General features: G+C 50.4%; 53 protein-coding genes, 1 tRNA gene and 1 pseudogene. 25 read left to right on the top strand and 30 right to left on the bottom strand.

Features of this window, described 5'->3' with window-relative positions; genetic code table 11:
* The first annotated feature begins 79 nt into the window (after nucleotides 1–79).
* Nucleotides 80–155 (top strand) — tRNA-Lys (locus tag K0335_RS13750).
* Nucleotides 156–207: 52 nt separating this feature from the next.
* On the opposite strand, the gene K0335_RS13755 is transcribed toward K0335_RS13750, so the two are convergent.
* The 4 genes from K0335_RS13755 to xapA all read right to left on the bottom strand — a co-directional run bounded on the left by K0335_RS13755 (nucleotide 208) and on the right by xapA (nucleotide 3,609).
* The gene (locus K0335_RS13755; protein WP_000440803.1) at nucleotides 208–1,092 is read right to left on the bottom strand and encodes a LysR family transcriptional regulator; all 885 of its coding nucleotides are present in this window, start codon (nucleotides 1,090–1,092) and stop codon (nucleotides 208–210) included.
* 52 nt (nucleotides 1,093–1,144) lie between these two features.
* The gene (locus tag K0335_RS13760) at nucleotides 1,145–1,303 is read right to left on the bottom strand and encodes a DUF1427 family protein (RefSeq protein ID WP_000651760.1); all 159 of its coding nucleotides are present in this window, start codon (nucleotides 1,301–1,303) and stop codon (nucleotides 1,145–1,147) included.
* Nucleotides 1,304–1,461: 158 nt separating this feature from the next.
* The gene (locus K0335_RS13765; protein WP_000020438.1) at nucleotides 1,462–2,718 is read right to left on the bottom strand and encodes a nucleoside permease; all 1,257 of its coding nucleotides are present in this window, start codon (nucleotides 2,716–2,718) and stop codon (nucleotides 1,462–1,464) included.
* Between the two features lie 57 nt (nucleotides 2,719–2,775).
* A complete protein-coding gene (gene xapA, locus K0335_RS13770; protein ID WP_000132345.1) occupies nucleotides 2,776–3,609 on the bottom strand; it encodes a xanthosine phosphorylase in 834 nt (277 codons plus the stop codon).
* A 267-nt stretch (nucleotides 3,610–3,876) separates the two neighbouring features.
* Here xapA and K0335_RS13775 point away from each other — a divergent pair, with 267 nt between their 5' ends.
* Nucleotides 3,877–4,644, top strand: coding sequence for an outer membrane protein OmpK (locus K0335_RS13775; RefSeq protein ID WP_000162399.1), 768 nt, complete (start codon nucleotides 3,877–3,879; stop codon nucleotides 4,642–4,644).
* A 276-nt stretch (nucleotides 4,645–4,920) separates the two neighbouring features.
* Entirely contained in the window at nucleotides 4,921–5,919 is a 999-nt protein-coding gene (locus K0335_RS13780; RefSeq protein ID WP_000765626.1) for a bile acid:sodium symporter family protein, read from the top strand.
* On the opposite strand, the gene K0335_RS13785 is transcribed toward K0335_RS13780, so the two are convergent.
* From K0335_RS13785 to zipA, 3 genes are all read right to left on the bottom strand, one after another.
* Nucleotides 5,916–6,134, bottom strand: a complete 219-nt coding sequence (locus tag K0335_RS13785; RefSeq protein ID WP_000410201.1) for a DUF3820 family protein — start codon at nucleotides 6,132–6,134, stop codon at nucleotides 5,916–5,918. The two genes, K0335_RS13780 and K0335_RS13785, sit on opposite strands and share 4 nt — an antisense overlap.
* A 1-nt stretch (nucleotide 6,135) precedes the next feature.
* Nucleotides 6,136–8,151, bottom strand: a complete 2,016-nt coding sequence (gene ligA, locus K0335_RS13790; RefSeq protein ID WP_104919545.1) for an NAD-dependent DNA ligase LigA — start codon at nucleotides 8,149–8,151, stop codon at nucleotides 6,136–6,138.
* Nucleotides 8,152–8,221: 70 nt separating this feature from the next.
* Nucleotides 8,222–9,226, bottom strand: coding sequence for a cell division protein ZipA (gene zipA, locus K0335_RS13795; RefSeq protein ID WP_000983149.1), 1,005 nt, complete (start codon nucleotides 9,224–9,226; stop codon nucleotides 8,222–8,224).
* A 230-nt stretch (nucleotides 9,227–9,456) separates the two neighbouring features.
* Here zipA and cysZ point away from each other — a divergent pair, with 230 nt between their 5' ends.
* The 5 genes from cysZ (at nucleotide 9,457) to crr (ending at nucleotide 14,316) form a co-directional block, all read left to right on the top strand.
* The gene (gene cysZ, locus K0335_RS13800; protein ID WP_000625919.1) at nucleotides 9,457–10,218 is read left to right on the top strand and encodes a sulfate transporter CysZ; all 762 of its coding nucleotides are present in this window, start codon (nucleotides 9,457–9,459) and stop codon (nucleotides 10,216–10,218) included.
* 163 nt (nucleotides 10,219–10,381) lie between these two features.
* Nucleotides 10,382–11,353, top strand: coding sequence for a cysteine synthase A (gene cysK / locus K0335_RS13805; protein ID WP_000036909.1), 972 nt, complete (start codon nucleotides 10,382–10,384; stop codon nucleotides 11,351–11,353).
* A gap of 381 nt (nucleotides 11,354–11,734) precedes the next feature.
* Entirely contained in the window at nucleotides 11,735–11,992 is a 258-nt protein-coding gene (gene ptsH, locus K0335_RS13810; RefSeq protein ID WP_000487600.1) for a phosphocarrier protein Hpr, read from the top strand.
* A gap of 46 nt (nucleotides 11,993–12,038) precedes the next feature.
* A complete protein-coding gene (ptsI, locus tag K0335_RS13815) occupies nucleotides 12,039–13,766 on the top strand; it encodes a phosphoenolpyruvate-protein phosphotransferase PtsI (RefSeq protein ID WP_000623109.1) in 1,728 nt (575 codons plus the stop codon).
* 40 nt (nucleotides 13,767–13,806) lie between these two features.
* Nucleotides 13,807–14,316, top strand: coding sequence for a PTS glucose transporter subunit IIA (gene crr, locus K0335_RS13820; protein ID WP_000522247.1), 510 nt, complete (start codon nucleotides 13,807–13,809; stop codon nucleotides 14,314–14,316).
* 42 nt (nucleotides 14,317–14,358) lie between these two features.
* Here the strand turns inward: crr and pdxK are convergent, their stop codons facing one another.
* Nucleotides 14,359–15,210: a pyridoxine/pyridoxal/pyridoxamine kinase gene (gene pdxK, locus K0335_RS13825; protein ID WP_000096663.1), complete on the bottom strand. Its 852-nt coding sequence runs from the start codon at nucleotides 15,208–15,210 to the stop codon at nucleotides 14,359–14,361.
* Nucleotides 15,211–15,313: 103 nt separating this feature from the next.
* Here pdxK and K0335_RS13830 point away from each other — a divergent pair, with 103 nt between their 5' ends.
* A complete protein-coding gene (locus K0335_RS13830) occupies nucleotides 15,314–15,682 on the top strand; it encodes a YfeK family protein (RefSeq protein WP_000719934.1) in 369 nt (122 codons plus the stop codon).
* Between the two features lie 2 nt (nucleotides 15,683–15,684).
* Here the strand turns inward: K0335_RS13830 and cysM are convergent, their stop codons facing one another.
* The 7 genes from cysM to murR form a co-directional block, all read right to left on the bottom strand.
* A complete protein-coding gene (gene cysM / locus K0335_RS13835) occupies nucleotides 15,685–16,596 on the bottom strand; it encodes a cysteine synthase B (protein ID WP_000105473.1) in 912 nt (303 codons plus the stop codon).
* 134 nt (nucleotides 16,597–16,730) lie between these two features.
* The gene (gene cysA / locus K0335_RS13840) at nucleotides 16,731–17,828 is read right to left on the bottom strand and encodes a sulfate/thiosulfate ABC transporter ATP-binding protein CysA (RefSeq protein ID WP_000021028.1); all 1,098 of its coding nucleotides are present in this window, start codon (nucleotides 17,826–17,828) and stop codon (nucleotides 16,731–16,733) included.
* Entirely contained in the window at nucleotides 17,818–18,693 is an 876-nt protein-coding gene (gene cysW, locus K0335_RS13845; RefSeq protein WP_000852686.1) for a sulfate/thiosulfate ABC transporter permease CysW, read from the bottom strand. The genes cysA and cysW overlap by 11 nt, the downstream gene beginning before the upstream one ends.
* Nucleotides 18,693–19,526, bottom strand: a complete 834-nt coding sequence (cysT, locus tag K0335_RS13850; protein WP_000458406.1) for a sulfate/thiosulfate ABC transporter permease CysT — start codon at nucleotides 19,524–19,526, stop codon at nucleotides 18,693–18,695. The genes cysW and cysT overlap by 1 nt, the downstream gene beginning before the upstream one ends.
* Nucleotides 19,526–20,542, bottom strand: a complete 1,017-nt coding sequence (cysP, locus tag K0335_RS13855; protein ID WP_104919546.1) for a thiosulfate/sulfate ABC transporter substrate-binding protein CysP — start codon at nucleotides 20,540–20,542, stop codon at nucleotides 19,526–19,528. The genes cysT and cysP overlap by 1 nt, the downstream gene beginning before the upstream one ends.
* A 157-nt stretch (nucleotides 20,543–20,699) precedes the next feature.
* Nucleotides 20,700–21,491, bottom strand: coding sequence for an SDR family oxidoreductase UcpA (gene ucpA, locus K0335_RS13860; RefSeq protein ID WP_000517442.1), 792 nt, complete (start codon nucleotides 21,489–21,491; stop codon nucleotides 20,700–20,702).
* 128 nt (nucleotides 21,492–21,619) lie between these two features.
* A complete protein-coding gene (gene murR, locus K0335_RS13865) occupies nucleotides 21,620–22,477 on the bottom strand; it encodes an HTH-type transcriptional regulator MurR (RefSeq protein WP_104919547.1) in 858 nt (285 codons plus the stop codon).
* A 163-nt stretch (nucleotides 22,478–22,640) separates the two neighbouring features.
* Here murR and murQ point away from each other — a divergent pair, with 163 nt between their 5' ends.
* The 3 genes and pseudogenes from murQ to pbp4b all read left to right on the top strand — a co-directional run bounded on the left by murQ (nucleotide 22,641) and on the right by pbp4b (nucleotide 26,269).
* Nucleotides 22,641–23,537 (top strand): N-acetylmuramic acid 6-phosphate etherase, encoded by an 897-nt coding sequence (gene murQ / locus K0335_RS13870; protein WP_046081661.1) that lies wholly within the window; start codon nucleotides 22,641–22,643, stop codon nucleotides 23,535–23,537.
* 3 nt (nucleotides 23,538–23,540) lie between these two features.
* Nucleotides 23,541–24,965, top strand: coding sequence for a PTS N-acetylmuramic acid transporter subunit IIBC (murP, locus tag K0335_RS13875; protein WP_160193923.1), 1,425 nt, complete (start codon nucleotides 23,541–23,543; stop codon nucleotides 24,963–24,965).
* 2 nt (nucleotides 24,966–24,967) lie between these two features.
* Nucleotides 24,968–26,269, top strand: a pseudogene (gene pbp4b / locus K0335_RS13880) (penicillin binding protein PBP4B).
* 57 nt (nucleotides 26,270–26,326) lie between these two features.
* Here pbp4b and yfeX read toward each other — a convergent pair.
* From yfeX to K0335_RS13900, 4 genes are all read right to left on the bottom strand, one after another.
* Complete coding sequence (gene yfeX / locus K0335_RS13885) at nucleotides 26,327–27,226, bottom strand: porphyrinogen peroxidase (protein WP_001561819.1); 900 nt, start codon at nucleotides 27,224–27,226, stop codon at nucleotides 26,327–26,329.
* Between the two features lie 95 nt (nucleotides 27,227–27,321).
* A complete protein-coding gene (locus K0335_RS13890) occupies nucleotides 27,322–27,897 on the bottom strand; it encodes an RpoE-regulated lipoprotein (protein ID WP_219393867.1) in 576 nt (191 codons plus the stop codon).
* 60 nt (nucleotides 27,898–27,957) lie between these two features.
* A complete protein-coding gene (locus K0335_RS13895; RefSeq protein ID WP_046081663.1) occupies nucleotides 27,958–28,407 on the bottom strand; it encodes a DUF2919 domain-containing protein in 450 nt (149 codons plus the stop codon).
* Nucleotides 28,394–28,819 carry a GNAT family acetyltransferase gene (locus K0335_RS13900; RefSeq protein WP_002432021.1) on the bottom strand — a complete coding sequence of 142 codons (426 nt, stop codon included), beginning with the start codon at nucleotides 28,817–28,819 and terminating at the stop codon, nucleotides 28,394–28,396. The genes K0335_RS13895 and K0335_RS13900 overlap by 14 nt, the downstream gene beginning before the upstream one ends.
* Before the next feature lie 212 nt (nucleotides 28,820–29,031).
* On the opposite strand from K0335_RS13900, the gene amiA reads away from it, so the two are divergent.
* From amiA to K0335_RS13920, 4 genes are all read left to right on the top strand, one after another.
* On the top strand, nucleotides 29,032–29,901 hold the full coding sequence (gene amiA / locus K0335_RS13905; protein ID WP_000102904.1) for an N-acetylmuramoyl-L-alanine amidase AmiA: 870 nt from the start codon (nucleotides 29,032–29,034) through the stop codon (nucleotides 29,899–29,901).
* 3 nt (nucleotides 29,902–29,904) lie between these two features.
* On the top strand, nucleotides 29,905–30,804 hold the full coding sequence (hemF, locus tag K0335_RS13910; protein WP_046077195.1) for an oxygen-dependent coproporphyrinogen oxidase: 900 nt from the start codon (nucleotides 29,905–29,907) through the stop codon (nucleotides 30,802–30,804).
* Between the two features lie 138 nt (nucleotides 30,805–30,942).
* On the top strand, nucleotides 30,943–32,205 hold the full coding sequence (locus K0335_RS13915) for a DUF1963 domain-containing protein (RefSeq protein ID WP_125282545.1): 1,263 nt from the start codon (nucleotides 30,943–30,945) through the stop codon (nucleotides 32,203–32,205).
* A 38-nt stretch (nucleotides 32,206–32,243) separates the two neighbouring features.
* Complete coding sequence (locus K0335_RS13920; RefSeq protein WP_001281070.1) at nucleotides 32,244–32,561, top strand: hypothetical protein; 318 nt, start codon at nucleotides 32,244–32,246, stop codon at nucleotides 32,559–32,561.
* A gap of 237 nt (nucleotides 32,562–32,798) precedes the next feature.
* Here the strand turns inward: K0335_RS13920 and maeB are convergent, their stop codons facing one another.
* Complete coding sequence (gene maeB, locus K0335_RS13925) at nucleotides 32,799–35,078, bottom strand: NADP-dependent oxaloacetate-decarboxylating malate dehydrogenase (protein ID WP_000342617.1); 2,280 nt, start codon at nucleotides 35,076–35,078, stop codon at nucleotides 32,799–32,801.
* 274 nt (nucleotides 35,079–35,352) lie between these two features.
* On the opposite strand from maeB, the gene tal reads away from it, so the two are divergent.
* Nucleotides 35,353–36,303 carry a transaldolase gene (gene tal, locus K0335_RS13930; RefSeq protein ID WP_046081679.1) on the top strand — a complete coding sequence of 317 codons (951 nt, stop codon included), beginning with the start codon at nucleotides 35,353–35,355 and terminating at the stop codon, nucleotides 36,301–36,303.
* 22 nt (nucleotides 36,304–36,325) lie between these two features.
* Complete coding sequence (gene tkt, locus K0335_RS13935) at nucleotides 36,326–38,329, top strand: transketolase (RefSeq protein WP_000087248.1); 2,004 nt, start codon at nucleotides 36,326–36,328, stop codon at nucleotides 38,327–38,329.
* 18 nt (nucleotides 38,330–38,347) lie between these two features.
* Here tkt and K0335_RS13940 read toward each other — a convergent pair whose 3' ends face one another.
* The 3 genes from K0335_RS13940 to aegA all read right to left on the bottom strand — a co-directional run bounded on the left by K0335_RS13940 (nucleotide 38,348) and on the right by aegA (nucleotide 42,136).
* The gene (locus K0335_RS13940; protein ID WP_219393868.1) at nucleotides 38,348–39,391 is read right to left on the bottom strand and encodes a DUF1176 domain-containing protein; all 1,044 of its coding nucleotides are present in this window, start codon (nucleotides 39,389–39,391) and stop codon (nucleotides 38,348–38,350) included.
* A gap of 122 nt (nucleotides 39,392–39,513) precedes the next feature.
* Nucleotides 39,514–40,089, bottom strand: coding sequence for a GDP-mannose pyrophosphatase NudK (gene nudK / locus K0335_RS13945; protein ID WP_000082697.1), 576 nt, complete (start codon nucleotides 40,087–40,089; stop codon nucleotides 39,514–39,516).
* Nucleotides 40,090–40,156: 67 nt separating this feature from the next.
* The gene (aegA, locus tag K0335_RS13950) at nucleotides 40,157–42,136 is read right to left on the bottom strand and encodes a formate-dependent uric acid utilization protein AegA (protein ID WP_219393870.1); all 1,980 of its coding nucleotides are present in this window, start codon (nucleotides 42,134–42,136) and stop codon (nucleotides 40,157–40,159) included.
* A 219-nt stretch (nucleotides 42,137–42,355) separates the two neighbouring features.
* On the opposite strand from aegA, the gene narQ reads away from it, so the two are divergent.
* Nucleotides 42,356–44,062: a nitrate/nitrite two-component system sensor histidine kinase NarQ gene (narQ, locus tag K0335_RS13955; RefSeq protein ID WP_000636126.1), complete on the top strand. Its 1,707-nt coding sequence runs from the start codon at nucleotides 42,356–42,358 to the stop codon at nucleotides 44,060–44,062.
* 118 nt (nucleotides 44,063–44,180) lie between these two features.
* Nucleotides 44,181–47,294: a multidrug efflux RND transporter permease AcrD gene (gene acrD, locus K0335_RS13960; RefSeq protein WP_219393871.1), complete on the top strand. Its 3,114-nt coding sequence runs from the start codon at nucleotides 44,181–44,183 to the stop codon at nucleotides 47,292–47,294.
* 98 nt (nucleotides 47,295–47,392) lie between these two features.
* On the opposite strand, the gene ypfM is transcribed toward acrD, so the two are convergent.
* A complete protein-coding gene (ypfM, locus tag K0335_RS13965) occupies nucleotides 47,393–47,452 on the bottom strand; it encodes a protein YpfM (RefSeq protein ID WP_001386977.1) in 60 nt (19 codons plus the stop codon).
* Between the two features lie 391 nt (nucleotides 47,453–47,843).
* Here ypfM and K0335_RS13970 point away from each other — a divergent pair, with 391 nt between their 5' ends.
* From K0335_RS13970 to K0335_RS13980, 3 genes are read left to right on the top strand one after another with little or no spacing between them, the layout of a single operon-like run.
* Nucleotides 47,844–48,200, top strand: a complete 357-nt coding sequence (locus tag K0335_RS13970; RefSeq protein ID WP_000258230.1) for an ArsC family reductase — start codon at nucleotides 47,844–47,846, stop codon at nucleotides 48,198–48,200.
* A gap of 3 nt (nucleotides 48,201–48,203) precedes the next feature.
* Entirely contained in the window at nucleotides 48,204–49,331 is a 1,128-nt protein-coding gene (dapE, locus tag K0335_RS13975) for a succinyl-diaminopimelate desuccinylase (RefSeq protein WP_001277818.1), read from the top strand.
* A gap of 27 nt (nucleotides 49,332–49,358) precedes the next feature.
* Nucleotides 49,359–49,559, top strand: a complete 201-nt coding sequence (locus K0335_RS13980) for a YpfN family protein (RefSeq protein ID WP_000383836.1) — start codon at nucleotides 49,359–49,361, stop codon at nucleotides 49,557–49,559.
* Between the two features lie 92 nt (nucleotides 49,560–49,651).
* On the opposite strand, the gene ypfH is transcribed toward K0335_RS13980, so the two are convergent.
* The 6 genes from ypfH to dapA form a co-directional block, all read right to left on the bottom strand.
* Nucleotides 49,652–50,350, bottom strand: a complete 699-nt coding sequence (gene ypfH / locus K0335_RS13985; protein WP_000679802.1) for an esterase — start codon at nucleotides 50,348–50,350, stop codon at nucleotides 49,652–49,654.
* Between the two features lie 73 nt (nucleotides 50,351–50,423).
* The gene (gene tmcA, locus K0335_RS13990; RefSeq protein ID WP_160193921.1) at nucleotides 50,424–52,439 is read right to left on the bottom strand and encodes a tRNA cytosine(34) acetyltransferase TmcA; all 2,016 of its coding nucleotides are present in this window, start codon (nucleotides 52,437–52,439) and stop codon (nucleotides 50,424–50,426) included.
* A 14-nt stretch (nucleotides 52,440–52,453) separates the two neighbouring features.
* Nucleotides 52,454–53,317, bottom strand: coding sequence for a neutral zinc metallopeptidase (locus tag K0335_RS13995; RefSeq protein ID WP_001267498.1), 864 nt, complete (start codon nucleotides 53,315–53,317; stop codon nucleotides 52,454–52,456).
* 167 nt (nucleotides 53,318–53,484) lie between these two features.
* The gene (gene purC, locus K0335_RS14000) at nucleotides 53,485–54,198 is read right to left on the bottom strand and encodes a phosphoribosylaminoimidazolesuccinocarboxamide synthase (RefSeq protein WP_001295467.1); all 714 of its coding nucleotides are present in this window, start codon (nucleotides 54,196–54,198) and stop codon (nucleotides 53,485–53,487) included.
* Nucleotides 54,199–54,409: 211 nt separating this feature from the next.
* On the bottom strand, nucleotides 54,410–55,444 hold the full coding sequence (bamC, locus tag K0335_RS14005) for an outer membrane protein assembly factor BamC (RefSeq protein WP_002431657.1): 1,035 nt from the start codon (nucleotides 55,442–55,444) through the stop codon (nucleotides 54,410–54,412).
* A 16-nt stretch (nucleotides 55,445–55,460) separates the two neighbouring features.
* Nucleotides 55,461–56,339 carry a 4-hydroxy-tetrahydrodipicolinate synthase gene (dapA, locus tag K0335_RS14010; protein WP_000494011.1) on the bottom strand — a complete coding sequence of 293 codons (879 nt, stop codon included), beginning with the start codon at nucleotides 56,337–56,339 and terminating at the stop codon, nucleotides 55,461–55,463.
* A gap of 146 nt (nucleotides 56,340–56,485) precedes the next feature.
* Here dapA and K0335_RS14015 point away from each other — a divergent pair, with 146 nt between their 5' ends.
* Together K0335_RS14015 and bcp are read left to right on the top strand one after the other, a co-directional pair.
* Nucleotides 56,486–57,058 carry a glycine cleavage system transcriptional repressor gene (locus K0335_RS14015; protein WP_000189057.1) on the top strand — a complete coding sequence of 191 codons (573 nt, stop codon included), beginning with the start codon at nucleotides 56,486–56,488 and terminating at the stop codon, nucleotides 57,056–57,058.
* Nucleotides 57,058–57,528 carry a thioredoxin-dependent thiol peroxidase gene (gene bcp / locus K0335_RS14020; RefSeq protein ID WP_001068688.1) on the top strand — a complete coding sequence of 157 codons (471 nt, stop codon included), beginning with the start codon at nucleotides 57,058–57,060 and terminating at the stop codon, nucleotides 57,526–57,528. The genes K0335_RS14015 and bcp overlap by 1 nt, the downstream gene beginning before the upstream one ends.
* Nucleotides 57,529–57,671 lie beyond the last annotated feature (143 nt).

Genomic DNA, 57,671 nt, shown 5'->3' on the forward strand with positions numbered 1-57,671 from the left:
GGTGATTAGCTCAGCTGGGAGAGCACCTCCCTTACAAGGAGGGGGTCGGCGGTTCGATCCCGTCATCACCCACCACTTCGGGTCGTTAGCTCAGTTGGTAGAGCAGTTGACTTTTAATCAATTGGTCGCAGGTTCGAATCCTGCACGACCCACCAATGTAAAAAAGCGCCCTAAAGGCGCTTTTTTGCTATTCCTCTCAACCACTATCTACCCCGTTAATGCCCTAACCAGCGTTTGCAATGCAGGTGTCGCCTGCTGCTGATCGTAAACAATATATAAATCTGCCGGAACAGGCTCATCAAGGGGACGAAATATCACCCCAGGCCAGTTCATTTGTGCATAGCTTTCTGCCATCAAGGTAATTCCAATTCCCATACTAATCATTGCCAATACCGTCTGTGGTTCGACAACTTCACGTACGATCAGTGGTGTAAATCCAGCCTGTTGGCAAACGCTTTGCAAAAAAGCCCAGTCAGAGTGAGCTGAAGGTAGCGTAACGAAGTATTCATTACAGAGAGACAGTAAGGGGATCGATTCACACCTCGCCATTGGATGGTCTTCAGGTAACGCCACAAGAAAAGAGGATTCATGCAAGCGTAAACTGGTAAATCCACTTGATGGCTGTAGTGCCATTCGCCAGATCCCGGCATCCAGTTCTCTTCTTTCCAGTAGCGCCATTTGCATACCGGGTGATTTTTCACGAAACAGGACTTCAACATTTGGATGTTCTTTCAAAAAATTGCGCATTGCCGGGCGCATCTTTCCCCACATTGCCGTGCCAACTACGCCGAGTTCAATCCGCCCTGCCTCACCACGGCCGATTTGCTCCACACGAGAAAGCGCATGGTTTGCGCTTGCCAGTAGCCGGCGAGACTCTTCCATCAAGATCTTTCCAGCATGTGTTAAAGCCACGCTTCGTGAATGACGAACAAAAAGCAGTGTGCCGAGCTGTTGTTCCAGTTCTTTAATATGAATACTTAAAGGCGGCTGTGACATATTCAACCGTACGGCAGCGCGTCCGAAATGCAGCTCTTCTGCCACCGCAAGAAAGTAGCGCAATAACTTAAGGTCTATACGAGGGTTTCGCTCCATGTTTATTGCGCTCCATGAGAAGATGATTAACGTTCTAAATTTATCACATCAATTAGTGAAAGATAAATTTTACCGCCAGATAACCAATATACATAAATACTATAGATAATACGCCTGGCAATACATTCGGGGCAGGAATAGGTAATCGACATAATGTAAACAATGCACCTATACCAAAACCAATTCCCGAAGATAAAAGAATGTCTTTCATTGTTATCCCTTAAGGTAAATTTATATTTTGAATAATTTTATATGACTTGATGAATGAAGCATTTAACTGGCGGGCTATTTGCTCGCCAGTTAATATACTTGTCATACTTCAAGTTACATGTGCGGTGACTGCAACTCGAATTAATTAGCGTATAGTTATTAATGCGCCAGTGATTTATGACTCATTTTCTCTGGTTCATGTTTATATTTAAAGAATACAGAAAATATAAACGCTAATATCAGTGAATAACCGGCAAATAGCAGCCAAATAGTTTGCCAGTCTTTTACACCATCGATGGTAAAATAGTCCACTGCCATACCGCTTAGAATAGAGCCTACCCAGGCACCAACACCATTGACCATGGTCATAAATAATCCCTGCGCGCTGGCACGAATGGTGGAATCAACCTCCTGCTCGACAAAGACAGAACCAGAGATATTAAAGAAATCGAAAGCGCATCCGTAAACAATCATCGACAATAGCAGTAGAATAAAACCAAGCGGCGATGGATCACCAAAAGCAAAGAAACCAAATCGCAATGTCCAGGCAACCATACTCATTAACATAACGGTTTTAATGCCAAAGCGCTTCAGAAAAAATGGAATGGTAAGAATAAAGCCGACTTCCGCCATTTGCGAAACAGAAAGTAAAATAGAAGGATATTTCACTACAAAACTGTCGACAAACTGTGGGTTACGCGCAAAATCATGCAGGAATGGATTGCCAAAAACATTAGTAATTTGTAAGACTGCCCCTAACATCATGGCAAATAAAAAGAATATTGCCATCCGTGGATTTTTAAATAATACAAAAGCATCCAGACCTAACTTGCTAACAAGTGATGTAGCAACTTTCTTTTCTGCTACCGGTATTTTTGGCAAAGTTAAAGCGTAACCTGACAAAACTAAAGAAGCACCAGAAGCGATATAAAGCTGCAGACTGCTAAGTTCAAGATGCAACAGGCTTACTAACCACATGGCCACAATAAATCCCACCGTGCCGAAAACACGAATAGGTGGAAAACTTGTAACCGGATCCAGCCCTGCTTGTGCCAGGCAAGAATATGAGACACTATTCGACAAAGCGATGGTTGGCATAAACGCCATTGCATTAATCAGCATCACCCAAAACATTGTATCGGGATCAGTAACCGATGCTGCGTAAAATAGCACGCCAGCACAAACCAGGTGGCATAACATATAGGTACGCTCTGCGCGTAACCATTTGTCGGCAATTATACCCATAATCCCAGGCATAATTATTGCTGCGATACCTTTAGAACTGTAGACCATGCCAACGTTGGCACCAGTAAAGTGTAAGGTGTTAATCATGTAGGAACCCAGGGTAACTAACCAACTCCCCCAGATAAAATATTGCAAAAATGACATCACCTTTAAACGTGTTGCGATACTCATTTTCGTTTCCTTATCGCATAATTATGGCCTCATCAGTGAGGCCGATTGTTATTTTTCTCAGGCGATTTTGCGTAAAAAACCACAAATCAAATTAATGAAGTTTTGCTGTGATAATTCTGCTGCAGCCAACGTCTGTGCATGAGAAAGCTTCACATCGCTTAACCCTTCAGCCAGGTTGGTAATTGCCGAAACAGCCACCACTTTTAGATCGCAATGACGGGCAGAAATAACCTCTGGTACAACAGACATACCTACTACATCACCACCAATAATTTGCATCATGCGAATTTCGGCAGCAGTTTCAAAATTTGGGCCAGGATATGAAACAAAGACACCTTCACTTAAAGGGAACCCCTCCTCTTGAGCGACGTTCTGCAAAATTGCACGATAGTCAGCATCATAGGCATTCGCCAGTGAGAAAAAGCGCTCACCAAAACGTTGGTCATTTAAGCCTACCATCGGCGTTCCAGGCATAGTATTGATATGGTCTTTTAGTGCCACCAAACTGCCAGGGCCAACATCAGCACGCAGTGATCCGGCTGCATTAGTACAAAACAGCAAGTCACAGCCCAGCAATTTGAAGGTACGAATGGCATCAGTCATGATGGTCATACCACGACCTTCATAAAAATGACCACGCCCTTTCATGCAGGCTACTGGTACGCCAGCCAAATTCCCAAGCACTAACTCTCCGGCATGACCATGAACAGTACTGACAGGAAAACCGGGTAATTTTTCGTAGGAAATGGCAACCGCGTCTTCAATTTGTTCTGCCAGCGCGCCAAGCCCTGAACCCAGAATAAAGGCCACACGAGGTGTAAAATCAGGTTTGTAGCGACGAATGATATCGACACACCAGACTGGATTTTGCGAAAAAAGTGAATCAGTCATGAATAGTCCTTATTAGTGACATGTGAAATTAAGCTTTACCCTGCATTTATAACGATTACCTGCCTTAAGTTACCAATATCATTTATCACCGCCATTGATTTTGATTCTATATCAATACTTCATTTAAATTCAGATCCTCTGTGAATGATTTATAAAAAATAAAGTATTGGTATAAACGGCCAACACCAAAATAAAATCACCAACAATCATAATTTACTCATCGTACTGCAATTCATTAAAATAATACCTGAACAGATGGAACTTACCATGACCAAAAAAATTTTGTTGGCCGGATATGCTGCGACGTTACTCGCTTTACCACAACTGGTGCATGCTGAATTTAAAGGTGGATTTGCAGATATAGGTCTGCATTATCTTGACTGGACATCAGACACTACCAGGAAAACCAGTAATAAATCTCACAAAGATGATTTTGGCTATCTGGAAATTGAAGGTGGTGCAAACTTCAGTTGGGGTGAACTGTACGGTTTTTTTGACTGGGAGAATTTCTATAACAGTCGCCATACGAAACCAGGCAGTGAGCAGCGATATACTTTTAAAAATACCAACCGTATTTATTTAGGTGATAGCGGATTAAATCTTTATTTACATGCTTACGGTACTTACGGTTCACCAAATCGTGTTAATTTCCACGATGATATGTTCCTTTATGGCTTAGGATATAATTTTACAGGAAACGGTTACTGGTTTAAGCCATTTTTTGCAAAACGTTATACCGATCAGACCTATTATACCGGGGATAATGGTTATGTGATGGGATGGGTTGCAGGCTATAGTTTTATGCTTGGTAGTGAGAAATTTACCCTGACAAACTGGAACGAATATGAGTTTGATCGCGATGAAAGCTACGCCGCAGGTAACGGCGGTAAAGACGGTATCAATGGAGCCGTCGCTTTTTGGTGGAATGCCACGCCTCATTTTACTGCTGGAATACAGTACCGCTACGCCGATAATAAACTTGGCGAAGCCTTTCTCCAGGACGGCATAATTTATTCAGTTAAATACATCTTTTGATTGTTTTATAGCCAATAGCCGTCACTTCCTGGTGACGGTTCCCCCTTCCCCGCCAGAAGTTTACTATTCTCTGGCAAATGTCGATCTCCACAGCTACATTGATACACTCGTTATGCTTCAGGTTGCATGTACTGCCACTGCAACTTGAATTATTCAGAGTATATATCCCCTGAGATCATCTGAATTTGTGGTCTGTTCACCTGTTGATGCCGTAAATCAGTTTTATTTATAAACCAGAAAAACGCACAATATTGGCATCGTTCTGCTGGAGCCGTTATGAAACTTTTTCGCATTCTTGACCCATTTACGCTGACACTTATCACGGTAGTGCTGTTGGCCTCTTTCTTTCCTGCCAGAGGCAATTTCGTCCCCTTCTTTGAAAATCTGACCACCGCAGCCATTGCCCTGCTGTTCTTTATGCACGGCGCGAAGTTGTCGCGTGAAGCCATCATTGCGGGTGGTAGCCACTGGCGACTACATTTGTGGGTAATGTGTAGCACCTTCGTGCTGTTTCCGATTCTGGGCGTGCTGTTTGCCTGGTGGAAACCCGTAAATGTCGACCCGATGCTCTACTCCGGTTTTCTCTACTTGTGCATTCTCCCCGCTACCGTGCAGTCTGCAATCGCCTTCACGTCAATGGCAGGCGGTAACGTCGCGGCGGCGGTTTGTTCTGCGTCGGCATCCAGCCTGCTGGGAATTTTCCTTTCACCGTTGCTGGTTGGTCTGGTGATGAATGTTCACGGTGCAGAGGGCAGCCTTGAGCAGGTCGGTAAAATTATGCTGCAACTGTTGCTGCCGTTTGTGCTGGGACATCTTTCTCGCCCTTGGATTGGCAACTGGGTGGCACGCAATAAGAAGTGGATTGCGAAAACTGACCAGACATCCATTCTGTTGGTGGTTTATACGGCATTCAGCGAAGCCGTCGTTAACGGCATCTGGCACAAAGTTGGCTGGGGATCGTTGCTGTTCATTGTGGTGGTCAGCTGCGTACTGTTGGCTATTGTGATTGTGGTTAACGTCTTTATGGCACGCCGACTGGGCTTTAATAAGGCAGATGAAATTACTATCGTCTTTTGTGGTTCGAAAAAGAGTCTGGCAAATGGCATCCCGATGGCAAACATTCTGTTCCCCACATCGGTGATCGGTATGATGGTGCTGCCTCTGATGATTTTCCATCAGATCCAATTGATGGTCTGTGCGGTGCTGGCGCGTCGATACAAACGCCAGACCGAACAGTTACAGGCGCAGCAGGAAAGCAGCGCCGATAAAGCTTAAAGCGGACGCTTCAGGGGCTGGACCAGTTGCGTCAGCCCCTCGGTTTTAATCAGCAGCGTGATTTGCATTAACTCACCGAGCTTCCCTGCCGGGAATTCATCCTTGCGGGCAAACCACAAAAGATACTCTTCCGGCAGGTCGATTAAGCGACGTCCTTTGTACTTGCCAAACGGCATTATCGTATTGGCTATTTCAATCAGCTGCTCTTTTTCCATCTCAGCTTCCCAGCAAACGCAGCATTTCCGCTTCATCGATCACTTCAATGCCCAGTTCTTGCGCTTTCGCCAGTTTAGAACCAGCCGCTTCTCCGGCAATCACCAGATCAGTTTTCTTCGACACACTGCCCGCGACTTTCGCCCCCAGTTCGACCAGTCGAGCTTTAGCGTCATCACGCGACATCTGACTTAAGCTGCCCGTAAGCACCACGGTTTTACCGGCAAACGGGCTGTCAATCTCTTCCGCGTTGATTACTACCGGTGCAGGCCAGTGAACACCTTCCGCCAACAGTTCGCTGATGACATTGCGGTTGCTTTCTTCGGCAAAGAAGTTGTGAACGTGGGAGGCAACAACAATTCCAACATCTGGCACTTTTTGCAGCTCTTCAATCGAAGCGGCTTCCAGCGCTTCCAGCGTGCCAAAATATGCCGCCAGACCTGCTGCAGTGGCCTCGCCGACGTCACGGATGCCAAGCGCATAAAGGAAACGGGCAAAGGTGGTTTCTTTCGCTTTTTCCAGCGCGTTAACCACGTTTTGTGCCGATTTCGGCCCCATGCGCTCCAGTCCGGTCAGTTTGCCCGCGGTGAGTTTGAACAGATCCGCCGGAGTGTGGACATATTCTTTTTCAACCAGCTGATCGATGATTTTGTCGCCCATACCGTCAACATCCATCGCGCGGCGGGAAACAAAGTGTTTCAGCGACTCTTTACGCTGAGCACCGCAAATCAGGCCACCGGTACAGCGGGCAACAGCTTCACCTTCCACACGCTCGACGTCAGAACCACATACCGGGCAATGCGTCGGGAATACAACCTCACGGGTATCTTCCGGGCGTTCAGAAAGCACGACGTTAACCACCTGCGGGATCACGTCGCCAGCGCGGCGAATCACCACTTTATCGCCAATGCGTAAACCAAGACGTTCGATTTCGTCAGCATTATGCAGTGTGGCGTTACTCACCAGCACACCAGCAACATGGACTGGTTCAAGACGCGCAACAGGAGTAATCGCGCCAGTACGCCCAACCTGAAACTCGACGTCACGCACAAAGGTCATCTGTTCCTGCGCCGGGAATTTAAACGCTACCGCCCAGCGCGGGGCTCGCGCGACAAAGCCAAGCTGCTCCTGCTGTGCCAGAGAGTTGACCTTAATTACCACGCCGTCGATATCAAAGCCCAGCGTCGGGCGGTCTTCTTCCACTTTGTGGTAGAACGCCAGCACTTCTTCCGCCGATTCGCAAAGCGTTACTCGATCGCTGACCGGCAAACCCCACTTTTTAAATTGCAGTAAACGGCCAAGATGAGTATCCGGCAGCTCGCCACCTTCCAGAACACCGACGCCATAGCAGAAAAAAGTGAGCGGTCGCTTCGCTGTAATACGCGGATCAAGCTGACGCAGTGAACCTGCAGCCGCATTACGCGGGTTAGCAAACACTTTCCCGCCCGAGCGTCGCGCATCTTCGTTAATCTTTTCGAAGCCCGCCTGCGGCAGGAACACTTCACCACGCACTTCCAGCCGTGCCGGGATATTCTCTCCGTGTAGCTTCAGCGGAATGGCGCGAATAGTACGCACATTAGACGTGATATCTTCCCCGGTGGTGCCATCGCCACGGGTCGCGGCACTGACTAAAACGCCATTTTCATACAGAATACTGACGGCAAGACCATCCAGCTTCAGCTCACAGCACCAGGTGACTTTCTCGTTGCTTTTCAGACGGTCCTGCACACGTTTGTTGAAAGCAAGAAAGCTTTCTTCATCAAAAACGTTATCCAGCGACAGCATTGGCACTTCATGGCGGATCTGGCTGAAAGCCGCCAGCGGCGCAGCACCTACACGTTGGGTAGGCGAATCAGGCGTAATCAGTTCTGGATGTTTGGTTTCCAGCTCGCGCAGTTCGCGCATCAGCCTGTCGTATTCAGCGTCGGGAATTTCCGGCGCATCCATCACATGATAAAGATATTCATGATGGCGAAGCGTCGTTCGCAGTTCTGTCAGTTGTTGTTCGATTGATTCCATATCGCACCATCAATGCTAAAAACCCCCGACAAGCGGGGGTTCGAAGAGGAGTTAATTGGCCTTAAGTGTATCAGGCGTTGGCGGCTTTTACTTCGCGGATGATGTCCTGATACTCACGCAGTTTCTGTGGAGTCATCATACGGCGTTGATCATCAAGCACTACACCGCCCACTTCATCGGCAATATGCTGCGCAGATTGCAGCATCAGCTTGAAGTTTTGCAGCTCGTCACCATAAGACGGTACCTGCATAAAGATAGTGACACCCGGTGTTGTGAACTCGGTATTCTCTGGATCGAAAGTTCCCGGTTTCACCATGTTTGCCAGACTAAATAACGCCGGACCACTACCATCCGGGCTAAGATGGCGATGGAAAATATTCATATCACCAAATTTAAAGCCCGCTTGCTGAATGCTGTTAAGAAGAAGTTCACCGTTCAGCTCATTACCATGATGCGCCGCGACGTTCATGATTATGACAGCTTCTTTGCGCTTCGGTTTTTCAGCAACGGGTGATTGCTCAACAACGGTCTCAGGCTGCGGCTCAACGATCGGTTCCGCTGGCTGGAATGCCTGGGCAGAAGGTTGCTGTGCAGGTGGCACAGGCTGCGGCGCTGGTTGTACCTGCGGCGCAACAGGTTGCTGAACCGGTTGCGGCTGATGAACAGGTTGTTGCGCTGGCGCCTGCTGGTAAACCGGTTGCTGTACCGGCTCTACGGGACGCTGAACATGCGGCGTCGGCGGCTCAGGCGGATGCTGCACGACCGGTTGACGCGGCTGCGCAGACGCATAAGGCGGTTGGTACTGGTGTTGCGGCGACGGACGAGTAGCATCATGTTCCGGGTTACTCGCCGGCGCATGATTCACGCGGTGAACACGAACTTCACCAACGCCTTCGTCTTCTTCGACATCCTCGTCATAAGAATCGTCGTCACGGGTTGATTTCATACGTTTCAGTGGGCGATCGCGGAACATAGAAGATCGTTCTTTACGGCTGGTCCAGAAACCATGTACCAGTAAAGCGATTATGGCGATCGCGCCAACAATGATTAATATCAGACGCAAATCCTGCATCATTATATTCTCTGTTGTTCTAACACCTTGCCACCACGGCAAACATTTACTCACTAAGAGTATTTGTCGATTACGTCTAGTGCAAGTGTACTCTTAACTTTCACCGCACAAAGATGAACGAAAATGTGCTTTTTGCTGTTTTTTCGAACATTTCCTAACTGGCACTGCGGTATTAACCCGGTAAGATACACAGATTAATCCCAGGGCTTAACAAGAAGGAGTCTGTCCTGATTATGATTTCATCATCCGCAAATGTACCACGCAGCGGTTTTTACTACTTTTCACAGGGCTGGAAACTGGTTTCGCAACCAGGTATCCGTCGTTTTGTGATTCTGCCTTTACTGGTCAACATTCTGCTCATGGGTGGCGCTTTCTGGTGGCTCTTCACTCAGTTGGACACCTGGATCCCGGCGTTGATGAGTTATGTGCCGGAGTGGTTACAATGGCTGAGTTACATCCTCTGGCCATTGGCAGTGATTTCTGTTTTGCTTATTTTTGGCTATTTCTTTTCTACCCTGGCGAACTGGATAGCAGCGCCATTTAATGGCTTGTTGGCAGAACAACTCGAAGCTCGTCTGACGGGTGCGACACCACCAGATACCGGTATTTTCGGTATTATGAAAGACCTGCCACGTATTATGAAGCGAGAATGGCAAAAACTCGCATGGTATCTCCCACGCGCTATCGTATTGCTGATTCTCTATTTTATTCCGGGTGTTGGGCAAACTGTTGCTCCGGTTCTGTGGTTCCTGTTCAGCGCCTGGATGCTGGCCATTCAATATTGCGATTACCCGTTCGATAACCATAAAGTGCCATTCAAAGAGATGCGTATGGCGCTGCGTACACGTAAAGTGACTAACATGCAGTTTGGCGCACTGACCAGTCTGTTCACCATGATCCCGGTACTCAATTTATTCATCATGCCTGTTGCCGTTTGCGGGGCGACAGCGATGTGGGTAGATTGCTATCGTGATAAGCATGCGTTATGGAAATAAGGTAATTGTGTAGCGAACAGAGGTGGCTTATGCCGCCTCTTATTCCATACTGATAACCATTATTTCATCTCAGCATATAGATATGCGAATTACTTACTTCCCCATCTCTGTACGGCAGGTATGCTGGAGAGGTATCCCAATTTCATACAGTTAAGGACAGGCCATGAGTAAGATTTATGAAGACAACTCGCTGACTATCGGTCATACACCGCTGGTTCGCCTGAATCGCATCGGTAACGGACGCATTCTGGCGAAGGTGGAATCACGTAATCCAAGTTTCAGCGTGAAATGCCGTATCGGTGCCAATATGATTTGGGATGCCGAAAAACGCGGTGTTTTGAAACCGGGTGTTGAACTGGTTGAGCCGACCAGTGGTAACACCGGGATTGCGCTGGCTTATGTAGCTGCTGCTCGTGGTTATAAACTGACTCTGACCATGCCAGAAACCATGAGTATCGAACGCCGTAAATTGCTGAAAGCGCTCGGTGCGAATCTGGTTCTTACTGAAGGCGCAAAAGGTATGAAAGGCGCGATTCAGAAAGCGGAAGAAATTGTTGCCAGCAATCCAGAAAAATATCTACTGCTGCAACAGTTCAGCAATCCGGCAAACCCGGAAATTCATGAGAAAACCACTGGCCCGGAAATCTGGGAAGATACCGATGGGCAAGTTGATGTTTTTATCGCGGGTGTAGGCACTGGCGGTACGTTAACGGGTGTAAGCCGTTACATTAAAGGCACCAAAGGCAAGACTGATCTCATCTCTGTCGCTGTTGAGCCAACCGACTCTCCGGTTATCGCTCAAGCGCTGGCAGGTGAAGAACTGAAGCCTGGCCCACATAAAATTCAGGGAATCGGTGCTGGTTTTATTCCGGCGAATCTGGATCTCAAACTGGTTGATAAAGTTATTGGTATCACCAATGAAGAAGCAATATCTACGGCACGCCGCCTGATGGAAGAAGAAGGTATCCTTGCGGGTATCTCTTCTGGCGCAGCAGTGGCTGCTGCATTGAAGTTGCAGGAAGATGAAAGCTTTACCAATAAAAATATTGTGGTTATCCTACCTTCTTCAGGTGAGCGTTATCTGAGCACTGCTTTGTTTGCTGATCTCTTCACTGAGAAAGAACTGCAACAGTGATGCCAAAGTGTTAAAAACGCGTAAAAAAGCACCTTTTCAGGTGCTTTTTTGTGGCCTGCTTCAAAGTTTGACCTCTCCTGGCATTGATCCAACCTGTCGGAACTGGTATTTAACCTGACAAATTATTTTGATGCTCGAAATTAATCGTTACAGGAAAGCCGCCTGCTGAATCGATTTAATGATTTGGTTCAATTCTTCCTTTAGCGGCATAATGTTTAATGATGAGCAGAACATCATCAGCCAGACGTTTTCAGCAAGGACCGCCGTTAACACCTGGTGTGCCGCGTCCTTAAAAGTTGGCGCGAACAATACAGGCTAAAGTTGAGCCGCCAGGCTAGACTTTAGTTCCACAACACTAAACCAATAAGTTGGGGAAATATAATGTTCCAGCAAGAAGTTACCATCACCGCTCCGAACGGTCTGCACACCCGCCCTGCTGCTCAGTTTGTTAAAGAAGCTAAAGGCTTCACTTCTGAGATCACTGTGACTTCCAATGGCAAAAGCGCCAGCGCGAAAAGCCTGTTCAAACTGCAGACCCTGGGTCTGACTCAAGGTACGGTTGTTACCATCTCTGCTGAAGGTGAAGACGAACAAAAAGCAGTTGAGCATCTGGTCAAACTGATGGCGGAACTCGAGTAATTTTTTCCGGGTCCAATTAAATATCAGTCACAAGTAAGGTAGGGTTATGATTTCAGGCATTTTAGCATCCCCGGGTATCGCTTTCGGTAAAGCTCTGCTTTTGAAAGAAGACGAAATCGTTATTGACCGGAAAAAAATTTCTGCCGATAAGGTTGACCATGAAGTTGAACGTTTTCTGAGCGGTCGTGCCAAGGCATCTGCGCAACTTGAAGCGATCAAAACGAAAGCTGGTGAAACTTTCGGCGAAGAAAAAGAAGCCATCTTTGAAGGGCATATCATGCTACTCGAAGATGAGGAGCTGGAGCAGGAAATCATAGCCCTGATTAAAGATAAACACATGACAGCTGATGCAGCTGCTCATGAAGTTATCGAAGGTCAGGCTTCTGCCCTGGAAGAACTGGATGATGAATACCTGAAAGAACGTGCGGCTGACGTGCGTGATATCGGTAAGCGCCTGCTGCGCAACATCCTGGGCCTGAAGATTATCGATCTGAGCTCCATTCAGGATGAAGTTATCCTGGTTGCAGCGGATCTGACCCCCTCTGAAACTGCTCAGTTGAACCTGAAAAAGGTGCTGGGTTTCATCACCGATGCGGGTGGACGTACTTCCCACACCTCAATCATGGCGCGTTCTCTGGAATTGCCTGCCATTGTAGGTACTGGTAGCGTCACCTCCCAGGTGAAAAATGATGATTATCTGATTCTGGATGCCGTAAATAATCAGGTTTACGTCAATCCAACCAACGAAGTTATTGATAAACTGCGCGCGGTTCAGGAGCAAGTGGCTTCTGAAAAAGCAGAGCTTGCTAAACTGAAAGATCTGCCAGCCATTACGCTGGATGGTCATCAGGTAGAAGTTTGCGCTAACATCGGCACCGTGCGTGACGTTGAAGGTGCAGAGCGTAACGGCGCAGAAGGTGTTGGTCTGTATCGTACTGAATTCCTGTTTATGGATCGTGACGCGCTGCCCACTGAAGAAGAACAGTTTGCGGCATACAAAGCAGTGGCTGAGGCGTGTGGCTCACAGGCTGTGATTGTACGTACCATGGACATCGGCGGCGACAAAGAGCTGCCATATATGAACTTCCCGAAAGAAGAGAACCCGTTCCTCGGCTGGCGTGCAGTACGTATTGCAATGGATCGTAAAGAAATCCTGCGTGATCAAGTTCGCGCCATCCTGCGTGCCTCTGCTTTCGGTAAATTGCGCATTATGTTCCCGATGATTATCTCTGTTGAAGAAGTGCGTGCACTGCGCAAAGAGATCGAAATCTACAAACAAGAACTGCGCGATGAAGGCAAAGCCTTTGACGAGTCAATTGAAATCGGCGTAATGGTGGAAACACCAGCAGCTGCGACAATTGCGCGTCATTTAGCCAAAGAAGTGGACTTCTTTAGTATCGGCACCAATGATTTAACGCAGTACACCCTGGCAGTTGACCGTGGTAATGATATGATTTCACATCTTTACCAGCCGATGTCACCGTCCGTGCTGAACTTGATCAAGCAGGTTATTGATGCTTCTCATGCAGAAGGCAAATGGACTGGCATGTGTGGTGAGCTTGCAGGCGACGAACGTGCTACACTTCTGTTGCTGGGGATGGGTCTGGACGAATTCTCTATGAGCGCCATTTCTATCCCGCGCATTAAGAAGATTATCCGTAACACGAACTTCGAAGATGCGAAGGTGTTAGCAGAGCAGGCTCTTGCTCAACCGACAACGGACGAGTTAATGACGCTGGTTAACAAGTTCATTGAAGAAAAAACAATCTGCTAATCCACGAGATGCGGCCCAATTTACTGCTTAGGAGAAGATCATGGGTTTGTTCGATAAACTGAAATCTCTGGTTTCCGACGACAAGAAGGATACCGGAACTATTGAGATCATTGCTCCGCTCTCTGGCGAGATCGTCAATATCGAAGACGTGCCGGATGTCGTTTTTGCGGAAAAAATCGTTGGTGATGGCATTGCTATCAAACCAACTGGAAACAAAATGGTCGCGCCTGTAGACGGCACCATTGGTAAAATCTTTGAAACCAACCATGCGTTCTCTATCGAATCTGATAGCGGCGTTGAACTGTTCGTCCACTTCGGTATCGACACCGTTGAACTGAAAGGCGAAGGCTTCAAGCGTATTGCTGAAGAAGGTCAGCGCGTGAAAGTTGGCGATACCGTGATTGAATTCGATCTGCCGCTGCTGGAAGAGAAAGCCAAGTCTACCCTGACTCCGGTTGTTATCTCCAACATGGACGAAATCAAAGAACTAATCAAACTGTCCGGTAGCGTAACCGTGGGTGAAACCCCGGTTATCCGCATCAAGAAGTAATTCTTGCCGCAGTGAAAAATGGCGCCCATCGGCGCCATTTTTTTATGCTTCCGCCAGCGGCGGCAAAATCAATTCATCGCTCTCATGCTGCTGGGTGTAGCGCATCACTTCCAGTACGCGCAACCCCGCGCGGTGCACCGCATCGGTTAACGCCTTCCCTTTCAGCAAACCACTGATAAGCTGAGCACAAAACAGGTCGCCAGTCCCTTTCAGGTCGGTTTTTACCCGTGAATGGGAAATGACATTCACGCTGTCGGCACTGACCACCACCACCTGCATCTCCTGATTTTCTTCATTACCGGAGGCGCTGGTAATCACCACCCATTTTAATGTGTCTGAAAGCAGACTTTTTGCGGCAGCAATGGCACTGTCGAGATCGCGGCAATTTTTACCGGTCAGGATTTCCAGCTCAAAGATATTGGGGGTAATTCCCTGCGCCAGCGGCAGTAAATATTGTCGATACGCCTCGGGAAGGTCAGGTTTGACATAAATTCCGCTATCAATATCGCCAATCACCGGATCGACCATGATCAATAGGTCAGGATGGTCTTTGCGTAGCGCAGTCAGCCACTCGGCAAGGATTTTGATTTGCGATGCCGTTCCCATATAGCCCGTGGTTACAGCACGAAGTTGGCGCAGCGCATCACGCTCCTGAAGTGCACGCAAATAGCCGCTAAACCATTCATCCGGAATCGCACCACCGTAGAAAGTGTCATAATGCGGCGTATTGCTCAGCAATACCGTCGGCACGGCAAAGACATTCAGGCCGTTCTGTTTAATAGCAGGCACGGCAATGCTGTTGCCCACGCTGCCGTAAACTACCTGCGACTGCACGGCGACGATATCCGCCTGCAACGCTCTGCTCTTATCGTTAAACAACAACAAACTACTCATTTAATTTTTCTCCTTGCCGATGATCCTCATCGTATTCCAACCGAAACTTTACCTGATTCTGGCAGTCAAATCGGCTATCACCACACAAGGATAAGGTAATTCAGTGAAGAAAATCATTTGTCTTTTAATAACGCTGCTCATGACACTCCCCGCTTACGCGAAGTTAACCGCCCACGAAGAAGCCCGCATCAACGCCATGCTGGAGGGATTAGCACAGAAAAAGGATTTGATATTTGTGCGCAACGGCGATGAACATACCTGCGATGAAGCGGTTTCCCATTTGCGTCTGAAGCTGGGCAATACCCGTAATCGCATTGATACTGCTGAGCAATTTATTGATAAGGTTGCTTCGTCATCATCGATTACCGGGAAGCCGTATATTGTGAAGATGCCCGGTAAGAGCGATGAAAACGCGCAACCTTTTTTACATGCGTTAATTGCGCAGACGGATAAAACGGTGCCTGTACAATAATCTTAAATCCCCGCCCCCTGACTAAAGTGCTCTTCCCCAAACACCCCGGTAGAAAGGTAGCGATCGCCACGATCGCAGATGATCGCCACCACTACAGCGCCGGGGTTGGCTTTTGCCACCCGCAGTGCTCCGGCAACCGCGCCGCCGGAACTTACACCGCAGAAAATCCCTTCCCGCACTGCCAGTTCGCGCATGGTGTTTTCCGCATCGCGCTGATGAATATCCAGCACCTCATCCACCAGCGAAGCATTGAAGATGCCTGGCAGATATTCCTCAGGCCAGCGACGAATGCCGGGAATGCTGCTGCCCTCTTCCGGCTGCAGACCAACAATGGTCACCGGTTTGGATTGCTCGCGCATAAAGCGCGACACGCCGGTAATCGTACCGGTCGTCCCCATGCTGGAGACAAAATGGGTAATGCGACCGCCGGTTTGCTGCCAGATTTCCGGCCCGGTGGTGGTGTAATGCGCATAAGGATTATCGGGATTATTAAACTGATCGAGCAGCTTGCCTTCGCCACGATTCGCCATCTCCAGCGCCAGATCGCGCGCACCTTCCATGCCCTGCTCTTTGGTGACCAGAATCAGCTCCGCACCGTAGGCACGCATCGCCGCGCGACGCTCCTGGCTCATGTTATCGGGCATCAGCAATTTCATGCGATAGCCTTTTAGCGCGGCAATCATTGCCAGCGCAATCCCGGTGTTACCACTGGTGGCTTCAATTAACACATCACCCGGTTTAATTTCCCCGCGCTTTTCCGCCTCGACGATCATCGAAAGCGCCGCACGATCTTTCACCGAACCGGCCGGATTATTGCCTTCCAGCTTTAACCACACTTCACTGCCGTTATCCGGCCCCATTCGTTGTAATTTCACCAGAGGCGTATTGCCTATTGTTTGTTCTAATGTACTCACGATCTCTGTCCATACGTGGTGTTGCCTGATGCGACGTTTACGCGTCTTATCAGGCCTACAGGTTACAAAACCTTGCCATTAAAAAGCCCGGATCGCGGGAAGCGCCTCCGGGCGTTTAACATTCACTCAACCTATCAGGCGCTTTGTGCGAGAGCAAGTTCCTCATCGCGGGTTTCAATACGCTCGTCGCCGTTATACAGTCGCGCATGTTGCAGCCCGACGAACAAACGATCGCCGCGCACCGGTGCATCATCACCACGCATTACCACGGTGAGCGGATCTTCATACCACCCCAGCGGCTGCACGACTAATTGGGTGTAGTGACCTTTCGGGCTGGCTTCCAGCACCTGCACCGGCAGCGGCGAATCGAGGCTGGTGCGGCGGCTGATATCCACTTCCCACGGGCGCAGGAAGAGATCCACCGGCCCCTGGTACGCAGGGGTATATCCCAACGGCCAGCGGTGCGCACCAACGTGGAACTGCCCGCCGCGAATCGTTCCCTGCAAGCGGTTTACTTCGCCCATAAACTCCAGCACAAAACGGGTCGCCGGTTCGCGCCAGACCTGATCGGGTTCATCAGCCTGTTCGATATTGCCCTGGCTCATGACCACCACGCGGTTGGCGACTTCCATCGCTTCTTCCTGGTCATGGGTCACGAACACGCTGGTGAATTTCAGCTCTTCATGGAGTTGACGCAGCCAGCGACGCAGCTCTTTACGCACCTGCGCATCCAGCGCACCAAACGGTTCATCAAGCAGCAGAATTTGCGGTTCCACAGCCAGCGCGCGCGCCAGCGCCACACGCTGTTTCTGCCCGCCGGAAAGCTGGGCCGGATAACGATCCGCCAGATGGGCAAGCTGCACCATTTCCAGTAATTTTGTCACTTTCGCTTTGATGGCTGCGGCATTCGGGCGCTCGCGACGCGGCAGCACCGTCAGGCCGAAGGCGATATTGTCGAATACCGTCATATGGCGGAACAGCGCATAGTGCTGGAACACAAAACCGACTTTGCGATCGCGTGCATGCAGGCGGCTGACGTCGGTGCCGTGGAAACGAATATGCCCGCTGGTTTGATGCTCCAGCCCGGCGATAATCCGCAGCAGCGTGGTTTTCCCGGAACCGGACGGCCCCAGCAACGCGACCATCTGACCAGAAGGAATATCCAGTGAGATATCGTTCAGCACCTGGGTGCGACCAAACGACTTCTTAATATTGGCAATCTCAATGCTCATGATGTTCCTCCTGTTGCGCGCGTTTTTCCTGATTCTCCAGGCGCCACTGCAACATACTCTTTAAAAACAGGGTGATAATCGCCATCAGCGTCAACAGTGCCGCGGCGGTAAAGGAGCCGACGGTGTTGTAGTCCTGCTCCAGCAATTCAATCTGTAACGGCAGCGAAAGTGTTTCGCCGCGAATCGAGCCGGATACCACCGACACCGCGCCAAACTCGCCTATCGCGCGGGCGTTGGTCAGCACCACGCCGTAAAGCAGCGCCCAGCGGATGTTCGGCAGCGTGACGCGGCGGAACATCTGCCAGCCGGACGCGCCAAGCAAAATCGCCGCTTCGTCTTCCTGGCTGCCCTGGCTTAACATCACTGGCACCAGCTCGCGCACCACAAACGGACAGGTCACGAAGATGGTGACCAGCACCATTCCCGGCCACGAGAACATAATTTGCAGATTATGTTCATCCAGCCAGCCGCCGAGCGGGCCATTAGAGCCGTAGAACAGCAGATAGACCAGACCGGCAACCACCGGCGACACGGCAAACGGAATGTCCAGCAGCGTCAGCAATAACTGGCGTCCGGGGAAGTTAAAGCGCGTCACCAGCCACGCCAGCAGAATCCCGAACACCAGGTTTACCGGGACGGCAATCAGCGCAATCATCACCGTTAGCCAGATGGCATGTAGCATGTCCGGATCGGCCAGATTCTGTAAAACTGGCATCAGCCCTTTGCTGAATGCCTGCACGAAGATGTAAATCATCGGCACCAGCAGGATGAACGCCGAAACCAGCATCCCGATGCCAATCAGGAACCATTTGCCCCAGTTAATCGGGCGCGCGTCATAACGCTTCAACTGTGTCACTTCCGCCATTAATGACCTACCACACGCCGACCAAAGCGACTTTGCAGAGTGTTAATTGAGAACAGCAGCAGCAGGGATGCCGCGAGAATCACCGAAGCAATTGCGCTCGCCGCCGGGTAATCAAACTCCTGTAAGCGAACAAAAATCATCAGCGACGTCACTTCCGTCTTCCAGGCGATGTTCCCGGCGATAAAAATCACCGCACCAAACTCACCGAGACTACGGGTAAACGACAGCGCCACGCCCGCCACCAGCGCCGGAGAAAGCTCCGGCAGCACCACTTTGCAGAAACTCTGCCAGCGCGTTGCGCCGAGCGTTTCTGCGGCTTCTTCATATTCCGGGCCTAACTCCTCCAGCACCGGCTGCACGGTACGCACCACAAACGGAATGCTGGTAAAGGCCATCGCCACCGCGATACCAAGCCAGGTGTAGGTGACTTTGATATCAAACTTCGCCAGCCACTCGCCGTAAAAACCGTTCACAGAAAAGAGCGAGGCCAGCGTTAAACCTGCTACCGCCGTTGGTAGCGCAAACGGTAAATCCATCAGCGCATCAAGCAGCGTGCGGCCCGGAAAGCGGTAGCGGGTTAAAATCCACGCCATAAGCAGGCCGAAAACGCCGTTAAAAATCGATGCCACAAACGCCGACAGCAGCGTCACTTTATAGGCCGCGACCACCTGCGGGTTGGTGATCACCTCCCAATACTGCGCCCAGCTCATCTGAGCCAGTTGCATCACCAGTGCGGAGAGCGGCAGCAGCAAAATCAGGCACACAAACAGCAGACTGGTGCCGAGGCTTAAGGTAAAGCCCGGCAGCACGCGTCTGGAAGAAACTGCAAACATTAGTTACGCCCCGCCGCTAACAGCTTGTCTAACTCGCCGCCGCTGTTGAAGTGGGTTTTCATCACTTCCGGCCAGGAGCCAAATTTATCTTCCACGCGAAACAGCTCGGTCTGCGGGAATTTGTCTTTCAGTTTGTCCATGACTTCCGGGTTATTCACGCGGTAGTAATAATCGGTAATGATCGTTTGCGCCTGTGGGCTGTAGAGCCAGTTCAGGTAGGCTTTTGCCGCTTTTTCCGTACCGTTGGCCTGCACGTTTTTATCGACCCACGCTACCGGGAATTCCGCCAGAATGTTGGTTTTAGGAATCACCACTTCAAAGCCCTGCGCTTCATACTGCTTGCGGATGTTATTCACTTCCGATTCGAAGCTAATCAGCACATCACCCAGCCCGCGCTCGGCAAAGGTGGTAGTTGCGCCACGACCGCCGGTATCGAACACTTCCACGTTTTTCAGGAACTGAGTCATAAACTGTTCGGTTTTGGCTTTGTCGCCACCGTCAGCTTTATCCGCTGCGCCCCATGCCGCCAGATAGGTATATCGCGCGTTACCGGAGGTTTTTGGGTTCGGGAAAATCAGCTTCACGTCGGAGCGCACCAGATCGTTCCAGTCGTGGATATTCTTCGGGTTGCCTTTACGCACCAGGAAGCCCATGGTCGAGTAAAACGGCGAGCAGTTATTCGGCAGGCGCGACTGCCAGTCAGCCGGGATCAGCTTGCCTTTATCATGCAGGATCTGCACGTCGGTCACCTGGTTATAAGTGACAACGTCCGCTTTTAAGCCCTGCAAAATCGCCAGCGCCTGTTTTGATGACCCGGCATGAGATTGTTTTATCGTCAGTTTATCGCCGCCGTTGTCTTTGGCCCATTGTTGCTCAAACGGCGGATTCAGGGCAGCAAACAGCTCGCGGGAGACGTCATAAGAACTGTTCAGCAGTTCCGTTGCCTGTACATGGCCCGCCAGCAGCAGAGAAGCGACCAGCGCGAGTGAGTTCTTTTTCAGTAAGTTAACGGCCATTGCGCACCCTTATAAATTTAATGACTTTCTAATAGCCATCATATTTATAACGGACGTGAAAGGAGTAACGGTTTTATATACCGTTTGGTGATTTGGAAGTTGAAAAGGGAATAAGACGAAATCCTCCCCACACATGCAGGGAGGAAACAGAGGTGAATCAGATGCCGACGCTAACCGTCTCCGGCAGTGTGCTGCCGCCATCAATCACATTCTGTGTACCGGTTAAATAGCTGGATTCATCGGATGCGAGGAAGGCCGCCAGTTCGCCAACTTCCAGCGGATCGGCGAGGCGACGCAGCGGGATTGCTTTCGCCATTTCAGTCAGCACCGATTCCGGATCCTCCGGGTTTGACTGACGCGCGATGCTTTCCGCCATTGGCGTGCGAACATATCCTGGGCAGATGGCGTTAACGCGAATACCAGACTGCGCGTACTCCACCGCCAGCGATTTAGTCAGGCCAACAATCGCCGCTTTCGTTAAGGCATACGCCGTTTCGCCCGGATCGGCCACCATATCGCCAGTGACCGAAGACATCATCACAATGCGACCATCTTTGCGGGCAATCATCTCCGGCAGCACCGCCTTCGTGACGTTCCATACGCCTTTTATATTGATATCAATATGGAAATCGCGATCTTCATCGCTCATATCGAGGAAACTGCCCAGACGACAAACGCCTGCGTTATTCACCAGGATATCAATGCGCCCTTCTTTTTCCTTTGCGCGCTTGATAGCTGCGGCTACCGACGCCGGGTCACGCACATCGGCGACAACCGCCGTACAGCGATGACCACGACCACACAGTTCGTCCGCCAGCTTTTCGATCTCAGGGGAGATATCCAGCAAGATTAGGTTTGCGCCATGACGCGCAAAAGTTCTGGCAATTCCTTCGCCAATTCCCTGTAATGCGCCCGTAATCAGTGCTGTCTTGCCCGTGAGTTTACCCATTTTAATGCTCTCCTTGTTAATACAGAGCGTTACACTCCATTCCCTCTGAAAATACAGGATAAACAAAATATTGCTGCGGATCAGCTCACTAATTCAGGAAAATCTCAATCCAGTCGCTGCTTTATGCATCATTTCAGGCGTTGTGTTAGCTCACTGCTGCGCTCAATCATTTTCAATGACTCGACATCATTAAGTTGTACCAGCCCAACAAACAGTAAATCGGTAACCGAATTTTGTGCCGTGCGGGTGGACATCGACGAGCTACGCCATTCGGTTTCACCAGAAACGGTATCGAGGGTGAAATGTGCCAACCGCCGCAGCGGAGAGTCAGTCAGTGAAGTAATGGCAATCACCGTTGCCCCCTGCTTTCGCGCTGCCTCGGCGCATAGCAAAATCTCTTTTTTACTGCCGCTGTAAGAGATAGCGATTTGTACATCACCTTTTTTCAACGCCTGGGAAACGGTAGCTTGTACGTGCGTGTCGGCCTCACAGGCCACGCGATAGCCAATTTTCATCAGTTTGAATGAAAGATCGCGCCCCACCAGCGCCGAACCGCCCAGGCCTGTTATCTGGATAAACGGCGCTTTATTGATGACCTCAATGATTTTTTGCAGCCGCGCGTAATCGAGTAACGCGCAGGTTTGTTCCAGTGCCAGCTCTTTTTCGCGATTCAGTTTGCGGGCAATCACTTCCAGCGAATCGTCACTGGTAATCGAACTGTGCAAGTGCAGCGCCGTAGCATTCGTTTTCTCCCGGCTGGCACTGTATTCGCCAATCAACGCCATACGCAATTCGGTAAACCCTTGCGCGCCGAGCTTCTGGGCGAACTTCACAATACTCGACTGGCTAATACCGAGCTGTTTCGCCATCTTGCGCGAAGAGACGGATTTCAGCTCACTCACTTTGGCCTGCAGAAAGTCAGCTATTTTTTGCTCGTTCCCGGTAAATTCACTTTCTGCATTGCGTATTTTCGTCAGGTACAACATCTTCCACTCTCCTGGGCTGGCAGCAAAAATTCCGCTTAAGTTCTTATGACGCTCTTCACACTCTGCGAGTGTAGACTCAATGATTCCTTTAAGTCTGTCAATTCGGGATATATGATTCCATCCATCTGCAATTATTTGATCGTAAATAGTAAGGTCACCACCGATGCAACTTGAAAAGATGATTACCGAAGGCTCGAACGCCGCCTCGGCTGAAATTGACCGCGTATCAACGCTGGAAATGTGCCGGATTATCAACAATGAAGATAAAACCGTACCACTTGCCGTTGAGCGTGTACTGCCGGATATCGCCGCAGCGATCGATGTTATCCACGCCCAGGTAAGCGGCGGCGGTCGACTGATTTACATCGGTGCGGGGACTTCCGGTCGTCTGGGTATTCTTGATGCCAGCGAATGTCCGCCGACCTACGGCGTCAAACCGGGCCTGGTGGTTGGTTTGATTGCTGGCGGTGAATATGCCATTCAGCACGCGGTGGAAGGCGCAGAAGATAGCCGGGAAGGTGGTGTTAACGATCTAAAAAATATCGGCTTAACCGCACAGGATGTGGTGGTTGGTATTGCTGCCAGCGGTCGCACACCGTATGTGATTGCCGGGCTGGAATACGCACGCCAACTCGGTTGCCGCACAGTGGGCATTTCCTGTAATCCGGGGAGCGCCGTTTCAACCACCGCTGAGTTTGCTATTACTCCGGTGGTTGGTGCCGAAGTGGTTACCGGTTCTTCGCGAATGAAAGCAGGCACAGCGCAGAAACTGGTGCTCAATATGCTCTCTACCGGGCTGATGATTAAATCCGGCAAAGTGTTCGGCAACCTGATGGTCGATGTGGTCGCCACCAACGAAAAATTGCATGTGCGCCAGGTCAATATCGTTAAAAACGCCACCGGATGTAACGCCGAACAAGCGGAAGCGGCGTTAATTGCTTGCGAGCGCAACTGTAAAACGGCCATTGTGATGGTGCTGAAAAATCTCGATGCCGCAGAAGCAAAAAAACGCCTGGATCAACACGGCGGCTTTATTCGTCAGGTTTTAGACAAGGAATAACCCATGGCCAAAGAGATCAGCGGTGAACTTCTGAACACCATCCTTACCCGTGTCGGCGGACCGGGGAATATCGCCAGTTGTGGTAACTGTATGACGCGCCTGCGTCTGGGTGTACATGACAGTTCACTGGTTGATCCCAATATCAAAACGCTGGAAGGCGTGAAGGGTGTCATTTTGACCAGCGATCAGGTACAGGTCGTTTTTGGACCAGGTAAAGCGCATCGTGCCGCAAAAGCGATGAGCGAACTGCTGGGCGAAGCCCCGGTACAGGATGCCGCAGAAATCGCCGCTCAGAATAAACGCCAGTTAAAAGCCAAACAGACCTCCGGCGTGCAACAGTTTCTTGCCAAATTCGCCACTATCTTCACGCCGCTGATCCCCGGTTTTATTGCTGCGGGTCTGTTGCTGGGGATAGCGACGTTAATTGCCACCGTGATGCACGTTCCGGCAGATGCTCAGGGAACGCTACCCGATGCGCTGAATTTTATGAAGGTGTTCAGCAAAGGTTTGTTCACTTTCCTGGTGATTCTGGTGGGCTATAACGCCGCCCAGGCATTTGGCGGCACGGGCGTCAATGGCGCAATTATCGCCGCGCTCTTTTTGCTCGGTTATAACCCTGCTGCCACCACCGGTTACTACGCCGGTTTTCACGATTTCTTCGGTCTGCCCATCGATCCGCGTGGCAATATTATCGGCGTGTTGATTGCCGCCTGGGCCTGCGCCCGCATCGAAGGCATGGTGCGCCGCTTTATGCCAGACGATCTCGACATGCTGTTGACCTCGTTAATCACTCTGCTGATCACCGCCACGCTAGCGTATTTGATCATTATGCCGCTGGGTGGCTGGTTATTCGAAGGCATGTCGTGGCTGTTTATGCACCTGAACAGTAATCCGCTCGGTTGTGCAGTTTTAGCAGGGCTATTCCTGATCGCCGTGGTGTTTGGCGTGCATCAGGGCTTTATTCCTGTTTACCTGGCCTTAATGGACAGCCAGGGATTCAACAGCCTGTTCCCCATCCTTTCAATGGCAGGCGCGGGCCAGGTGGGTGCGGCGCTGGCGCTCTACTGGCGGGCGCAACCGCACAGTGCATTACGCAGTCAGGTCCGCGGGGCAATTATTCCCGGTCTGCTGGGCGTTGGCGAACCGTTAATTTACGGCGTCACCCTACCCCGCATGAAACCGTTTGTTACCGCCTGTTTAGGTGGCGCGGCGGGCGGTTTGTTTATCGGCCTGATAGCCTGGTGGGGCCTGCCGATGGGCTTAAACAGTGCCTTTGGGCCGTCTGGTCTGGTGGCGCTGCCGCTGATGACTTCCGCTCAAGGTATCCTTCCGGCAATGGCGGTTTATGCAGGTGGGATTCTGGTGGCATGGGTTTGTGGGTTTATTTTCACCACACTCTTTGGCTGCCGTAACGTCAATCTGGACTGATTATGAAACGGACAATGCTTTATTTTTCTCTGCTGGCTGTCAGCTGTAGCGTCAGCGCCGCAAAATACCCTGTTCTGACAGAAAGTTCGCCAGAGAAAGCAGGGTTTAACGTCGAACGGCTTAATCAGATGGATCGCTGGATAAGCCAGCAAGTTGATGCCGGTTATCCCAGCGTTAACCTGCTGATCATTAAAGATAATCAGATTGTGTATCGCAAAGCCTGGGGCGCGGCGAAAAAGTACGATGGCAGCGTGTTAATGAAGTAGCCAGTAAAAGCAACCACCGAGACGCTGTATGACCTGGCCTCAAACACAAAAATGTACGCCACTAACTTCGCCCTACAAAAGCTAATGAGCGAAGGCAAACTACATCCTGACGATCTGATTGCGAAATATATTCCGGGATTTGCCGACAGTCCAAATGACACCATCAAAGGCAAAAACACGCTGCGGATTTCTGATCTGCTGCATCACAGCGGCGGTTTCCCGGCGGACCCGCAATACCCAAATAAAGCCGTCGCGGGCGCGTTATATTCCCAGGATAAAGGCCAGACGCTGGAAATGATCAAGCGCACGCCGCTGGAATATCAGCCCGGCAGCAAACATATCTACAGCGATGTCGATTATATGCTGCTTGGATTTATCGTCGAGTCAGTTACTGGTCAGCCGCTTGACCGCTATGTTGAAGAGTCGATTTATCGCCCGCTCGGCCTGACGCATACGGTGTTTAATCCGCTGCTGAAAGGCTTTAAACCACAGCAAATTGCCGCCACGGAACTGAACGGCAATACCCGCGATGGCGTGATTCACTTCCCGAATATCCGCACCTCCACTCTCTGGGGTCAGGTGCACGATGAAAAAGCATTCTATTCGATGGGCGGCGTTTCCGGGCACGCAGGTTTGTTTTCCAATACCGGCGATATTGCGGTGTTAATGCAAACGATGCTGAACGGCGGCGGCTATGGCGATGTGCAGCTGTTCAGTGCGGAAACGGTGAAGATGTTCACCACCAGCTCTAAGGAAGATGCTACTTTTGGCCTCGGCTGGCGCGTGAATGGTAATGCCACCATGACGCCGACGTTTGGCACGCTGGCAAGCCCGCAAACCTACGGTCACACTGGCTGGACCGGGACGGTGACCGTTATCGATCCGGTGAATCATATGGCGATTGTGATGTTAAGCAACAAGCCACATTCACCAGTTGCCGATCCACAAAAAAATCCCAATATGTTCGAAAGCGGTCAGCTACCGATTGCAACTTATGGTTGGGTGGTTGATCAGGTGTATGCGGCGTTAAAGCAGTAATAAAAAGGCCAGTCAGTTGTGATACTGGCTGGCCTTTAATCATCGAATCAGAAACGATTACAACGCCATCAACTTGTCCAGCGACGGCGCGAAGTAATAGCCGCCAGTGACCGGTTTGGTGAAACGCAACATCGCATCACGTTTGCCATCGGTATCGCCAAACATGCTCAGCAGTTGCTGCTCAATGTTATGCAGACGCGCGCAGTAGGCGCAGAAGTACAGACCATGAGTGCCACTGGCGGTGCCGTACGGCAGGCTCTGACGAACAATCTTCAGCCCTTTGCCATCTTCTTTCAGATCAACGCGGGTCAGGTGAGAGGTTTCCGGACGCTCATCGCCGTCAATCTCTTCATTAGCTTCTTTGGTACGGCCGATCATCATCTCCTGATCGTGAATGCTCATACGGTTGAGTTGCTTCAGGTTGTGCTCCCAACGCTGCACAAATACATAGCTGCCGCCCGCATCCACGCCGTCTTTGATAACCGCCACTTCGCGGCGCGTCTCTTCACCCGCCGGGTTTTCAGTACCGTCAACGAAGCCGCTCAGGTCACGCTCTTCAACCCAACGGAAGCCGTGGATCTCTTCTTTCACTTCAATGCAGTCACCAAAGGCTTCCATTGCCGCCTGAGCGACAGAGAAGTTTACGTCGTGACGCAGAGAAAGAATGTGGATCAACACATCGAACTGGGTCGTCGGCGCAAGGCCTTTACCGTAGCCCGGAAAATCTTTCAGCTCTTCGGCCCCAACGCCGCCGCTCAGAGCGCGCCAGGTGTTGTTACCAAAGGCAACCACCGCACCAAGATGCGCGTCCGGGAATTTCGCTTCAAAAGTTGCCAGTTTGTCGGCAAATGTTTTACTGGCCGCACGCAGGGCGTCAACTTCCCCTTTAACGTTGGCTTCGATCCAAATCGCCGCGCGGCAATGTTCTGGCAAAATGCCACTCTGAACCTGAGACATTGTTCCTCCTGAAAATAAGAATGCCACGCAATCCGTGGCATTGTTGGGCGCTATTTTACGTGTTTTTTCGCGGCGGCGGTTTGTTCAGACGCAAATTAACGCCGCCAGATAATTTTACTGACTTTCCAGTTTTTCAGGGTATCGTCCGAAGGCATTAACCCTTCAGGACCACTCCATTCCCCGCTGAACTGGTAGCTAATATGTTGACTGCCTTCGGCTTTACATTCGACAGCACGATTATCATCACCGTCGGCTTTTTGGCAATTGCCACATGCTTTGCTGTAAAGGTCGCTAAACGGTGTACCGATTTTAACACCGGTGTCAGCTGGAATATCGCTATCCAGCACATCAATGCGGCTGATCGTGCCCTGATCACCGTTAATCACCATCGCTACGCTGTCGCCTTTCATCACTTCAAAAAAGCGCACCACGTTGCCGTTCGCGGTTTTCATTCCGCTGCGCAGGCGATAATCGCCATCAAGCGCATCGGCAATGGCTTGTTCTTGCAGTGGTGTGGACGCCGTTAATTCACCCACGCCCTGCTCGCTCACTTTGGTGGACGACCCAAACCAGTTCCACGGGTTAGCGGCAGACCAGTTAACTGACGACATCGTGGAACAGCCGGTCAGCATCAACGGCATAGCGCATAACATTAAACGCAGCGATTTCATGTCACTTCCTTTGGTTATTCAATAACGTTGCTTGGAGTGCAAATTCACCAAAAAGTGCCGTTATTCTTTCTCAACAATAAAACAAGCGCGTAAACGTCGATTGGTCAAAAGCCAAATTAACGCCACTATATCCGCCACTACCAGCGCCAGACCAATACCGCTAACGGATTCACCGTTCAGCCACAGCCACGGTTGCCAGCAAAGCAAAACAAGCTGCGCCAACAGCAACAGAAAATAGAGTACATACCAGATGCGAGGAAACGTAACCCGCCGACCGCTCAACAAAAACGCCAGCACCGCAGGAATGCCAGGAATCAACCCCAGCCAGAAATTATCGTGATCGGGATAAAACAGATTCAGCAGCGCAGTACCTTGCTCACGCGACGCACCGGCAATGACAAACAGCACCCAGGTTCGCGCCTGAAGCAACAGCACGAACCAGAAGAGAAAAGGTAAACGCAGGCGTCCGTGCGCATCATAATGGGCAGGATGAAACTCAGTACTCTTCATCTTCAATCAAACGCTTACCCAGACTCAGCACTTCGGCATGTTCATAACCCAGACGCTCATACATGCCATAGACCATGTCATTATCTTCTGGCACGTTGATCTGAATTTTCGGGCAGCCACGAGCAATCAGCTTTTTCTCCAGCCGATTAAGCAACGCGTTAGCAATGCCACGCCCACGAAACTCTGGATGCACACCAAGGTAATAAGCAGACCCGCGATGCCCGTCATACCCGCCCATCACCGTTCCCACCACTTCACCGTTCACCTCGGCGACAAGGAACAAACTGACGTCATGATGCATCTTACGTTCGATGTCCATTTCCGGATCATTCCACGGACGCAACAAGTCGCAACGCTCCCAAAGGGTGATCACCTCTTCGAAATCTGACTGGCGAAATACGCGTATCTCCATGGTATTGGTTACCTTTTTGGGCTTAAAACCGTGATTATGGCGTGAACAGGCGATTTAGCCAATATCTGACGAAAATCGATTGTAAAAGTGGCATAATTGTCAGTTGTCATTTATTGAAATGAAAAGTAAAACAATTCTCAACATCAAGCGGTCGTAACGGAATACGCGATACGATATAACATCTGGAACTTTATTATTACAACTCAGGCCGTATGAGCACTTTTAAACCACTAAAAACACTCACTTCGCGCCGCCAGGTGCTGAAAGCAGGGCTTGCAGCTCTGACGCTGTCAGGGATGTCGCAAGCCATCGCCAAAGAAGAACCTTTAAAAACCAGTAACGGACACAGTAAGCCGAAAGCCAAAAAAGCCGGGAGCAAACGGGTAGTCGTTCTCGATCCAGGCCACGGCGGAATTGATACCGGAGCGATTGGTCGCAACGGCTCGAAAGAAAAACACGTGGTGCTGGCGATTGCCAAAAATGTTCGTTCCATTTTGCGCAATCACGGCATTGATGCGCGTTTAACGCGTTCTGGCGATACGTTTATCCCGCTGTACGATCGCGTTGAAATTGCCCATAAGCATCGCGCAGATCTGTTTATGTCAATTCACGCCGACGGTTTTACTAACCCGAAAGCTGCCGGTGCTTCGGTATTTGCCCTCTCTAACCGTGGGGCAAGTAGCGCAATGGCGAAGTACCTGTCTGAACGCGAAAACCGCGCTGATGAAGTTGCCGGAAAAAAAGCGACTGACAAGGATCACCTATTGCAGCAAGTGCTGTTTGATCTGGTGCAAACAGATACCATTAAAAACAGCCTGACGCTTGGCTCGCATATTCTGAAAAAGATTAAGCCGGTGCATAAGCTGCACAGTCGCAATACCGAACAAGCCGCGTTTGTGGTGTTGAAATCGCCGTCTGTCCCTTCTGTGCTGGTGGAAACCTCGTTTATCACCAACCCGGAAGAAGAGCGGCTGTTAGGCACGGCGGCATTTCGCCAGAAAATCGCCACAGCGATTGCTGAAGGCGTGATCAGTTATTTCCATTGGTTCGACAACCAGAAAGCACATTCGAAAAAGCGATAAGTTATGAAACCCGACGCACACCAGGTTAAACAGTTCCTGCTCAACCTTCAGGATACAATTTGTCAGCAGTTGACCGCTGTCGATGGCGCAGAGTTTGTCGAAGATAGCTGGCAGCGCGAAGCTGGCGGCGGTGGGCGTAGTCGGGTGTTGCGTAATGGTGGTGTTTTCGAACAGGCGGGCGTCAACTTTTCACATGTCCACGGTGAGGCGATGCCTGCTTCCGCCACTGCTCATCGCCCGGAACTTGCCGGACGCAGTTTCGAAGCGATGGGCGTTTCGCTGGTAGTGCATCCGCATAATCCGTACGTTCCCACCAGCCACGCGAATGTGCGCTTTTTTATTGCCGAAAAACCGGGTGCCGATCCCGTCTGGTGGTTTGGCGGTGGATTCGACTTAACCCCTTTCTATGGCTTTGAAGACGATGCTATTCACTGGCACCGCACCGCCCGTGACCTGTGCCTGCCATTTGGCGAAGACGTTTATCCGCGTTACAAAAAGTGGTGCGACGAATACTTCTATCTCAAACATCGTAACGAACAGCGCGGTATTGGCGGGCTTTTCTTTGATGACCTGAACACGCCAGACTTTGACCACTGTTTTGCCTTTATGCAGGCGGTAGGTAAAGGCTACACCGACGCTTATTTACCGATTGTTGAACGACGCAAAGCGATGGAATACGGCGAGCACGAGCGCAATTTCCAGCTCTACCGTCGCGGTCGCTATGTCGAGTTCAACCTGGTCTGGGATCGCGGCACGCTGTTTGGCCTGCAAACTGGCGGGCGCACCGAGTCTATCCTGATGTCAATGCCACCGCTGGTACGCTGGGAGTATGATTATCAACCGGAAGCAGGCAGCCCGGAAGCGGCGTTAAGTGAGTTTATTAAGGTCAGGGATTGGGTTTAATATCATGAAAATAAAAGAAAAATAACCCTCTGTTGGTGGCATAAAATTAATGCTGTTTTAATTTGTGTGCCATAGTGACACCCTAATATCTAATAATAATCTCTTTCGACTTAATATCCTCAGGCAAGGAGCGCCTCTATGACTCACCGTATTCCCTGTAAAAGCCCCGCTTGTACATCAACCATTCTTCCGGAAACCGCAGCGCGTACTAACGGATACTGCATGCCCTGCGAGCAGGCCCAACAGCAACGTGAGCACGACGAATATATCAAGAAAAACAAAAAGATCGTGAATGCGTTTGCAGGGTTAAGCGATCCGGTTGCTATGCTGAAATTAGTTCACCAGCCGCGAAAATTCGATGCGTTAATCGCCTGGACTCCCTGCCCCGTTCCCACAGATGCCCTGTATCAACAGTTGACCGCCGATCAAGCGCAGCAAATGGCTGATTACGCCACAGAACGCTTTGCATCTGGTGAATATAAGCTCGCTCAGGAGATTTGCCTTTGTCTGGCGGCATTTACCCAGGCAAATTTGAATGCCTATTTCAGAGAATGGATCTCTTATGATGATTTGGACGCTTATTCTCCCCTGCCTTTCCACCGCGCCCCAGCGGATGTTCGCGATACGCTGTTAGAACGGGTTGAGGTTGATGCAGAAAACAGAAATTTTATTCTGCAATGTCTGGCATGGATTGGGGATGACGTTGTTGTTGAACGTTTTGCCTACTGGCGCAATAACCCGCCGCTGTGGCGCAGTTCACTTTACATCGCGCCAGAAGAATATGCGCATGAGGCCGGTTGGGAGTTAACCGCTGAAGGGCAGAGACGTAATCTCTATTTTCCTCACTGTTTTCATCTGGAGATGAAAAACACCGGGTGTTGCGAAGCTTTGCGTGTTGTTGATGAACGCAGCGATACCTGTCCAAATTGCGCATTGCCCCTAACAAATCTTTTCGACGTTGACCTGAAGGCAACGGGTCTTAGCGATAAAGGCAGGTTTCGCGTCGTGACGTGTGAATGTTGCACCGCCTATAGCACCATTTTCGGTTACATAGACTCACGGGGTAACGCTCATTTGTCTGCAAAAAATATCCCGCCTGCCTGGCTGCCGGATGATGTATCGGAATGGCGTCGACTCCCTGTAAACAGCATGAGACAGGGAAACCTTAGGTCACCGTTATTTGCCGCAGACCCATTTTTACCTGTCTCTTTCTCGCAACTTGGCGGGCATCCAACCTGGATTCAGGACGCGGAATATCCTCTCTGTCCGCAATGTTCCCACACAATGATGTTTCTTGCGCAACTGGATTATGCCGATATTGAACAATATGGCGAAGGGATAATTTACGCGTTTATCTGCCCGGAGTGCCGGACAACAGCGACGTCTTATCAGCAATCGTAGGAATTATTTATCGCGAGCGACAAAGGGAGCGATTAAAATTGTCAGACAAATCACATAAAGAAAGTAAATGGCACCCTCATCTGGATATGAGTTTTCTGGGATGCGTGCTGGCATTTGCTATGGAAGTTTATTTTGAAGAACACATTTTTATTCCCCACGGTGGAGGAGCAAGTTTTGGATTGATAGCACTCATCGTTATTAATTTTATGACTATCCCGGTAGTGATCGTGGTAACAACACTATTTTGCTATTTATTTAAAATTTCGCGAAAGCGCGTAAATTGTATGTTGGTATTCCTGCTGGCGTGTATTTTGACAATTGTCGGTTTGTTTATCGCCTATCCCGTTGGGCAATAAAATACATAGCAATTCAACGTAATTTGTAACTTCACTATTGGCCGGCTCACCCATCCGGCCCTAAATCTCTCCCCAACTCCCGCATCCGCAGATGCAGCACCAACGATAGTGTCTCATCAAACCACGGCTCACGTGCAGTTAATTGCAGAGACCGAGCATCTTCAGCGAAATCAGAACGAGTCAATGGAAATAAAAAAGGCGCGGAGATATTTCCACGCCTGATATTAATTAAGCCTCTTACAGCGGCTGAGTCTGCGCTTCAACCACCGCCAGGGCCACCATGTTCACGATACGACGTACGGAAGCGATCGGCGTTAATACATGAACAGGTTTCGCTATTCCCATTAATACCGGGCCAACGGTGACACCTTCCGAACTGGAAACGCGTAGCAAGTTGTAACTAATACGCGCCGCTTCCATGTTCGGCATAACCAAAATATTGGCAGCACCTTTCAGTGGACTGTCCGGCATCCGGTCGCTACGAATAGCCTCTACCAGCGCCGCATCACCGTGCATTTCGCCATCAATCATCAGTTCAGGAGCTCGCGCTTTAATAAGTTCCAGCGCTTTACGCATTTTGCTGGATGACGGGCAATTAGAGGAACCAAAGTTGGAGTGTGACAGCAGCGCCACTCGTGGCTCAATACCAAAACGGCGTACCGTTTCAGCCGCCATCAGGGTGATTTCTGCCAATTCTTCGGAATTAGGTTCATCGTTGACATAAGTATCTGCAATAAAGGTGTTACCACTGGGCAGTAAAAGTGCATTCATCGCCCCGGCGGTATGCGCTCCTTCACGGTAACCAAAGACATTTTTCAGGATTGCATAATGCTCGTTATAGTCACCAATGGTGCCGCAAATCATTGCATCTGCTTCACCACGATGCACCATGATTGCGCCAATTACTGTTGGGTTACTGATCACCGCTCGCTGTGCCTGTTCCTGCGAAACGCCACGACGCTGCATGATCTTGTAGTACTCACTCCAGTACTCTTTAAAGCGCGGATCGGATTCGTTATTGACGATCTCAAAATCGACGCCCGCCTGAATATGAAGCCCCAGTTTCTTGATCCGCATTTCGATCACATTTGGGCGACCAATCAGGATCGGTTTTGCCAGACCCAATGTGATCAGTTCCTGAGTGGCGTGCAGGATACGAACTTCTTCCCCTTCCGGTAATACAACACGTTTCGGCGCTTTACGGGCCTGGGAGAAAATAGGCTTCATGAATAAGTTGGTTTTGTAGACAAACTCGGTCAGCTTATCGACATAAACGTCGAAATCCGCAATCGGCCGCGTCGCTACTCCAGAATCCATTGCAGCTTTTGCCACCGCAGGTGCGATCTTGACGATCAGACGTGGATCGAACGGTTTCGGAATAATATATTCCGGACCAAAGCTCAGATCCTGATCACCATAAGCAGAAGCAACGACTTCGCTCTGTTCAGCGTGAGCAAGTTCGGCAATCGCGCGTACCGCCGCCAGTTTCATCTCTTCATTAATCGCTGTTGCGCCTACATCCAGCGCTCCACGGAAGATGAACGGGAAGCAGAGCACATTGTTAACCTGGTTCGGATAGTCAGAACGACCAGTACAGATAATGGCATCCGGGCGAACTTCTTTTGCCAGTGGTGGCAGGATTTCTGGTTCCGGGTTTGCCAAAGCAAGGATCATTGGCGCACGGGCCATTTTTTTGACCATTTCTTGCGTCAGCACTTTCGGGCCAGAGCAACCGAGGAAAATATCAGCCCCTTCAATCACATCATCGAGAGTGCGTTTTCCATCATCAACCACCGCGTAAGCCGCTTTGGTTTCTGCCATGTTGGGTTCACGTCCCTGATAAATAACGCCTTTCGAGTCACAGACCACAATATTGTGTTTCTGCATCCCCAGTGCCACCATCAGGTTCATACAGGCGATAGCTGCTGCGCCCGCACCGGAAACTACCATTCGCACATCAGAGATGTTTTTCTCGACTACGCGCAATCCGTTGATAATTGCCGCTGTGCTGATAATGGCCGTACCATGCTGGTCATCGTGGAACACCGGAATATTCATGCGCTCACGCAGCTTCTGCTCAATATAGAAGCACTCAGGCGCCTTGATATCCTCAAGGTTGATACCACCGAAGGTTGGCTCCAGAGCTGCCACAACATCAATAAATTTGTCCGGGTTTAGCTCATCAACTTCAATATCAAAGACATCAATACCTGCGAATTTCTTAAACAGAACGCCCTTACCTTCCATCACTGGTTTGCCTGCCAGCGCACCAATATTGCCCAGTCCCAGTACCGCCGTACCGTTAGAAATTACTGCGACCAGATTGCCACGGGCGGTGTATTTGTAAGAGGCCAGTGGATCTTTTTCGATTTCCAGGCAAGGAGCGGCAACGCCAGGTGAGTAAGCCAGCGCCAGATCGCGCTGCGTTGCAAGAGGTTTGGTAGGAGAAACCTGGATTTTCCCTGGTACTGGAAATTCATGAAAATCAAGAGCGCTTTGTTTTAATTGGTCATCCATTGGGTATTCCTTTCACGTATCGTTCGATTAAGTTGTACAGCTACCGCTAACGCGCCGCACATTATTACCTTCCTACAGGTCACAGACTTTGAGCAAGTCCAAAATATCATCATTCAAATAAAGTATTGGCAATAATCCTATAACACTGCCGTTACGTGTATAAATCCGCAAGATCATGCCTGTCTGCTATGCTTTTTTGATGTGTTTACCTGATTTTCTCAGAAGTGTGAGCTAAAGCACTCATCTAAGACTTTACTTTTCAAGGAGTATTTCCATGAACGAGTTAGACGGCATCAAACAGTTCACCACCGTTGTGGCAGACAGTGGCGACATCGAATCTATTCGTCATTATCAACCCCAGGATGCCACCACAAATCCATCGCTATTACTGAAAGCTGCCGCATTAGAGCAATATGGTCACTTAATTGCTGATGCCATCGCATGGGGTAAGAAAAACGGTAAAACCCAGGAACAGCAGGTCGTTGCTGCCTGCGACAAACTGGCGGTTAATTTTGGTACAGAGATTCTGAAAATTGTCCCCGGACGTGTATCAACTGAAGTTGACGCCCGACTTTCTTTCGATAAAGAAAAAAGTATGCAAAAAGCCCGTCATCTGGTGGAACTCTATCAGCAGCAGGGCGTGGATAAATCGCGGATTCTGATCAAACTTGCCGCCACATGGGAAGGAATTCGGGCCGCAGAAGAACTGGAAAAAGAAGGTATTAACTGCAACCTGACACTGCTATTCTCCTTCGCGCAAGCCCGCGCCTGTGCCGAAGCTGGCGTATTTTTGATTTCACCTTTTGTCGGGCGAATCTATGACTGGTATCAGGCGCGCAATCCGATGGACCCGTATGTCGTGGAAGAAGATCCGGGTGTTAAATCGGTGCGCAATATCTACGACTACTACAAGCAGCATCGCTACGACACGATAGTAATGGGTGCCAGCTTCCGTCGTACTGAGCAAATCCTTGCTCTGACAGGATGTGATCGCCTGACCATCGCCCCGAATCTGCTAAAAGAGTTGCAGGAAAAGGTGTCGCCAGTGGTACGCAAGCTGATCCCGGCATCACAAGCTCTCCCCCGTCCAGTGCCAATGACAGAAGCGGAATTCCGCTGGGAACACAATCAGGATGCCATGGCAGTAGAAAAACTTTCTGAGGGTATCCGTCTGTTTGCCGTTGACCAACGAAAACTGGAAGACCTGCTTGCCGCTAAATTCTAAAAAACCAGCCACGGAGTGTTTTATGTCCCGAAAAGACCTTGCCAATGCGATTCGCGCACTCAGTATGGATGCGGTGCAAAAAGCCAATTCCGGTCATCCCGGCGCGCCGATGGGCATGGCAGATATTGCCGAAGTGCTGTGGAACGATTTTCTTAAACATAACCCCAGCGATCCAACCTGGTATGATCGCGACCGCTTTATTCTCTCCAACGGTCACGCGTCGATGCTGCTCTACAGTTTGCTTCATCTGACCGGTTACGACCTGCCGCTGGAAGAGCTGAAGAACTTCCGTCAGTTGCATTCGAAAACCCCAGGCCACCCGGAGATTGGCTATACACCAGGTGTTGAAACCACCACCGGTCCACTTGGACAAGGTTTGGCTAACGCCGTCGGGCTGGCGATAGCAGAGCGTACACTGGCGGCGCAGTTTAACCAGCCGGATCATGAGATCGTCGATCACTTCACCTATGTGTTTATGGGCGACGGCTGTCTGATGGAAGGTATCTCTCACGAAGTCTGTTCGCTGGCGGGCACACTGGGGCTGGGCAAACTGATTGGTTTTTACGATCACAACGGTATTTCGATTGATGGAGAAACCGAAGGCTGGTTTACCGACGATACGGCAAAACGTTTTGAAGCCTATCACTGGCATGTGATCCATGAAATCGACGGCCACGATCCGCAGGCGGTGAAGGAAGCGATTCTTGAAGCGCAAAGCGTGAAAGATAAACCGTCGCTGATTATCTGCCGTACGGTGATTGGCTTTGGTTCGCCGAATAAAGCAGGTAAGGAAGAGGCGCACGGCGCACCGCTTGGGGAAGAAGAAGTGGCGCTGGCACGGCAAAAACTGGGCTGGCACCATCCGCCATTTGAGATCCCTAAAGAGATTTATCACGCCTGGGATGCCCGCGAAAAAGGCGAAAAAGCGCAGCAGAGCTGGAATGAGAAGTTTGCCGCCTATAAAAAGGCTCATCCACAACTGGCAGAAGAGTTTACCCGTCGGATGAGCGGTGGTTTACCGAAAGACTGGGAAAAAACGACACAGAAATATATCAATGAGTTGCAGGCGAATCCGGCGAAAATCGCTACCCGTAAGGCTTCGCAAAATACGCTTAACGCTTACGGGCCAATGCTGCCTGAACTGCTTGGCGGTTCGGCGGATCTGGCCCCCAGCAATCTCACCATCTGGAAAGGTTCTGTGTCGCTGAAGGAAGATCCGGCGGGTAACTACATTCACTACGGGGTGCGTGAATTTGGCATGACCGCTATCGCCAATGGCATTGCGCACCACGGCGGCTTCGTGCCGTATACCGCGACGTTCCTGATGTTTGTTGAATACGCCCGTAACGCCGCGCGGATGGCAGCACTGATGAAAGCGCGGCAGATAATGGTTTATACCCACGACTCTATTGGCTTAGGGGAAGATGGTCCGACGCACCAGGCCGTTGAGCAACTGGCCAGTCTGCGCCTGACGCCGAATTTCAGCACCTGGCGACCGTGCGATCAGGTGGAAGCAGCGGTGGGCTGGAAGCTGGCGGTTGAGCGCCACAATGGACCAACAGCACTGATTCTCTCAAGGCAGAATCTGGCACAGGTAGAACGAACGCCGGATCAGGTAAAAGAGATTGCCCGTGGCGGTTATGTGCTGAAAGATAGCGGCGGTAAGCCAGATATTATTCTTATTGCTACCGGTTCAGAGATGGAAATTACCCTGCAAGCAGCGGAGAAATTAGCGGGAGAAGGTCGCAATGTTCGCGTTGTTTCCCTGCCCTCGACGGATATTTTCGACGCTCAGGATGAGGAATATCGCGAGTCGGTACTGCCTTCTAATGTTTCAGCCCGCGTGGCGGTGGAAGCGGGTATTGCCGATTACTGGTACAAATATGTTGGTCTGAAAGGGGCAATTGTCGGGATGACCAGCTACGGAGAATCTGCCCCGGCGGATAAACTGTTCCCATTCTTTGGCTTTACCCCCGAGAATATTGTGGCAAAAGCGCATAAGGTTCTGGGGGTTAAAAGCGCCTGATACGTGCACACAATATCTTTAACGGGTGATCCACAATGTGGGCCAGGCATCTGGCCCATGCCAGTTATCACAGGTAGGCTCTGCGGCGTAACGCACCAGACGAAAACGCTGGCCGTCAAAACGCCAGCGCGTCTGAATACCACAGTCGGTTAATCCTCGCCCTTTCGCTAATGTCACCAGCTCACGCGACTTTTCATCAAACGTCGCATTCATTAATTCCAGTTCATTGTTTTGCTGACCGTTATTGAAGGGTAAACGCAGGCGTACCGCGCGGGAGGCGAGCGGCTTTTTCCGTGAAACAATCCACGCCAGGTCAACGGTGTTATAAGCGCCAGCCTCACAACCAATCATAAGCAATGCTTTGTCATCGGTAAGCGCCGTCACACTCACCTCACGACGCAACGGGTCCAGTGAACAGCGTAAACCGTTCATCCGCCAGTTCCCGTAATCCAGCAGGTCGTTACGCTCCTCCTGACTTAATGGTGTCGGTGTCGGGTTAACAATCGCAACACCTTTCAGCGGCGGCGCGGGAGGAACGCTAAGAGGCGGATCATTGCCCTTTTCAATCCACGCCGTTTCACTACCAACGCGCTTTTGCTGCGCGTCAATAAACAGTAACGCGGCTTTTAATCCCAACAGTGAAATGGATTGGTTACCACCATCCAGCGTAATAGCTTGCGCATCCTGTACTTGCTGTAAAAAAGCGGTAATTGTCGCCGAATCGTCGGTCATTAAATGCCAGGGAGTGATTTTCCACGTTTCGCCTGTAAATAACAGCGGTTTACTATCAAGAAGTAAACGCGGAGCTATTGCCTCTTCGGCAATATCTGGAGTACTGAGGCTACCAAGATCAATACGTAAAACCGCGTCGGTATGCGCACCTGCACTACGGCTCAAGGTCATGACCAGCCCACCATGTTCGCCAGTGTTACGCGCTACGCAGAAATTTTGATTATTACAGGTGACTTGCCAGTCTAAGAACATGCGTTGGGCAGGTGCAGCCCACGTCAGCGACGTTGGTATCAGACCGAGCAGGAAAAGTAGAATAACGCGATAGCGCATGGACGATACAACCCCAGAAGCCAAACTTACAACTCAAGGGGTATCTTCGTTGCGCCTGATGTCTCACTCAATAAGATTTATCGGATTGCGCCAAAATTAACCAAATATATTATTCTTATTTTTCAATCCATTAAATGTGAAGATTGTAAATAGTTGAGCAATAACACAGTCTTACCGTCACGTATCTCACCGCTTTTAATCATTTCCAGTGCCTGAGTAAAGGGCAGCTCCAGCACCTCAATATCTTCATCTTCTACACCACCGCCCATATTAGTGCGTTGGCTTTCGCTATATTCTGCGATAAAAAAGTGGATAAGCTCAGTCACACCGCCCGGCGACATATATAGCTCAAACAATTTACGTACTTCACCCACTTCGTAACCTGTCTCTTCAATAGCTTCTTTACGAATACAGGCTTCCGGCTCATCGTTATCCAGCAGCCCGGCGCAGGTTTCAATTAACTGACCACTTTCATTGCCATTTACCCAGGTCGCAACACGGAACTGACGAATCAGCACTACTGTTTTCTTCTCCAGGTTATACAACAATATTGTCGCGCCGTTACCACGATCGTACACCTCGCGCTTATGGCGGATCACTTCGCCATTTTTGCGGGTCAGGTCGTAGGTAATGTTGTGCAGGGTGAAATAGTTTTCGGAGAGAATTTTATCTTTGATGAGGGTAATTTGTTGTGACATACCAGCTCCACGGCATAAGAAGACTCATCATCTTACGCCGCGAAGTTGGGTTTGTCTGCGTAGTGCGTTAGTGAGATTTGACTGATTTTACGCCCAGCCAGTCGACAATGCCCTGTGCAGCATGGCGTCCTTCCGCCATTGCTGTTACCACCAGATCAGCACCGCGTACAGCATCGCCACCAGCAAAGATTTTCGGGTTACTGGTCTGGTAACGGTATTTGCTGTTCACATTTGCAGCAATCCGCCCCCAGTCATCCACTTTCACTGAATGCGCTTCCAGCCACGGCATTGTATGAGGATTAAAGCCAAACGCCATAATAACCGCATCTGCAGGCATAACGAACTCACTACCTTCGACAGGCACCGGGCGACGACGACCATTTGCGTCAGGTTCACCAAGACGAGTGCGTAAAAAACGAATCCCACATACATGCCCTTGTGAATTAAGTTCAATCTCAATCGGCTGGACGTTAAATTCGAAATTAGCCCCTTCGTCGCGGGCGTTTTTCACCTCTTTCTTCGATCCCGGCATGTTAGCTTCATCACGACGATACGCACAGGTGACATTACTCGCACCATGACGTAGCGCCGTACGGACGCAGTCCATCGCTGTATCGCCACCACCAAGCACCACAACATTCAGCCCGGCAGTATTGATAAACGGCTCTTCTGGCAATTCTGGTAGCCCCATCACTTGTTTGGTATTGGCTATCAGGAACGGTAACGCATCGTATACCCCCGGCGCGTCTTCATTCGGTAAGTTCGCCTTCATCGAGCGGTAAGTGCCAACGCCAACAAATACTGCGTCGTACTCCTCCAGCAACGTTTCCAGCATCACATCTTTGCCAATTTCACAATTGAGCCTGAAGTCGATTCCCATTGCACTGAAGATTTCACGACGCCGCGCAAGCAGCGATTTATCCAGCTTAAAGGAGGGAATACCAAAGGTAAGTAAGCCACCAATTTCCGGGTGACGATCAAACACCGTGGTATCAATACCGTTGCGTGTCAGCACATCGGCACAGGCAAGCCCTGCCGGTCCTGCACCAATAATCGCCACACGTTTACCGACTTTGCTGACACCACTGAGATCGGGGCGCCATCCTTTTGCCAGTGCCTGGTCTGAAATGTAACGTTCAATGTTTCCGATAGTGACTGCACCATGTTCATCACGAATAGTACAAGCCCCTTCACATAGCCGGTCTTGCGGACAAACGCGCCCGGTAATTTCTGGCAGCGTATTAGTCTGGTGAGACAGCTCGACGGCGGCATCTATATTTCCGGCTTTAACCAGTTCGATCCACTGGGGAATATGGTTATGCAGTGGGCAAGTCCACTCACACACGCTGTGTTCGCCGCACTTAAGGCAACGGGAAGCTTCCTGGTGTGCCTGTTGAGCACGAAACGGCAGATAGATTTCATCAAACCCGGTTTTACGCGCGGCAATGGGCAGTTTGTCCGGTTCACCACGTGGTGGAGTGGCACGCATCTGCTCAACTTTACTAAAGGTGAGCGGGCGTTCCTGTTCTAAGCCGTCGTGCCAGGATTGATTTTCTTGCCGTGCCGTTCGCAGCCTGCGATTTTTCGCCAACCCGGTTAACGCGGCTTCAGTAACCAGTTGCAGTGCATCTGCCGGGCAGTTTTCCACACAGGCGGGACCGTTTTCACGCCCTTCACACAGATTGCATTTATGCGCCGTAGCTTTTACCCGCTCTGCTGAAACAGGTGACAATACAATTTGCATCGTGCCAAACGGGCAGGCAATAACACAGGATTTGCAGCCAATACATTTTTGCTGATTAACCTGAACACTGTCATTGACGTGGCTGATAGCTCCGTTCGGACAGCTGCGGGCGCAAGGCGCATCTTCACAGTGATGGCAAGTGACCGCACTGTTCAAATGCTGATGTTTAATAACCGTAATCCTTGGGTGAAAATGTTGCTGACTCAACACATGTTGCTCATCATTGTGAGCCATTACGCAGGCCACTTCGCAGGCATGACAGCCCAGGCACTGCTGGCTATTGGCCGTAATAAATCGATTCATGGCGACCTTCTTTTTTGGTTGTAAAAACCTTATTCTTTGCACGCCTGTTATTACCGACAAAAATGCGCGTCGGCAATGTTCATCTGCCCATAAAGCCCAACTATTTCGACTGAACATGTGGCAGATCAATTTATTACACAGCTGATATTATTTTGGATGTAATTATCTGAAACGCTTTGTTTAATTTCATATTGACCCTGTTTCGCGGAGAAAATGCGAGTGATCGTTAAACGTCCCGTCTCGGCCAGTCTGGCCAGGGCCTTTTTTTATATTGTCCTGTTGTCCATTCTCTCCACCGGTATCGCGCTATTGACACTGGCGAGCAGTTTGCGTGACGCAGAGGCCATCAATATTGCCGGTTCGCTGCGAATGCAAAGCTATCGGCTAGGCTACGATTTACAGCGGCAAAGCCAGCAACTGCATGATCATCGTCAGCTTTTCCAGCAAGCGCTGCATTCACCGGTATTAAACAATCTCAACGCATGGTATGTGCCACAAGCGGTGAAAACTCGCTATGCCCATCTTCACGCCAATTGGCTGGAGATGAATAAACGGCTGAACGAAGGCGATATTGACTGGTATCAGGAAAATATTAATAACTATGTCAACCAGATAGATCTCTTCGTTCTGGCTTTGCAACACTATGCTGAACGTAAAATGATGTTGGTTGTGGCGATATCGCTGGCCGGGGGAATAGGTATTTTTACCCTCGTCTTTTTTACCCTACGGCGGATTCGCCATCAGGTGGTGCAGCCATTGAATCATTTGGTGATGGCCAGCCAGCGAATGGAGCAAGGTCAGTTTGATTCGTTGCCCTTAGATACCAGTCTCCCCAATGAATTAGGTTTATTGGCCAAGACCTTCACTCAAATGTCGAGTGAATTACAAAAGCTATATCTGTCACTGGAAGCTTCGGTTGCAGAAAAAACGCGTGATTTGCATGAGGCCAAGCGCCGTCTGGAGGTACTGTATCAATGCTCTCAGGCGCTAAATACCAGCCAGATTGATGTTCACTGTTTCCGCCTCATATTGCAGATAGTCCGGGAACATGATGCAGCCTGCTGGCTGGAACTTACTGTTGGCGATAACTGGCGTATTAGTGAAGGGCACAAAAATGGCGAATTACCCTTACAGATTATACCGGTGACAATGCAGGATACTGTTTATGGCGAGTTGCAATGGCAAAGCGAGAATGCTTCTGCTTTCGCACCGTTAATGAATAGCGTATCGACCATGTTAGGTCGTGGTTTGTACTTTAATCAGGCACAGAAGCATTTCCAGCAACTGCTACTGATGGAAGAACGCGCCACCATCGCACGGGAATTACATGATTCGCTGGCGCAGGTGCTCTCTTATCTGCGTATTCAGCTCACGCTTCTGAAACGATCAATTCCGCAAGATAACGACACAGCGCAAAGTATCATGGCGGATTTTTCACGCGCCTTAAATGATGCGTACCAGCAGCTGCGTGAACTGCTCACAACGTTCCGCCTGACATTGCAACAGGCTGATCTGCCTTCTGCACTACGCGAAATGCTGGATACCCTGCAAAACCAAACTTCCGCTAAGCTCAGCCTCGACTGTCGCCTGCCAACACTGGCGCTGGATGCGCAAATGCAGGTGCATTTGTTACAGATTATTCGTGAAGCGGTTGTTAATGCGATCAAACATGCTAACGCCAGTGAGATCGCAGTCAGTTGCGTAACTGCTCCTGACGGTAACCACACCGTGTTTATTCGTGATAACGGAATTGGCATTGGCGACCCCACTGAACCTGAGGGGCACTACGGATTGAATATCATGCGCGAACGCGCGGAACGGCTGGGTGGTACGCTAAGTTTTTCCCAACCGTCTGGTGGCGGTACTTTGGTGAGTATCAGTTTTCGATCCGTAGAAGATGAGCAGAACCATCCTTCAGGCGCGTGAAACAGGCACGATAATTTACATTATCTCCTTTTTTTCTCCACGATTGGCCCGTACCTTGCCGCTACAGTGAAACAAGGTATGCCCATAACGATACGCAGAAACACGAGGTTCTCTTTTAATGGCGAATTTCTTTATTGATCGCCCCATTTTTGCCTGGGTGCTGGCAATCCTGATCTGCCTGACAGGAACCCTGGCGATTTTTTCTCTTCCCGTTGAACAGTACCCGGAACTTTCGCCGCCTAATGTGCGTATCTCGGCAAACTATCCGGGCGCTTCGGCACAAACACTGGAAAATACGGTTACCCAGGTTATCGAGCAAAATATGACCGGACTGGATAACCTGATGTATATGTCGTCGCAAAGCAGCGGTACAGGCCAGGCATCAGTAACGCTGACTTTCGAAGCGGGTACTGATCCTGACGAAGCCGTTCAACAGGTACAAAACCAGCTGCAATCGGCACTGCGTAAGCTACCGCAAGCAGTACAAAATCAGGGCGTGACAGTACGTAAAACCGGTGATACCAACATTCTCACCATCGCCTTCGTTTCTACTGATGGTTCGATGGATAAACAAGATATTGCCGATTACGTTGCCAGTAATATTCAGGACCCGTTAAGTCGCGTGAATGGCGTCGGGGATATCGATGCCTATGGTTCACAATATTCCATGCGTATCTGGCTGGATCCGGCGAAACTCAATAGTTTCCAGATGACGGCTAAAGATGTCACTGATGCCATTGAGTCGCAGAATGCGCAGATTGCGGTCGGGCAACTTGGCGGTACGCCGTCAATTCCTCAACAGGCACTGAATGCCACCATCAATGCTCAGTCGCTTTTACAAACACCTGAACAGTTTCGCGCAATCACGTTACGCGTTAATCAGGATGGTTCCGAAGTTAAATTAGGTGACGTAGCCACTGTTGAAATGGGTGCGGAGAAATATGGCTATCTTAGCCGCTTTAATGGCAATCCGGCATCCGGGCTGGGGGTAAAACTGGCTTCTGGCGCCAACGAAATGGCGACAGCCAAACGAGTCATTGAGCGGCTGGACGAACTGGCGCAATACTTCCCCCATGGGCTGGAGTACAAGGTAGCCTATGAAACCACTTCGTTTGTTAAAGCCTCTATTGAAGATGTGGTAAAGACGCTACTGGAAGCAGTAGCACTGGTATTTCTTGTGATGTATCTGTTTTTGCAGAACATCCGCGCGACACTTATCCCGACCATTGCTGTTCCTGTGGTGCTGCTTGGCACTTTTGCGGTGCTTTACGCCTTTGATTACAGTATCAACACCCTAACGATGTTTGCGATGGTGCTGGCGATCGGTCTACTGGTGGATGACGCTATCGTGGTGGTGGAAAACGTCGAACGCATCATGAGTGAAGAAGGATTGTCGCCTCGCGCAGCCACACGTAAATCAATGGGGCAGATCCAGGGCGCACTGGTCGGCATTGCCATGGTGCTCTCCGCTGTGTTTATTCCAATGGCATTTTTTGGTGGCACAACCGGGGCCATTTATCGCCAGTTCTCTATCACCATTGTCTCTGCCATGGTGCTTTCCGTGTTGGTGGCATTAATACTTACTCCGGCATTGTGCGCCACAATCCTCAAACCATTGCATAAAGGCGAGCAGCACGGGCAGAAAGGTTTTTTTGGCTGGTTCAACCGCGTGTTTAACCGCAATGCTGATCGCTATGAAAGAGGCGTGGCAAAAATTCTTCATCGCAGCCTGCGCTGGCTGCTTATTTACCTGTTACTGATTGGCGGCATGGTGGTTTTATTTATGCGCCTGCCCTCTTCGTTTTTGCCGCAGGAAGACCGTGGAATGTTTACCACGTCAGTACAGTTACCCAGCGGCTCCACTCAACAACAAACCCTGAAAGTTGTCGAGCAAGTGGAGAAGTATTTCTTCACTCACGAGAAAGATAACATTATGTCGGTGTTTGCCACCGTCGGTTCCGGACCTGGGGGTAACGGTCAGAACGTAGCCCGCATGTTTGTTCGCCTGAAAGACTGGGATGATCGCGATCCGAAAACCGGTAGTGCTTTTGCCATTATTGATCGCGCCACACAAGCTTTTAAGAAGATCAACGAAGCGAAAGTGACTGCCAGTAATCCACCGTCGATCAGCGGTCTTGGTAGTTCTGCTGGTTTCGATATGGAATTACAGGATCACGCCGGAGCGGGACACGACGCGTTGATGGCCGCCAGAGACAAACTGCTGGAACTGGCGGGCAAAGATCCTTCCCTGACACGTGTTCGGCATAATGGTCTCGACGACAGTCCACAGTTACAAATTGATATCGACCAGCGTAAAGCACAGGCACTGGGGCTCTCCATTGATGATATTAACGATACCCTGCAAACGGCCTGGGGCTCTAGTTACGTTAACGACTTTATGGATCGTGGCCGTGTGAAGAAGGTTTATGTGCAGGCCGCTGCGCCGTATCGCATGCTGCCAGACGATATTAATCTGTGGTATGTACGCAATAAAGATGGCGGCATGGTGCCTTTTTCCGCTTTTGCGACCTCTCGTTGGGAGACCGGCTCGCCACGCCTGGAGCGCTATAATGGCTATTCGGCAGTTGAAATTGTTGGTGAAGCTGCCAGAGGCGTGAGCACGGGAACGGCGATGGAGATTATGGAAAATCTGGTGCATCAGCTGCCCGGTGGATTCGGACTGGAGTGGACAGCAATGTCGTATCAGGAGCGGCTTTCCGGTGCCCAGGCCCCAGCACTGTATGCGATTTCGTTGCTGGTTATCTTCCTGTGCCTTGCTGCATTGTATGAAAGTTGGTCCGTCCCCTTCTCCGTCATGTTAGTTGTGCCGCTGGGTGTGGTGGGGGCGCTACTGGCAACCTGGATGCGCGGACTGGAAAACGATGTCTATTTCAAAGTGGGGTTGTTAACAGTAATTGGCCTTGCAGCGAAGAACGCCATTCTGATCGTTGAATTCGCCAATGATATGAATCAGAAAGGACATGATTTGCTGGAAGCGACGCTCCATGCCTGTCGCCAGCGTTTACGTCCAATTTTGATGACATCGCTGGCATTTATTTTCGGCGTATTGCCAATGGCGATCAGCAATGGTGCGGGCTCTGCCAGCCAACATGCAGTAGGTACAGGTGTAATGGGCGGGATGATTTCGGCGACTATTCTCGCCATATACTTCGTGCCGCTATTCTTTGTCCTGGTGCGTCGCCGCTTCCCACTGAAGCCGCGCCCGGAATAATCAAACAAAAAGGCGACTTGCCAATGAGTCGCCTTTTCCATCTTTATGATTTATAGCCCTGGACTCAGGGCCTGATGTTACGCATTTCGTCCAGAAGCTTATTTACGAAGCATTACTTCGATAAAGTCTTTCCAGTTCCCCAGTTCACGTTCAATCATAACAACCTCTCTTATAATTATGGGTATTCTACAAACTCACTTTCTCTTACTGAAGCTATTTACACCGATTGCTGTGATTAATGCCTCCGGGGTTGGGAGCTTTCAGTAATTACTATGACGTTGTAGCCATAATTTTTTTGTGACGAACTACAATAATCTGAAATATTCATACTCTTTTTACTTCTATTGTAATTTTGATGTAAAAACATACAGATGCAACCAGGTAAATTCTGAGTTTTGTTGAGCGCCTGGTTCTGAAACAGCTCGGGAATATTATTAACAGACTCCAAACAATGTTATATTTCCCGATAACTAATATTACACAACGTGACGTTGTATATATAACAATCTCATTGCGTAATTATTCGGTTTTAGCGAAAAAGGATTCACTATGGTTACTCTTTACGGCATTAAAAATTGCGACACCATCAAAAAAGCACGCCGCTGGCTGGAAGCCAATAACATCGACTATTGTTTTCATGATTATCGCGTTGATGGGCTGGACAGCGAATTATTGAACGGTTTTATCAACGAATTAGGCTGGGAGGCGTTACTCAACACCCGTGGTACAACCTGGCGTAAACTGGATGAAACCACCCGCAATAAAATCACCGATGCGGCCTCTGCGGCGGCATTAATGACTGAAATGCCTGCAATTATCAAACGCCCATTGCTCTGCGCGCCCGGGAAGCCTATTCTGCTGGGTTTCAGTGATTCCAGTTATCAGCAATTTTTCCATGAGGTGTAGTCTATGTCGTGCCCGGTTATTGAGCTGACACAACAGCTTATTCGCCGCCCTTCCCTGAGTCCTGATGACGCAGGATGTCAGGCTTTGTTGATTAAACGTTTGCAGGCGATCGGTTTTACCGTTGAACGCATGGACTTTGCCGATACGCAGAATTTTTGGGCATGGCGTGGGCAAGGTGAAACGTTAGCCTTTGCCGGGCATACCGATGTGGTGCCACCTGGCGACGCCGACCGTTGGATTAATCCGCCGTTTGAACCGACCATTCGTGACGGCATGTTATTCGGGCGCGGCGCGGCAGATATGAAAGGCTCGCTGGCAGCGATGGTGGTAGCAGCAGAACGTTTTGTCGCGCAACATCCCAACCATACAGGTCGACTGGCATTCCTGATCACTTCTGATGAAGAAGCCAGTGCCCACAACGGTACGGTAAAAGTCGTCGAAGCGTTAATGGCGCGTAATGAGCGTCTCGATTACTGCCTGGTCGGCGAACCATCGAGCATCGAAGTGGTAGGTGATGTGGTGAAAAATGGTCGTCGTGGATCGTTAACCTGCAACCTAACCATTCATGGCGTTCAGGGGCATGTGGCCTACCCACATCTGGCTGACAATCCGGTACATCGCGCAGCACCTTTCCTTAATGAATTAGTGGCTATTGAGTGGGATCAGGGTAATGAATTCTTCCCGGCGACCAGTATGCAGATTGCCAATATTCAGGCGGGAACGGGCAGTAACAACGTTATTCCGGGTGAACTGTTTGTGCAGTTTAACTTCCGCTTTAGCACCGAACTGACGGATGAGATGATCAAAGCGCAGGTGCTTGCCTTGCTTGAAAAACATCAACTGCGTTATACGGTGGATTGGTGGCTTTCCGGGCAGCCATTTTTGACCGCGCGCGGTAAACTGGTGGATGCGGTCGTTAACGCGGTTGAGCACTATAATGAAATTAAACCGCAGCTACTGACCACAGGCGGAACGTCCGACGGGCGCTTTATTGCCCGCATGGGGGCGCAGGTTGTGGAACTCGGGCCGGTCAATGCCACTATTCATAAAATTAATGAATGTGTGAACGCTGCCGACCTGCAGCTACTTGCCCGTATGTATCAACGTATCATGGAACAGCTCGTCGCCTGATGAGTGGTTCTGCAAGAGGAAATAAGCATGGACTGGCTGGCTAAATATTGGTGGATTCTGGTGATTGTCTTTTTGGTAGGCGTCCTGCTGAACGTGATTAAAGATCTTAAGCGCGTCGACCATAAGAAATTTCTCGCCAACAAGCCGGAGCTTCCCCCGCATCGTGATTTCAACGATAAGTGGGACGATGACGATGACTGGCCGAAAAAGGATCAACCGAAGAAGTAAGCTAAGTGGCCGGATCAGGCGTTAACGCCGCATCCGGCCATGATGCCTGATGCGACGCATCATACGTCTTATCAGGCCTGGTAATCTGTCTTTTACATCATTTCAATCACATCATCATCGCCAGGCTTGCCACCGCTTAGCGCTTCGTCGAAATAATGTTTCGGAATGGTATAACGCAAGTGATCCAGGGCAAATTGCATACTGCGATTGTCGATCGCATGGCCTAAATCCTCCACGATATCCAGCGTCACATCACCACCGACACTGATTAACGCTTCCTGCGCCGCAACCGCATGCGCCAGATCGATAACCGGATCTTCACCGCCATGGATCAAGTGAATTGTCGTGGCTGTAGACGCGGTTTCCGGCAGGCTGGCGTAACGTCCGTTAAAGGCAATGACGCGCGAGGCAAGACCCGGTTCGGCTTTAATGCTCTCCAGCGCCATAATCGCGCCTTGTGAGAAACCGATTAACGCCGTGGCGTTAGCCCCTACTCCGCTCTGTTTCTGCCAGTAGCGTACCGTCTCAATAAAGGTCGGCATGATGGCATCCACACGCGCCTGGCGATTATCTTCCGTAATCCCCTGCACCGAAAACCACTGACGCCCCGCCGGATTACCGCTCGGCTCCGCACCACCGATGCTCACCACCAGTGCATCAGGAAACAGCGGCGCAAACCAGCTGCCGATCTCACCCATCGCTACCGGGTTATCCCCGACACCGTGGAAAAGCAGTAACAACTGTTGTGCAGGTTTATCCGGGCTTTGAACAACAAAATGGTCATGTTTCATGGCGAACTCCTTAACTGATGTCATTAATTTTACGCCGCTGACTCACAATGACCATGGGAGAAAATTGAAGGAGTCAGTGAAAAAATTGCCATTGCGTTATGCGATCGCGCAGACGCTCAGTGCGAACATTATCAAGTGCGAACAGCGCCTGCGCGGCCTCCTCTCGCTGACGGGCCAGTAACATCTTGCGGCCTGAAAGTTTAAGTGTTGTACATAACTGCGCGTCACTGGCGTTTTTCTGTAATCGTCCACGCAACGCCGGTAATGCCAGTTCACTGGTTTGTAGCAGACGCGTTAAGCAACCTAACGACGTTAATAGCGGACGATGAGCGAAAGCAAAACCGGCCAGTTCAAGCCAGTCGTCCTCAGAAAGGACGGCATCATTTCGTGGATCGACGGGGAGCGTTTCGCCATTCCACTGCGTGAGAGCATGCGCATCGCGACGTAAACGGTAATGCTCACGTTCAGCCAGCTGTTTACCCGCATCACTCATCGGTAACAGTGCCATCGCCGTATAGCAACCGCTGCAGGCTTCACGATGATTACCCATTCGCACCAGCACAAAACCGCAGCGTTGCCAGAAACGCCATAACTCCTCGGTGTAGCCAAAACTCACCGAAAGATAGTCGAGGTCATGCGTATAGTTTAAAGCAAGGGCAATAAGCTGTTGCCCAACGCCTTCACGCTGACGAGCTGGATGAACTGCTATCCTGCTGACCCGCCGTCCGCGCAATGTCGCTGCCAGTGGATTGCTGCCGTGCGCCGCCAGCGACTGGGCTACCAGATTACCCCGCGGGCGACGAAAACCTGCCCATACCGCCTGGCTGAGTTCTTGAGATAATCCGCCCTCCTCCACCAGCCACAGCGCCCCGGCGATCTCGTTTTCACAAGCCGCCTGGAAAAAATGTTGCCCAGGTACATCCATCATGCGGCGTAAATCCAGCGGCGAGGTCCGGTAGTGCGCGCCAGACAATAGCTGATATACCTTTAACGGTGTATCCGGATCGCTTCGCCATAAGGTCTGTTCAAAAGCGGAAATGACGATATTGCCTTGTGGTGTATGGGTGAAGTTTTCATCGTCAAAAACCAGTGCCTCGCTGACCATTTTTTCCAGCGGGCATCCCTGCGCCCAGCGGATCGGCTGTTGCAATTCGAAACGGTGTAAATGCGGAAAGCGAGCGCAAAATTTCAGCAAAAAACCACGTCCCGTGCCTTCGTAGCCCTGCACCGTAGTGGTTAACAACGTTCGAGGAAAACGCGATACCAGTTGATGCAACAACGGCGCAGGTATGGCCGCGGCTTCGTCAACCACCAGCCAGTCGGCTTGTTCATCGCTGGCTAACAAAGCATCCGGCGCAATAAAGCGAAACTTCTCGCCCGCAAATTGTGCCAGTACATCCGTTGCCGCTTTTGCAGGCGCGGTGACAATCGCACTGCCCGCAATACGAGAAATGAGTTGCCCTGCCAGCGCCGACTTACCGCGCCCACGCGCAGCAGTTACCGCTGCCACGCCCGGCGGCATGGTCAGTAGTTGCTGTAAGAGTTGCTGTTGTTCTGGTTGTGGTGCGCCGGTCGCGGGGTGCCAGTCAGTACGGGGAGCAAAATGCGTCAACGTGAATGGCTGGTTTTGCCGCCAGAGGATAGCGCCGTGATCCGCCGTAAGTACGCGTTTGAGATGCTGGACAAAATGCGGCGTCGCAATAGGGTCAGGGCAATCACTCCAGCGCAGCGAGTCGGCATCAGGTTGGTTCTCCCACTCTTCCCATGCAGGGAGTAACAACACCTGCCAGCTTCCCGCTTTCAACGTTCCGCTAAGTGCTGCAAAGGCAGCGGCATCAAAGCCATGGCGGGCGTCGAATACCGCATGCCGGAACTCGCGCCCAAGTAAAGTTTGTAGCGTCGAGGGAGAACAGTAGTTTTCAGCGACTGGCTGCGGCGAAATCCACAGCCAGTCACCAGGTAAGGCATCACGCAACTTAAGCGCATGCTCAAAACACCAACTCTCTTCCCCGCTCAACACCAGCAAGCGGCGGATCCCTTCACGTTTCATTTGCGCTGTTAATGTGTGAAGCGCAGTCAGTTCAGCCATCCCTGCCCCGAAAGTTAAATGCTTTTACCAAAAGTATTGCATTGTGCCGGATCGCCGCTGTCGAAACCACGTTTAAACCAGCTGTAGCGTTGCTGAGAAGTGCCATGAGTGAAACTGTCTGGTACGACTCGCCCCTGACTTTGCTGCTGTAAACGGTCATCGCCGATGGCCTGCGCCGCGTTCAGCGCTTCTTCCAGATCGCCGGTTTCCAGAACGCCTTGCTGCTGCATACTATGCCCCCAGACACCGGCAAAACAGTCGGCCTGGAGTTCCATACGCACAGATAAGCGGTTCACTTCCGCCTGCGTCGCGTTTTGTTGCAGTTGACGGACTTTCGGCTCGATGCCTAACAGTTTCTGCACATGATGACCGACTTCATGGGCGATAACGTACCCCTGGGCAAAATCGCCATCCGCGCCAAGTTTGTCTTTCATGTCATCATAGAAGGAGAGATCGATATAAACCGTGCCATCCGCCGGGCAATAGAACGGCCCCATAATGGACTGGCCCGCCCCGCAGCCGGTGCGCGTCATTCCACGGTACATGACCAGCTTCGGTTGCTGATAGGTCTTACCCATCTTCTCGAACTGCTGTCCCCAGGTGTCTTCGGTGGTTGCCAGAATCACCGAGGTGAATTTTGCGGCTTCGTCTTCATTTGGGCTAATTGACCGCGTTGATTGCTGTTGGGAAACCGGCTGCCCGGTCATCAACCCGGTTAAATCAACGCCATAGTAGCCTGCAACCAGCACGACTATCAGTAAAATCAGCCCGCCTTTACCGCTTGGCAGGCGAAAACCGGGACCGCCCATTGACGGACCGCCGGAGCTATTGCGCCTGTCTTCAACATTGTCACTTTCACGTCGCCCTTGCCAGCGCATAGATACCTCAACAATATATTCATTATAGAAATGATCGTAGGTGGTTCAGAGGAAGATTACCACAGGAAAGCGGGATGAAATGGCGGAGGAATGAGCGTTCAATGCACATCTTATGAGAGCGGTTGTCTTGCCGTGCCAGCAGCACGGCAAGATGATGAATAGAAAAATCAGTCCAGCTGTACACCCAGGCGGCGGGCAACGGCTTCATAGGCTTCGATCAGGCCACCGAGGCTCTGGCGGAAACGGTCTTTGTCCATTTTCTCCAGCGTTTCTTTGTCCCACAGGCGGCTGCCGTCCGGGGAGAACTCATCGCCCAGTACCACTTCACCTTTGTACAGACCAAACTCCAGCTTGAAGTCGACCAGAATCAGACCAGCATCATCGAACAGTTTTTTCAGCACGTCATTCGCTTTGTAGGTCAGCTCTTTCATACGTGCCAGGTTCTCTTTACTTACCCAGCCAAAGGTTTCGCAGTAAGATTCGTTGACCATCGGATCGTGCATGGCATCGTTTTTCAGGAACAGATCGAACAGCGGCGGGTTCAGCTCAATACCTTCTTCGATTCCAAGACGTTTCACCAGAGAGCCAGCAGCACGGTTACGCACGACACACTCAACCGGCACCATATCCAGCTTTTTCACCAGACATTCGGTATCGGAGAGCAGACGCTCCATTTGAGTCGGGATACCCGCTTCAGCCAGTTTGCTCATAATGAAGTAGTTGAACTTGTTGTTCACCATACCTTTGCGATCAAACTGCTCAATGCGCGCGCCATCCCCTGCTGACGTATCATTGCGGAATTCGAGCACCAACAGGTCCGGGTTTTCCGTGCTGTATACGGTTTTCGCTTTACCACGATACAACTCAGCTTGCTTTTGCATCTTTATCACTCCTGGGTGTGAATTAACGTTTTAAAATCTTTTGCTGTCTGATGTGCCAGATGTTTGTCGAATGCGGCGTGAACGCCTTATCCGACCTGCGTCCGACAAACAAATTTCGTGCGAATTACCGCTAAAATCGCGTTTTTCTGTCGACGCACACGTTTGCGTATCATATCAGAAAAAAGGGCCGGATGACTCCAGCCCTGTATTTTTACTTGCTAAACGCAGCCTGGAAGACAGCTACCAGTGCGTCGTTCTGACTCTGAGTCAGAGTATGACCTTTCGGATCGATGAACTGTAGGCTACTGCGGTTATCTAAATCACCGACCTGCAGTTTGTAGTCGCCAGATGCCAGTTCAGGATCGCGTGCGCCCAGTTCCTGCCAGTCGCTGTCAGACAGTGGCTTGTAAGTCACGGCCAGGCTTCCCTGAGAACGGGTGCTGTCGGTCACTTTCATACCTACTTTCTCCAGCGCTGCCGGGAGACGCTGCCAGACCACATTGAACGGTGCACGCACCACTAACATCGGTAAACCTGTTTCATCGGCGGCGCTTTGCACATCCATCGTGGCAGCAGAGCGATTCTGTGCAGCGTTCGCGGCGTCAGAGGCAGATTTATCCAGCCCGGCGGAGATCACGTTCATCATCTCCGTGCTGTAACGCTGCATGGAAGCCGGATCAGCAACCGGTTTGCCACCTTGCTCAAGATTGAGCAGTTTGACCTGTACCGCTTGCTGATAACCTTGCGGCTGTACCGAGATTTGATAACGGCCACGATACTGCTCGTCTTCATCCAGACGGTTCCAGTCAACCCAGTCGGTGGTCAGGGTCTGGCTGGCATCATCACGTTTGGTGATGGTGTAGTTTTTCGCCTGAATCACACTAACAACTTGCGGCCACAGAGTGGTGCCGCGACCATTTTCGACCAGCAAGGTTGCGGTATCGCCACTGAACTGGGTACGCGTACCACTGGCCAGCGCAAGCGGCTGTGCCGGTGGACGAATATCCAACGCTTTACCAACGGCACCGCTGCCATTAGTCACCGGGATGGTGTAATCGCCCGATGTAACCGGCAAGATCATTCCCGCCGGAGCGTGAAGTTCAGCCAGCGGTGCGGCATCCAGATAGGATTCATCACCGCTTACCTGGCGCTTGTAACGCGAATCCGAGTTACAGGCTGCGAGTAGCAAAACTAGCGATACACCCGCAACCTTCGCCAGGCGCGACTTTTGTACTGAGTAAGCCATCAAATCTCCCTAAACTTTACAGCAAACCGGCATGTTTAAGCGCCGCTCTGACGATCTCTTTACCGTTGTCGGTAATCGGCGTCATCGGCAGGCGCAACGTGTCGGTCGCTACAAGCCCCAACTCCTTACATGCCCATTTCACCGGGATTGGATTGGGTTCGACAAATAGTTTGTTATGCAACGGCATCAGACGCTGGTTAATAACTCGCGCCTCGGCAAATTGCCCTTCTGCTGCCAGTCTGCACATTTCAGCCATGTCACGCGCCGCAACGTTAGCTGTTACAGAGATCACCCCGTGACCACCTAACTGCATAAAGTCCAGGCCGGTGGCGTCATCACCGCTGAGCAGCAGAAAATCGTCTGAAACCAGCTCTTTGATCTGGTGAACACGGCTTAAGTTCCCCGTTGCCTCTTTAATTGCGACAATATTTTTTACTTTCGCCAGGCGACCAACGGTTTCAGGCAGCATATCGCAGCCAGTACGGGACGGTACATTATACAGAATCTGCGGCAGGTCAGTATGTTCAGCGATGGCTTTGAAATGCTGATACAAACCTTCCTGAGTGGGACGGTTATAGTAAGGGGTTACCGTCAGACAACCGACAACACCGCTGTCGTTGAAACGCTGCGTCAGACTGATGGCTTCAGCCGTCGCATTGGCGCCAGTTCCGGCAATCACCGGAATACGCCCGTCCGCCAGCTCCAATGTCATCATCACTACATCGCCATGTTCATCATGACTCAAAGTAGCGGATTCACCAGTAGTGCCAACAGAAACGATCGCCGAAGTACCGCTGGCGACATGATAATCAATCAGTTTTTTCAGGCTCGACCGGCAGACGTTACCTTTATCATCCATCGGTGTAACAAGCGCAACAATACTTCCCGTGAACATGGGGCCATCCTCTGTGCAAACAAGTTTCTCAATGGTACGTTTGGTCTGGCAATAAAAGCAAGTGACGAGAGACCTGTTGCTTGTTGTATGCCAGTTTTTTTTATGCTTTCCTTATGATTACCTCACCTCTCAAAGGAATAACAGGTTTGACACCGTCATCACAACACTACCTCGTTATCACAGCACTGGGTGCCGATCGCCCCGGGATCGTGAATACGATCACACGTCACGTCAGTAGTTGTGGCTGTAATATTGAAGACAGTCGACTGGCGATGCTGGGGGACGAGTTCACCTTTATTATGCTGCTTTCTGGCTCATGGAATGCCATTACCCTTATTGAATCAACCCTGCCGTTGAAAGGCGCAGAGCTGGATCTCCTCATTGTGATGAAGCGAACCTCCGCCAGACCTCGTCCGCCGATGCCCGCTACGGTATGGGTACAGGTTGATGTGCCAGACTCGCCGCATTTAATTGAGCGTTTTACGGCGCTTTTTGACAACCACAAGATGAACATTGCGGAACTGGTTTCACGCACGCAACCAGCTGAAAACGATAATGTTGCACAACTTCATATTCAGATCACCGCGCACAGTCCGGCATCACATGATTCGGTAAATATTGAGCAAGACTTCAAAGCGCTATGTACAGAATTGAATGCACAAGGCAGTATTAGTGTCGTCAATTATTCACATACTGATGAACAGAATGGAGTTAAGTAATGAATCCACTGAAAGCCGGTGACATCGCACCGAAATTTAGCTTGCCGGATCAAGACGGGGAACAAGTAAATTTAACCGACTTCCAGGGACAGCGTGTTCTGGTCTATTTCTACCCGAAAGCCATGACGCCAGGCTGTACCGTACAGGCCTGTGGCCTGCGAGATAACATGGACGAGTTGAAAAAAGTTGGCGTCGATGTGCTGGGTATCAGCACCGATAAGCCAGAAAAACTTTCCCGTTTTGCTGAAAAAGAGTTGCTTAACTTCACGCTTTTGTCTGATGAAGATCACAGCGTTTGTGAGCAGTTTGGCGTCTGGGGCGAGAAGTCATTCATGGGTAAAACTTATGATGGCATCCACCGTATCAGTTTCCTGATCGACGCTGACGGCAAAATTGAACACGTGTTTGATAATTTTAAAACCAGCGATCACCACGACGTTGTGCTCAACTGGATAAAAGAAAACGCCTGATTCCTTTCTCCAGCGCTGATGCCGTGCCGTCAGCGCTCATCCTGCCTTAATGTGATTTAGCTCACAGCTTATAAGTCCCTACGACACTAGTGCCGAATTGCGTATCCCCGAACGTTTATGTCCATCACTTTTGTATTCTCCTC

This window comes from Escherichia sp. GZ89 (assembly GCF_019366485.1).
Classification (GTDB): domain Bacteria; phylum Pseudomonadota; class Gammaproteobacteria; order Enterobacterales; family Enterobacteriaceae; genus Escherichia; species Escherichia fergusonii.

Bases quoted from the DNA above. Each gene is read 5' to 3' on its own strand.
- zipA (WP_000983149.1), bottom strand. From the start codon at position 9,226: ATGATGCAGGATTTGCGTCTGATATTAATCATTGTTGGCGCGATCGCC.
- K0335_RS13890 (WP_219393867.1), bottom strand. From the start codon at position 27,897: ATGAAATCGCTGCGTTTAATGTTATGCGCTATGCCGTTGATGCTGACC.
- K0335_RS13755 (WP_000440803.1), bottom strand. From the start codon at position 1,092: ATGGAGCGAAACCCTCGTATAGACCTTAAGTTATTGCGCTACTTTCTT.
- K0335_RS13765 (WP_000020438.1), bottom strand. From the start codon at position 2,718: ATGAGTATCGCAACACGTTTAAAGGTGATGTCATTTTTGCAATATTTT.
- bamC (WP_002431657.1), bottom strand. From the start codon at position 55,444: ATGGCTTACTCAGTACAAAAGTCGCGCCTGGCGAAGGTTGCGGGTGTA.
- nudK (WP_000082697.1), bottom strand. From the start codon at position 40,089: ATGTCACAACAAATTACCCTCATCAAAGATAAAATTCTCTCCGAAAAC.
- aegA (WP_219393870.1), bottom strand. From the start codon at position 42,136: ATGAATCGATTTATTACGGCCAATAGCCAGCAGTGCCTGGGCTGTCAT.
- cysP (WP_104919546.1), bottom strand. From the start codon at position 20,542: ATGGCCGTTAACTTACTGAAAAAGAACTCACTCGCGCTGGTCGCTTCT.
- K0335_RS13895 (WP_046081663.1), bottom strand. From the start codon at position 28,407: ATGAAGAGTACTGAGTTTCATCCTGCCCATTATGATGCGCACGGACGC.
- yfeX (WP_001561819.1), bottom strand. From the start codon at position 27,226: ATGTCTCAGGTTCAGAGTGGCATTTTGCCAGAACATTGCCGCGCGGCG.
- ligA (WP_104919545.1), bottom strand. From the start codon at position 8,151: ATGGAATCAATCGAACAACAACTGACAGAACTGCGAACGACGCTTCGC.
- K0335_RS13775 (WP_000162399.1), top strand. From the start codon at position 3,877: ATGACCAAAAAAATTTTGTTGGCCGGATATGCTGCGACGTTACTCGCT.
- tal (WP_046081679.1), top strand. From the start codon at position 35,353: ATGAACGAGTTAGACGGCATCAAACAGTTCACCACCGTTGTGGCAGAC.
- bcp (WP_001068688.1), top strand. From the start codon at position 57,058: ATGAATCCACTGAAAGCCGGTGACATCGCACCGAAATTTAGCTTGCCG.
- acrD (WP_219393871.1), top strand. From the start codon at position 44,181: ATGGCGAATTTCTTTATTGATCGCCCCATTTTTGCCTGGGTGCTGGCA.
- dapE (WP_001277818.1), top strand. From the start codon at position 48,204: ATGTCGTGCCCGGTTATTGAGCTGACACAACAGCTTATTCGCCGCCCT.
- murR (WP_104919547.1), bottom strand. From the start codon at position 22,477: ATGTTGTACCTGACGAAAATACGCAATGCAGAAAGTGAATTTACCGGG.
- cysT (WP_000458406.1), bottom strand. From the start codon at position 19,526: ATGTTTGCAGTTTCTTCCAGACGCGTGCTGCCGGGCTTTACCTTAAGC.
- K0335_RS13915 (WP_125282545.1), top strand. From the start codon at position 30,943: ATGACTCACCGTATTCCCTGTAAAAGCCCCGCTTGTACATCAACCATT.
- purC (WP_001295467.1), bottom strand. From the start codon at position 54,198: ATGCAAAAGCAAGCTGAGTTGTATCGTGGTAAAGCGAAAACCGTATAC.
- K0335_RS13900 (WP_002432021.1), bottom strand. From the start codon at position 28,819: ATGGAGATACGCGTATTTCGCCAGTCAGATTTCGAAGAGGTGATCACC.
- dapA (WP_000494011.1), bottom strand. From the start codon at position 56,339: ATGTTCACGGGAAGTATTGTTGCGCTTGTTACACCGATGGATGATAAA.
- cysW (WP_000852686.1), bottom strand. From the start codon at position 18,693: ATGGCGGAAGTGACACAGTTGAAGCGTTATGACGCGCGCCCGATTAAC.
- cysA (WP_000021028.1), bottom strand. From the start codon at position 17,828: ATGAGCATTGAGATTGCCAATATTAAGAAGTCGTTTGGTCGCACCCAG.
- K0335_RS13970 (WP_000258230.1), top strand. From the start codon at position 47,844: ATGGTTACTCTTTACGGCATTAAAAATTGCGACACCATCAAAAAAGCA.
- maeB (WP_000342617.1), bottom strand. From the start codon at position 35,078: ATGGATGACCAATTAAAACAAAGCGCTCTTGATTTTCATGAATTTCCA.
- K0335_RS13995 (WP_001267498.1), bottom strand. From the start codon at position 53,317: ATGCGCTGGCAAGGGCGACGTGAAAGTGACAATGTTGAAGACAGGCGC.
- amiA (WP_000102904.1), top strand. From the start codon at position 29,032: ATGAGCACTTTTAAACCACTAAAAACACTCACTTCGCGCCGCCAGGTG.
- ptsH (WP_000487600.1), top strand. From the start codon at position 11,735: ATGTTCCAGCAAGAAGTTACCATCACCGCTCCGAACGGTCTGCACACC.
- ucpA (WP_000517442.1), bottom strand. From the start codon at position 21,491: ATGGGTAAACTCACGGGCAAGACAGCACTGATTACGGGCGCATTACAG.
- xapA (WP_000132345.1), bottom strand. From the start codon at position 3,609: ATGACTGATTCACTTTTTTCGCAAAATCCAGTCTGGTGTGTCGATATC.
- K0335_RS13785 (WP_000410201.1), bottom strand. From the start codon at position 6,134: ATGGAAAAAGAGCAGCTGATTGAAATAGCCAATACGATAATGCCGTTT.
- murQ (WP_046081661.1), top strand. From the start codon at position 22,641: ATGCAACTTGAAAAGATGATTACCGAAGGCTCGAACGCCGCCTCGGCT.
- hemF (WP_046077195.1), top strand. From the start codon at position 29,905: ATGAAACCCGACGCACACCAGGTTAAACAGTTCCTGCTCAACCTTCAG.
- tkt (WP_000087248.1), top strand. From the start codon at position 36,326: ATGTCCCGAAAAGACCTTGCCAATGCGATTCGCGCACTCAGTATGGAT.
- K0335_RS13940 (WP_219393868.1), bottom strand. From the start codon at position 39,391: ATGCGCTATCGCGTTATTCTACTTTTCCTGCTCGGTCTGATACCAACG.
- K0335_RS13780 (WP_000765626.1), top strand. From the start codon at position 4,921: ATGAAACTTTTTCGCATTCTTGACCCATTTACGCTGACACTTATCACG.
- K0335_RS13980 (WP_000383836.1), top strand. From the start codon at position 49,359: ATGGACTGGCTGGCTAAATATTGGTGGATTCTGGTGATTGTCTTTTTG.
- murP (WP_160193923.1), top strand. From the start codon at position 23,541: ATGGCCAAAGAGATCAGCGGTGAACTTCTGAACACCATCCTTACCCGT.
- ypfH (WP_000679802.1), bottom strand. From the start codon at position 50,350: ATGAAACATGACCATTTTGTTGTTCAAAGCCCGGATAAACCTGCACAA.
- crr (WP_000522247.1), top strand. From the start codon at position 13,807: ATGGGTTTGTTCGATAAACTGAAATCTCTGGTTTCCGACGACAAGAAG.
- pdxK (WP_000096663.1), bottom strand. From the start codon at position 15,210: ATGAGTAGTTTGTTGTTGTTTAACGATAAGAGCAGAGCGTTGCAGGCG.
- cysZ (WP_000625919.1), top strand. From the start codon at position 9,457: ATGATTTCATCATCCGCAAATGTACCACGCAGCGGTTTTTACTACTTT.
- K0335_RS13760 (WP_000651760.1), bottom strand. From the start codon at position 1,303: ATGAAAGACATTCTTTTATCTTCGGGAATTGGTTTTGGTATAGGTGCA.
- tmcA (WP_160193921.1), bottom strand. From the start codon at position 52,439: ATGGCTGAACTGACTGCGCTTCACACATTAACAGCGCAAATGAAACGT.
- ptsI (WP_000623109.1), top strand. From the start codon at position 12,039: ATGATTTCAGGCATTTTAGCATCCCCGGGTATCGCTTTCGGTAAAGCT.
- cysK (WP_000036909.1), top strand. From the start codon at position 10,382: ATGAGTAAGATTTATGAAGACAACTCGCTGACTATCGGTCATACACCG.